Raw genomic sequence first — 57671 nt, 5'->3', positions numbered from 1 at the left:
ACCACGGTTTTGTGCTACGGTGTAAGCATCACGCATTTTAGTTAATGCATCAACTGTAGCTTTTACCACGTTGTGAGGATTTGATGAACCTTTTGATTTTGCCAATACGTTGTGGATACCAGCACTTTCTAGTACGGCACGCATCGCACCACCAGCAATTACTCCAGTACCTACAGCAGCAGGCTTAATTAATACAAAACCACCAGAGTATTTACCGATTTGCTCGTGAGGTACAGTACCGTTCAAAATAGGAACTTTTACCAAGTTCTTTTTTGCATCGTCTACACCTTTTGCGATAGCTTCAGTTACCTCTTTAGCTTTGCCTAATCCGTAACCTACAACGCCGTTTTCATCACCTACAACTACGATAGCTGAAAAGCTGAAAGTACGACCACCTTTGGTTACTTTAGCAACACGTTGGATGCTCACTAAGCGATCTTTTAATTCAATCTCGCTAGTTTTAACTCTTTTTATATTGATAGTTGACATTATATCTTATTTAATGATTAAAATACTAGACCAGCTTCGCGGGCGCCTTCTGCCAACGATTTTACACGACCATGGTATAGGTAACCATTTCTGTCGAAAACAACTTCTTTAACACCAGCTGCAATTGCTTTTTCGGCAACTAATTTGCCTACTGCAACTGATTGCTCAGATTTGTTTCCTGAAGCATTGAAATCTTTAGATAAAGATGATGCTGCAACTATAGTTTTACCAGTTTCATCGTTAATGATTTGAGCATAAATACCTTTATTGCTTCTATAAACTGATAAACGTGGACGGTTTTCAGATCCAGTAAGTCTTTTTCTGATACCTTTTTTAATACGCTCTCTGCGTGATAATTTTTTTCCTGCCATTTTAATTATTTTTTAGAAGCTGATTTACCTGCTTTTCTTCTTAACACTTCACCTACAAACTTGATACCTTTACCTTTGTAAGGCTCTGGAGCACGTAACGAACGGATTTTCGCTGCTACTTGACCGATCAATTGTTTGTCGATGCTCTCTAAAATAATTTTAGGAGTTTGACCTTTTTCTGATGTGGTCGTTACTTTAATTTCTTGAGGTAATTGGAACACGTAGTGGTGAGAATAACCTAATACTAAATCTAAGGTTTGACCTTGATTTGAAGCACGGTAACCAACACCTACTAATTCTTGCTCTAATTTATAACCTTGTGTTACACCTACCACCATGTTGTTGATCAATGAGCGATACAAACCGTGTAGGGCTCTGTGTCTTTTTTGATCTGTTGGACGTTGTACGGTTAAAACACCTTCTTCTTGTGAGATAGTGATATCTTGATCTACTAACTGGGTTAACTCACCTTTAGGACCTTTTACGGTTACTAAATTGTTGTTATCAACGGTAACGGTTACTCCAGCAGGGATGCTAATTGGGGCTTTTCCTATTCTTGACATTGCGTTATCCTCCTATTAATAAACATGACACAATACCTCACCACCAATGTTCAATTTGGCTGCTTCTTTATCGGTCATTACACCTTTAGAAGTAGATAAGATTGCGATACCTAAACCATTTAATACTCTTGGCATGTTTTCAACGCCTGCATACTGTCTCAAACCTGGCTTGCTGATACGGGTTAACGTACGGATAGCAGGGATTTTAGAGATTGCATTGTATTTCAACGCAATTTTGATTACTCCTTGAGCAGTAGTGTCTTCAAACTTGTAGTTTGCAATGTAACCTTTGTCGAAAAGAACTTTAGTGATTTCTTTTTTTAGGTTAGAAGCGGGAATTTCTACGATTCTGTGATTTGCTTTGATAGCATTTCTTAATCTTGTAAGATAATCCGCTATTGGATCTGTATTCATTCTTATTGAATTGTGATAATGGTTTCCGTACGCGTCACCTGACTTCTGGACCTATTATCGGTTAATATTCTGTTTTTTTCGCAATACGCTAATGAGCCATAAGCTGTAAGGGCTGCAAAAATACAACTTACAACTTATAACTCAAAAACTTATATCACTTAAATAATTACCAGCTAGCTTTTCTAACTCCCGGTATCTTACCTTCTAAAGCCATTTCACGGAAAGTTACCCTTGAAATACCGAAGGTACGCATGTAACCACGAGGACGGCCAGTTAACTTGCAACGGTTGTGTAAACGCACAGCCGAAGAGTTTTTAGGTAATTTATCTAATGCTGCGAAATCGCCGGCTGCTTTCAATGCTGCACGTTTCTCAGCATATTTAGCTACCATTTTCTGGCGTTTAACTTCGCGAGCTTTTACTCCTTCTTTTGCCATTATTGTTCTGCTTTTTGATTTTTAAATGGTAATCCAAACTGTTTTAAAAGTTCCAACGCTTCAACATCGCTACCGGCAGAAGTTACGAAAGTAATGTCCATACCTAAAATCTTGTTGATTTTGTCGATGTTGATCTCTGGGAAAATGATTTGCTCAGTAACACCTAAAGTGTAGTTACCTTTTCCATCAAATCCTTTATCGTTGATCCCTTTGAAATCACGGATACGAGGCAAAGCTACTGAGATCAATCTGTCTAAGAACTCATACATGTTGTTGTCACGCAAAGTTACACGTACACCAACTGGCATACCTTTACGTAATTTGAAGTTTGAGATATCTTTTTTAGACTTAGCACTAACCGCTTGCTGACCAGTAATGGTAGACAATTCAAGGATAGAGCTATCGATGATCTTTTTGTCAGCTACAGAGTAACGACCAACACCTTGGTTGATAGAAATTTTCTGCAACTTAGGAACCTGCATCACAGTTTTGTAGTTGAACTTTTCTTTCAAAGCTCCTACAATTTCCTCTTTATATTTGCTTTTTAATCTTGGTACGTATGCCATTATTTAATTTCCTCCCCTGAAATTTTAGCAACTCTAACTAATTTCCCGTCGGCGTTTAATTTACGGCCAACACGAGTAGTTTTACCAGATTTTGGATCAACCAACTGAACGTTTGAAATATGAAGAGCAGCCTCTTTTTTAATTATACCGCCATTTGGGCTAGCAGCGCTTGGCTTAGTGTGCTTAGATACAAGGTTTACACCTTCTACTACCACTCTGTTTTGAGATACAAGTACTTCTTGTACTTTACCTTGTTGTCCTTTAGAATCGCCAGCAATTACTTTTACCAGGTCACCTTTACGGATCTTTAATTTTGCCGGTTTGTTAACTTTGTTTCCCATTTTATAATACCTCCGGTGCTAATGATACAATTTTCATGAATTGTTTTTCACGCAGTTCTCTTGCTACTGGGCCAAAGATACGTGTGCCACGAGGCTCATCTTGGTTGTTTAACAACACTGCTGCATTGTCGTCAAAACGGATATAAGAACCATCTTTACGACGGATTTCTTTTTTAGTTCTAACTACAACTGCTTTAGAAACAGTTCCTTTTTTAATGTTACCAGAAGGCAATGCGCTTTTTACGGTAACAACAATTTTGTCACCAATAGAAGCGTATCTTTTGCCAGTTCCACCAAGTACACGGATCACCAATACTTGTTTTGCGCCGCTATTGTCGGCTACATTTAATCTTGATTCCTGTTGTACCATCTTATTTAGCTCTTTCTAAAATTTGTACTAATCTCCAGTTCTTGTTTTTGCTCAATGGACGAGTTTCCATGATCAATACTGTATCACCGATACCGCATTCGTTTTTCTCGTCGTGAGCCATAAATTTGGTAGTTTTCTTCACGAACTTACCATAAATCGGGTGTTTCACTTTACGCTCCACTGCAACTACCACAGATTTATCCATTTTGTTGCTTACTACTAACCCGGTTCTTGTTTTTCTTAATTGTCTTTCCATTTCGACTCTAAAGTTATTTAGTTTCAGTAGCTGCTGCTGCTTTTTTAGCAACAGACAATTCAGTGTTTAATCGGGCTATAGTTTTTCTAGCCGCAGTGATGCGGTTAGGATTCTCGATAGCCGAAATTGTGTGCGCAAATTTTAACTTAACTAAGTTTTGTTTTTCTTCTGCGATCTTAGCTACTAGTTCTTCTTGTGAAAGCCCTTTGATTTCTGAGTTTTTCATCTTATTAATTTTTATATGATGGGTCTAGCGGTTATAATAACAAGTTACTTACAACATTGATCCCATCTAAATTTTTATGCTTCTACGTAATCTCTACGTACTACAAATTTGGTTTGAACAGGTAATTTCTGAGCAGCAAGTCTTAATGCTTCTTTAGCGATTGCCAAAGGCACACCTTCTGCTTCGAAAAGGATACGTCCAGGTCTTACTACTGCTACCCAGTATTCAGGAGCACCTTTACCTTTACCCATACGTACCTCAGCTGGCTTTTTCGTTACCGGCTTATCCGGGAAAATTCTGATCCAAACTTGACCTTCACGTTTCATGTAACGAGTTACCGCGATACGTGCTGCCTCGATTTGGCGACTTGTGATCCAAGTAGCTTCTAAAGACTTGATACCAAAAGATCCGAATGATAGCTCAGCACCACGAGTTGCTAAACCCTTCATCCTGCCTTTTTGCATCTTTCTGAACTTGGTTCTTTTTGGCTGTAACATTTTATTTAAATATTATCGTTGAACGATTTGTTAACTATTTGCGTGGACCTCTGTTTTGGCCACCGCCTCTATTATCTCTTCCGCCTTGACCAGGACGACCGCCACCGCGTTTGTCGTTGTTCCTTCTGTCGCCGCCGCCTCTGTTATCTCTTCCGCCATCGCGTCCGCCGAAGTTACCTTCTGGTCTGCCACCTTTACCAGGTGCGTTGTTAGCAGCGCCGATGTTTGGAGAAAGATCACGTTTACCGTATACTTCACCTTTACAGATCCATACTTTGATACCTATTTTACCATAGGTAGTTAAAGCTTCTGCTAAAGCGTAGTCGATATCGGCACGGAAAGTATGCAAAGGAATTCTTCCTTCTTTGTACTGTTCTGTACGAGCCATCTCCGCACCACCTAAACGGCCAGAAGTCATGATTTTGATTCCTTCTGCACCCATTCTCATGGTTGATGCGATTGATGATTTCATTGCTCTACGGAACGAGATCCTAGCTTCTAATTGTTTAGCAACACCTTCTGCTACTAATTGCGCATCAAGTTCTGGACGTTTGATCTCGAAAATGTTGATTTGAATTTCCTTTTTAGTCAATTTCTTCAACTCTTCTTTGATCTTGTCCACTTCTTGGCCAGCTTTACCGATTACAATTCCTGGACGTGCTGTGTGGATAGTTACCGTGATACGTTTTAAGGTACGCTCGATTACTACTTTAGAAACACCGCCTTTTGCAATACGTGCTGAAAGGTATTTTCTGATTTTTTCGTCCTCAACTAATTTATCAGCATAGTTGTTGCCACCGAACCAGTTAGAATCCCAACCTCTGATGATTCCTAACCTGTTACCTATTGGATGTGCTTTTTGTCCCATTTCTGTTAATTAGTTTGAGTTTCAACGTTTTTACTATCTACTACAAGGGTAACGTGGTTTGAACGTTTACGAATTCTATAACCACGGCCTTGAGGTGCTGGTCTTAATCTTTTCAATTGACGACCACCGTCTACCATAATCGATTTAACGAATAATTGGCTTTCTTCAGGGCGAGAACCAGAGTTTTTTTGCTCCCAATTGTTGATGGCAGACAATAAAAGTTTTTCAACTCTTATAGCAGCTTCTTTATTGGTGTACTTCAAAATCTGTAATGCTTTCTCAACACGCTCACCTCTGATAAGATCCACAACTAAACGCATCTTACGCGGTGAAGTTGGGCAATTGTTTAATTTCGCTACTGCTTCCATCTTTTAATTATTTTTTCTTTTCAGAGTGGCCTCTAAAGGTTCTAGTTGGAGCGAACTCCCCTAGCTTGTGGCCAACCATGTTTTCTGTTACGTATACTGGTATAAATTTATTGCCGTTATGCACTGCAAATGTGTGACCAACGAAATCTGGTGAGATCATTGATCTACGTGACCAAGTTTTGATTACAGTCCTTTTGCCTGAATCATTCATAGAGTTTACTTTTCTCTCTACGTTATGGTCAATATAAGGTCCTTTTTTAATTGAACGAGCCATTATTTCTTCCTTTTCTCTATGATGAAACGATTTGAGTATTTTTTCTTAGAACGAGTTTTGAAGCCTTTAGCTAAAACGCCGTTTCTTGAACGTGGGTGACCACCAGATGATCTACCCTCACCACCACCCATTGGGTGATCTACTGGGTTCATCGCTACTGGACGAGTACGAGGACGACGACCGATCCAACGGCTACGGCCTGCTTTACCCAACACTTCGTTTGCATGATCAGAGTTAGAAACTGTACCAATAGTGGCTAAACAAGTAACTAAGATAGATCTTACTTCGCCAGATGGCATTTTGATAGTAGCATATTTACCATCTCTTGCAGCTAACTGTGCATAAGCACCTGCGCTACGTGCCAACTGAGCACCTTTACCAGGGTGAAGCTCTAAGTTGTGGATAATAGAACCTAACGGAATGTTAGCTAATTTTAAAGTATTACCTACTTCTGGAGTAGCTTTGTCACCCGAAAGCACTGTTTGTCCTACTTGCAACCCTTCAGGTGCAATGATATAACGCTTCTCGCCGTCTGCATAGTTTAATAATGCGATACGTGCGGTACGGTTAGGATCGTATTCAATTGTAGCTACAACTGCAGGGATATCAAACTTATCACGTTTAAAGTCAATTAAACGGTAAGATTTTTTATGACCACCGCCCATATAGCGCATCGTCATTTTACCTGTATTGTTACGTCCTCCCGATTTCTTAGAAGATACAACCAATGATTTTTCGGGCTTGGTTGCTGTAATCTCCGTAAAGCTTGCGCCTACCCTAAAACGGGTTCCCGGAGTGACTGGTTTAAATTTTCTTAAGCCCATAGTTATTAATTATTCAATTTTTATATTAAATATTCGCGTAATAATCTATTGTTTCGCCATCTTTCAATGTAACAATAGCTTTTTTGTATTTAGGGCTACGGCCAGTTACTAAACCTGCTTTAGTGTTTCTGGTTTTTGCCTTACCTTGAACTACCATTGTGTTTAGGGCTACGATGGTTACACCGTACATTTGCTCAATGGCTTTCTTAATCTGCAATTTGTTAGCTCTGTGATCTACTTGGAAAGTAAAACGGTTAGCTTTTTCAGTCAATGCAGATGCTTTTTCGGTTAAAATTGGTTTTTGTAAGATTTCCATATTACTTGGCAAATGCCTCCTCCAATGTTTTAAGCGAGTTAGCAGTTAACAAAAGTTTACCAGCGTTCAACACATCATAAGTGTTTAAATCACCAGCAGTAATTACTTTCGTTTTCTGAATATTTCTGCTTGATAAATAAATATTGTTGTTTTGTTCTGGTAACACTAACAAAGTTTTTTCACCTGCTAAGTTTAATGCGTTAACCAAATTGATATAGTTTTTAGTTTTGATGCTATCAAAGTTGAAATCTTCCAAAACAACAATGCTGTTATCCTGAGCTTTATAAGCTAAAGCTGATTTACGAGCCAATGATTTTAGCTTTTTGTTCAATTTAAAACTATAGTCACGAGGTTGAGGACCAAAAACACGACCACCACCATTGAACAATGGAGATTTAATGCTTCCGGCACGTGCACCACCAGTACCTTTTTGTTTGTATAATTTACGGGTAGAACCAGCAATTTCGTTACGTTGCTTAGATTTGTGAGTACCTTGACGTTGGTTAGCCAAATACTGTTTTACATCTAAATAAATCGCGTGATCGTTTGGCGTTACACCAAATACCGACTCAGGAAGTTGCACCTTGGCACCTGTCTCTTTTCCTGAAATGTTTACTACTTTAACTTCCATCTTGCTTACTTATCTAAGATTACGTAAGAACCTTTAGCTCCTGGAATGGAACCACTAACTACCACTAGGTTTTGCTCAGCGTAAACTTTCAATACTTGTAAGTTTTGAACTTTCACTCTATCACCACCTGTTCTACCAGCCATACGCATTCCTTTGAATACACGTGAAGGCCATGAAGAAGCTCCTAATGAACCTGGTGCACGCATTCTGTTATGCTGACCGTGAGTTTGACCACCCACACCAGCGAAACCATGACGTTTCACAACACCTTGGAAACCTTTACCTTTTGAAGTTCCAACCACATCAACGTAGTCACCTTCAGCGAAGATATCTACCGTTACTGTGTCGCCTAAGTTTAAACCATCAAACTCAGTGAACTCAACCAATTTACGTTTTGGGGTAGTGTTTGCTTTAGCGTAATGACCTTTTAAAGGTTGCGTTACGTTTTTTTCTTTTGCTTCATCAAATCCTAACTGGATAGATGAATAACCGTCTTTTTCTTCGGTTTTAACTTGTGTAACTACACAAGGCCCAGCTTCGATTACAGTACAAGGAATGTTTCTTCCTTCTGCATCGAAAATACTGGTCATTCCTACTTTTTTTCCAATAATTCCTGACATTTCTTTAATTAAGTTAACACCCATCGAAGCAGTAGGGCTTCGTTCAAGGTGGATATACAATCCCCGCAAAGGGACGGCAAAGATAGGCAAGAATTATTAATTTTCAAATAGTTAGCTAAAAAAATTTTAAGGTTTTATTAGTAGCATTTTAAGATTGCAGAAAGCAAGTGAATTTTAAAATGCTTTAAAGAGCCAAAAAACCACAACAGATTGAATTTTAAAACCTTACAGGATTGAACATTTGTGAAGAAAATATCATCCTGCAATTAAGGCTTGAAAAAGCAATAACAGCAACATTTAGGTTATGGAAACTCTGCTTTCTACTTTAATTGCCAAGCTATGGTTTGCTTTAAAGACAGGATGCAGCCATGGCGATTAAACGGTCCTAGGAGTTAAGATGTTAAAGAATAGGCAGGTGTTTTCGATACGCAAAATTACTATGCACGCATAACATAGTACACTCATGGTACACTATCCCTACTTAAACCCTACTTAAGCCCTACTTTAAACCTACCTTTGATATCTTTAAAAGCTCACCTTTGGTAAGCTAAATGATCATTAACGATAAGCGTTCGTATTGAAGGGGCGATGTATCTCTTATATTAATGTGCAAAACCACCGCTTAAACTCGCCATGATGATTGAAAGCACGATTAAACCTATTAATACATAGAGGTAATCTTTTTCGATAAAGAAGCTGACTACTGCCATGATTACTCTAGCAATTGGTGTAAAGATTAGCATTAGGAGTCCAAATTGTACAATTGCTACTCCCTTGAAGGTGATTACTTCTTCGAAAATTGCGGCAACGGTTTTAAGCGATACTTTATCTATATCGAATACGGCATAGTCTATTTTTTCACTGCCGTGGTCGAAAAGATAAATGACACCGCCTAGTATTACAATGGCCATAGAAATATAGACTCCAACTCGAAGTAGGTTGCCTACGAGTGATTGAATGTCTTTATCTGTTATATTTTTAGTTTGTTCCATTAATCTTTATTTTGGAGCCAATCTTTTTATCATTAATTGCTTTAAGATCCTGAAATAAATTTACAAGTAGCTTTCCGCTTCGCTACAGGTCAGGATGACGTACGATGAACTAAAGTCCAAGCATCTCGACCTTGTGTATATATTAAAATCCACCGGAAAGTCCTTTATAAATCATTTGTATGGCCAAAATGGTTACTACCACTGCAAATACCATCTTCAATTTATCGGTTTTAGCTTTTACCAGTACTTTAGCGCCAACTGTTGCTCCTATTAATACGCCAATACAAACTGGCATGGCGATTCCTGGATCTATTTGTCCACGGTGCAAATAAACTACCGCACTTGCCGCAGCGGTAACGCCCATCATAAAGTTGCTGGTAGTGGTAGATACTTTGAAGGGTAAACGCATGATATTATCCATTGCAATTACTTTTAAGGCTCCACTGCCAATTCCCAACAATCCTGATAAGGTACCTGCAAACAACATCATGAAAAAGCCACCTGCTACATTTTTTACGGCATAGGGTGTTTCTACGCCTTGGTTTGGATAGGAACCATTCAGTTTGAAAAATTTAGCACCTTTACTACTATAATCTAAGGTTGTGTGATCGACCTTCTTTTTCAAAGTCATCATTGAAGAGAAGATGAGGATACAGCCGAAAATCACAGCAACATAAGCTGCGTTTAAATAAACTGCAATGACCGCTCCCAAAATAGCCCCAACGGTGGTGGCAATTTCGAGGAACATACCAATCCGCATATTGGTCAATCCTTCTTTTACATAAGCCGCAGCCGAACCTGTAGAAGTAGCGATTACGGATATGATAGAGGCTCCAATGGCATAGTGGATATCAACGCCTAAACCTAAAGTTAATAGCGGGATAATGATCACTCCTCCACCAAGACCTGTTAACGAGCCTAAAAAGCCTGCTAAAAAAGCGCCTAAAAGCACAATTATGGTAAAAATTAACACCGACATGGCGGCAAATATAAACCACTTCAATTGGCTTTTCACCATAAAAAAGCAATAAAAGAATGTCTATAGAATACTTAGATTTTATAGGTTAATTGATAAAGGTTGGTTATTTGGTTAATCGAAATTGCACCATTTTCCTATTGGTTAACTGTTTATTTGACCATAAAAACTAGCTACTTCAGGTCATCAATTGCTTAATCATTTCTGAGCTGAGTTCTCTTCCTGCTAAAAGTCTATTGCTAAAAAAGGCTTTAGCGGCTTCGAAATGTGCTTTGTAGCCTTTCATATCTCCGTAGCCAATAATGGAGGCCCACTCATGTACCGCAGTATGAAATTCTAGGTCATCTTTTCTCATCTCTTTATTATAAAGGGCGGCCTGTATGGTTTCTTCTAATAGTTCTTCGTTTTTGAAAAGATATTCGGCAATGCCTAAGCGTAAACGGAAGGGCGGTGTTTGACAAATTAAATTATCGTATGGATTGACATTCATCGCGTGCCAAGCGCAAACCATGCTCAAAATGCTCAAGTGCGAATTTGGTTTTCTTTGGTGGGCTTTATCTGCCAGGCTAAAGGTTTCCATCATTTCACCATTTAACAGCATTGGCTTTTCGTTTTGGCTGAACATAAAATCTTTGGCCGCATAGATCTTCTTTCTAAAGGTCGTTTCGTTCTCCGCTATCATTAAAGCAAAAAGCTCGCTTTCGGTTTTGGCGTATTCTCTAACTTGCGTTTGTGCATAGGGATTTAAAATGGCCAGTCCTGCATAAATGTGCGATTTATAGCTAAAGATGCGAAGGGTGGTTAGTATTTTAATGTTATCGATACCCCCAGCGTACACTGGATTATCCCAAGGATAGAAACCTGCATTTTTCCAGGCAGAGCCCATACTTTCAAAACCCATATGCGTTACCGCTTGCGTATCAGCCACTATTTGATCATGTTGTTGATAGCTGTCCATTTCGATAATGTTAGCACCTAGCGCTTCATAAACGCTCAACGCTTTTTGATAAACCTCATCGGTTGCTTTGTGACGAATGACGACCAGGGTTTGTCCTTGGGTACTAAACCCAGGGCCATGTAGCGAGTGGCTGGTTACAATATGGGCATCTGTAGGGAGATACTTCTCAAAGGCAGCAATTTCAGGATGCTTTACTGAAGTTTGCCCTGCAACGATTGCTCCATACTTGGTAGATTTTGCAAATCGTGAAACTACTTCATCTATTTTTTCGGCCTCTACGGCATAAATGATAAAATCCGATTTTCGAGAAACTTCGTGTCCATCTGCTAGTATTGCTATGTTTTGGGGTAAAAGCTCCTCTTGAAGTTCTTGGAGTCGGTGGGGCATGTCCGTTCCGCAAACTTGGTAACCAGCTTTAGCAAATGTCAATGCGTAAAGCTTTCCCATATCTCCCAATCCTATTATTCCTATCTGCATTTTGCAAATTTATCGTTGCGTAACCATAAAAAAATGACCCGAATCAATTGATTTCTTGATTAAACATCCTAACTTGAGCAAAATTAACGAGACATGCCAAGTTGATTGGCTATACTATTTATCTGTTTATACTGTTTTAGTATAAACGATATTTACTAGATTATGAGACAAACGATACTTTCTATCACTAGCATTTTATCTTTTACGCTTTGTTTTGGCAACGCTTTCGCCCAAACTCAACCTCCTACTACTGCTCAAAAACCAATTGCCCATACTGTAAAGACAGGGACTTGGGAACGCGATTCGGTTAAAAATACTGATCCGAGTTTAAACGGGCAGTACCAATTTATGCTGTCGCGTACCAGGACTTCGCCTGATGGCTATAAAATGGTTGCAAAATATAGATTAGACCAGCTTTGGAAAAATGTAAGTGATACGCTTAGAAAAGAGCGGGCTGAGCTGAAAGCTCTTCAACAAAAACTTACTGACCAAGGCAAAACGGTTAATTATTTAAAAACTGAAATTTCTGGCAAAGATGCGTCGCTGAACGAGAGTACCAATAAGCTAAATGAGATTAGCTTTTTAGGTATTTCTTTTGACAAGGGCACTTATAGTATTATTGTTTGGAGTATTATTGGGGTATTAGTGATTGCCTTAATCATCATTGTTGCTCGTTCTGGAAAAAGTATCAGTGAGGCTAAACATCGTTCGCAACTGTATACTGAGATTTCGGATGAGTATCAAGCTTATAAATCGAAGGCTGTGGAGAAGGAACGTAAATTGGCAAGGGAACTTCAAGATGAGCGCAATAAGCTGGAAGAACTGACGAACGGAAGACGCTAATCTTTAAACCTTACTTATTTTCTGATTGCTTTTGTAATTCGGCCATGAGCACTTCTGCTACTTTGGTTGCTTTTTGCTTGATATATGCTCGTGGTGTATTGTCGCCCACTTCATAAAGTAATTGAAAATTTTATGCCAATAAAAGTGGCCGCTTAAAAAGACCACTTTTCTAATACTATTCAATAAATAAGATTAACGATATACAACTGCAATTATAATGGTTAGCAGCCATGGAAATAGCAGTGCTAAAAAAACCAAAAGACCTTTAAAAACTCTTAAGCTTTTACTTTCATTTTTCCAATGCCGTTTATATTTATTATAATTTTTGTGGTGTTTGCGATAGTTATATGACATTATAGCCACAAAAACTAAAGCCATTACCCATTTTTCTAAAGCTAGCATTTTTCTTGGTTCCTCGTGCGCAAGTTTAGAGACTATGAGATAGGTATTAAGTAACATCACATTTTGTATCATAGTAATTGCTACAATAGCGGTTATGCCTACACGACCATCCCATTTAAAATAAGCTTTGGTCACCCTATAATAGATGTATTCGAAAAAAAAATCCATATCACTTAAATATTCTGTTAGTTAAATTTGTGCTATGCGGCACTGACATAAAAGTGATGGAAGATTTTCAATTTCATTTGCCTAAGAACAATCCGTAATGACTTTGCATGTATTTGATGATTGCATCTGCAATTTTAGCGCCCGAAGCTTTACGTTCCGTTGGGTTGTTCCTTAAGTTAGGTCCATGGGTTTCTAGTTGAATGGCCGAAACTGCCCCACTAGTTTTTGAACCATAGGTTAGCGTACAGTAGCCCCCATTGAAATAGTCATCATTATTAGGCTTTGGGTCTTGCTTACTTGGCACTGCTCTAATTCCTTCGTTCTCCAGTAGGGTTCCAAAAGCGTAATCGCCCCTAATTAGTTGAGAAAAAGGATACGCAGAAATGGTGGAAAGATGGTAAATGCTTGAGGTAGTGGCTAGGCTGTTTAATCCAGCATCTGTACCGTTCAAGTTCGCTTTTGAGACGATATAGCCCACTTCGACACGAGGGACGGTGTGTCCGTGTCCGTGCATATCTAAAAATAAGCCTTTACCTACATTTTTTTGAACCATCTCCTGTGCTCCTTTGAGGAAAGCATGGTATTCGCGCCAAAGTTGGTTTGCTGCTTCTGTTTTATGATAAGCTTCTTCTAAGGCTCTGTTAGGCTCCATTCTAGACCTTGCGACATCATTCACAATCATATGTGGACGCAAACCGGTTCTACTATATAAGGCATTTGATATCTCAGTAGTTAAAGCCGTTACGTATAAATCCCTAACGATTACGGCATCGGGGTTATCTCTTTGCGGCCAACCATCGGGAATAATGGTTCCGTCGTGGGGAGATGCCAAAATAATTGGTGAATTTAAATCTCCTACAATAAACTTTACATAGTTGTTAGTGCCATAAACGGTAGTATTGGGTTTGTAGTCGACGGTTGTTGGCGGCTGTTGATCGTCAGTGTTATTATTGCTACTTTTTTTACAAGATAGGATGAACAGGCAGGTGCTGATGTATAGTAATAGGCTAATCTTTTTCATTGTTTTAAGCTTTTGATTTAAATAAGAGATTTTTTACCCCACGCTGTTAAAATTTCTCCTACAATGTTTCCAACACCATAGGCGGGATCTTCTTTCACCTCTCTTCCCCATTTGAATTCTTTTGGCACTTTATTGTCGTGCCTGTAACCTCTAATGTGCGTAAATTCATGTGCGATGTGACGGGCTAATCGTCGTGCCAACTCTTCTTTTTCTTGCAGCCAATAATCATAAGTGGTAAATTGATGATTACAGACAAAGGAAGCGCCCATTGTTCCTTTTTTGTCGCCGTTGTTTTTCACATTGATTTGGAGCTTTACGTCTTTTTCTTTCAATAGATTTTGATAAACAGATTCTCCACTGATACGCCCTGTTTTTGGATCGTAAATAGTAAAGAAGCAAGCTTTCTTGGTTTTGCTATAGGCGGAGTCGTTATAGCTTTGCTTAAAAAGAGCCTCCTTAAATTCTTTTGAACGGAAAACTTTAGCCAATAAGGTTTGTGCTTTTTTAAGGGTATCGGCAAAACCTGCGGGTACTTTTGCGCCTTCTTCTACCGTAAAGGAAACGCTGAGATTGAAATCAGCAATATCTGTTTGTTTTTTGAAAATGCCTGATGATGGCGTTGCAAAAATATTGATGGCTAATAGCGCCAAAACAATTAACAGCAGCAATCCTATTTTTTTCATTTTCCTTGTATTAAGATTGATTTTTAGGGATTTTCAGCGGAAGGATGAGGCAAAGATCAGGCAATGGAATAACAAGGAGGAGCATTTTACTCCCCCTGTTAAAAACATATTTGACTAAATATTAAAGCGTTATAAAGGATTTTGCACCATGTATGGATTGGCCTGAATCTCTCGTCTCGGAATTAAGAATTGCCAACGCACATTGTCCGCACTTATCGGTGTATTTACCCCCACATTAGCGAGTGTTGCTGTTGACCCAGTTCCACTCCTATCCAGAGATAATTTTAACCTCTTAAGGTCTAGAAATCGAAAGCCTTCGCCCCACAACTCAATTCTTCTTTGCATCATGATCAAACCATTGTTGTCATTTGCTATATCTGAGATGTTATCTGGACGGGTATAATTTGGGTCCCTATTCTTGGCCAAAACATCGATGATATCTGCAGCCTCGTTAAGCAAACCAAGTTTTGCTTTTGCTTCGGCCGCAATTAGATACATTTCTGCTACACGCATGTAAGGAATGTCACCAGCACTTACTGCCGGGTCAGCTACCACAAATTTCTTCTGCATGTAAAGTGCTCTGGTTTGGCCCGTTACTGGTTGCCCAGTAGAAGCATCTATCACTCCTGGAAAATTAATGTAATCGTTAATGTTATCGCAAAATAATTTCCTTCTTATATCTGTATTGGTTAAGGAATTATAAAGAGAAATACTGATTTTTTTAGGATTTGGTCGAGTATGCGAAGAGTTAAAGTTAGAAGACATATAGGCGAAGAAAGAGCCGTAAGCTGGCAACTGTTCTGGCAACTGATGTGCTCCCCACATCCATTCAGAGTTTTTCATGTCACTAAAGCCGTCCAAATACGCTGTGCTCGACATCAACTGGTAACCTTTTAACGCTTCTTGGGCATAATAGGCGGCATCGGTCCAATTTTGTTGAGTTAGCGCTACACGAGCCTTAATCCCCTGAGCAACGCTTTTATCAATATGTGTTCTGTAGAGTCCTCTCGGTGGCGCTCCTTCCAATAAAGTAATCGCTTGATCTAGATCCTTATTAACTTGGATATATACTTCTTCTACAGTATTTCTGGGTTGCGGGTCTAATGAATATTTGGTGACTACTGGCACTCCTAATTGTACTCTCGCTGACGTTGTGTTCTGAGAAGACACATCTGACAATGTTGTTTTATCGTATCTCATCCCGAAAAGTTGCACCAACATGAAATGTGCCCATCCTCTTAATGCCAAACATTCGCCTTTAATTACATTTTTTTGTGCTTCCGTTGCATCTGGCACTCTATCAATACCTTCTAAAAGAATATTGGCATTGGCAATGATGCGATAATAGAGCCTGTAAGAAAAATAAGGCAAGTCATTCAATTCTGAACGATGATCCGTCCATCTGTAAGCACCTCTAAAATATACGGTACCCGTAGCCGTGTGTACAATGTCTTCTCCCATGAAGTCCAAAACAATCATCATAGCTGGGTGGCCATCTTGTTCCTGATCGGAGTATTGCATGTAAGTGGCGCGATAAATCCCGTTAAGGGCAACTTTTACATTGTTAATGTTATCGAAGATTTTGGCAGCATCTATCTGATCAGATGGCGTGGTATCTAAATAGCTCTTTTTGCATGCGCCTAACGTGAGCAAAAAGAAAAGGACGGTTAAAATTGATAAATATCTTTTCATTATTGACAAATTCTATAATGTTATGTTAAGACCAAAACTTACAATACGAGAAGGTGCATAGGTGTATTCGGCATCCCCAGTGTAGGTTTGCGTTGGGTCCATCCCTTTTCTCGCAGAAGTAATGAATAAATTCTCGCCATTTACATAGGCTTTAACGTTGCTAAGTTTTAACCTACTCAATAGTTTTTTAGAGAAATTATAGGTTAATGATACTGTACGTAAATTCAGGTAGTCGGATTTTGTTAACCAACGATCTGTATCTGAAATGGTAGTCGAAGTACTCAAAGCAGGAATGTCGGTCACATCACCTGGCTTTTGCCAACGTTTTAACATGTCTACGTGTAGCGCTCTACCGTTGGTAGTGGTTCCACCCCTAAACATTAAAGAACGATAATCATTATCGAAGGTGTAACCTCCAACTTGATAGATCATTAATGCTTGTAATGACCAGTTTTTATAAGTAAAGGTATTATTGATGCTCCCAAAGAAATCAGGAATAGCACTACCTGCGTAATAATAAGTGGCATTGGTAAGTGATGTGGTGTAAGTTTGACCGTTATAGGTTGCTGGAGATACTGTTTTATCGATAGGCACATACAAATTGCTACCTGTTTGCGGATCAACAGCTACCCAATCTCTCAACCAAAACTCGTATAGTGATTTTCCAGTTTCATATTTTTTGGTACCGCTCACCCTTCCTTCGTAAGATGATGGCAGCGAAAGAATTTTGTTTCTAAAGGTGCTCCAGTTGACATCAACATTCCACTTAAAGGTTTTGGTTTTAATTGGCACCCCGTTTAACTGTACTTCGATCCCCTCGTTGCGCATGCTTCCAAAGTTATCGTTGTAGGTAAGCAAGCCAGAAGTTAAAGGAAGGGTTACGGCAAACAATAGGTTGCTTGACTGACGACGGAAAGCTTCTACGGTACCGCCAAATCTATTTTTAAGTACCGAAAACTCTACTGCTACGTCTGCATTTTGGTTGGCCTCCCAAAGCAAGTTTTGATTTCCTGCCTGAGTAAGTAGTGCTCCAGGTTCGACGCCATTGTTGTAGCCCAAATCATAAAGACGTTGATAGGTAAAGTAACTACCTGTGCGGTCATTACCCACCTCGCCATAGGATGCTCTAATTTTAAGTGTATTTACCCATTTTACTTTGAAGAATGGTTCTCTGTCAATGTTGTAAGCACCACTCACCGACCAGAAGTTACCCCATCTACTTTTTTGAGAAAATCTTGAAGAGCCGTCTCGTCTGAATGATCCAGAGAATAAGTAACGTCCTTTGTAGCTATAATCTACTTTAGAAAGGTAACCTTCGGTTTTATAGTCTCTATCATAAGAGCTTAATGCGGTAGTGGTGGTCATGTTATCCAACACTGGCAATCCCGAAATTCCCTCGCTGCGTCGAGAACCCGAAAGGTAATCGTAATAGTTCAAGTAGTTCTCGTGACCAACCAACACACTAATTTTGTGCTTATCTATGGTTTTACTCCAAGTTAAAAGTTGGTTGAAGTTTAAATAGGTGGTTAAGCTGTTGGTTCTGGTGGTTCTCCCTACACCTACGGCATCGCCCATTACGCTGTTATCGTAAACATTGCTGCGATAGTTCCCAAGGTTAAAGCTAAAGTTAGAGGTAAACTTGAAATCTTTCCAGAAATTAGCTTCTACATTGGCCACGCCATTTAATGAATTTCTTCTTACTTGGTTTACGTTATATAATGTTTCGTAAACCACGTTTCTTCCTGTAAACAGCGGTCTATAATCTCCTGGATCGTAAACTTTATTTCCGTTTCCATCCAAAATATAAGCACCGGTAGTTGCGTCGTGCTTAAAAACTGGATAAATTGGTGCTAGAATAAGGTCAATGTAAAATGGATTTTCGTTAATTCCACTTGCTTCATTTGCCTGATCGGATTTGGTGTAGGTTCCAAATAGATTTAAACCAAATTTCAACCAGTTCATTGGCGTAGAGTTAAGTCTTAGCCTTCCTGAGAAACGTTTAAAATCAGAGCCAATCACGTAACCATTTTCATCTAGGTAATTTAGGGATACATAATGATCCGTTTTGTTTGAGCCGCCGCTCAATGAGAGTGACAAATCGGTCCTCATCCCTACTCTTTGTAGTTCATTTCTAAACCTTACATCGTCTGGATAAAGTAATTTAGCATTGGGGTTGATTAAACCGTTTTGCAATACAATTTCATCGTCTGCCACATTGAATGGATTCCATCCTACGTAGTTTTTCAAATCGGCAGTAGCTGCAGCGGCACTGCCTGAGGTTCCATTTTTTAAGGCTTCCCAAACTACAGGAAAATATTGGTAGGCATCTAGGGTTTCATAATTAGGAAGTCCTCTTTCGGAGAATGCGTGGGTAAGCTTTGCTGTAATGTTACTTTTACCATTGTTTATTCCTTTTTTGGTGGTGATTAATACCACGCCATTAGCTGCTCTAGAGCCATATAAGGCTGTAGCAGAAGCATCTTTTAGGATGGAAATGTTATCAATATCTTCTGGATTGATGTTACTGATTACGCCTTCGTATGGCGCACCATCCAAAATGTAAAGTGGGGCATTATCTCCTGTTACCGAGCCAAACCCTCTGATACGAAGATCTGGACCTTCGCCTGGTTGGCCACTACCTGCAGTGGTTTGAACTCCTGGAGAAGCACCTACAAGCGCCGAGTTAAGGTTACTGATTGGTCTTTGTTCAATATCTTTTGCAGAGATTTTAGTTACTGAGTTGGTCAGTTCATTTCTAGTCGTGGTACCAAAGGCAATTACGACCTCGTCTAACTGCTTGCTATCTTTAGTTAAGGCAACTTCATATTTATTTAAAGCGGTTAAGGTAATTTCCTTGGTTACGTAACCAATGTAACTCAACACTAATACCTTGTCAGCGGCTTTTACATTAATCGAAAAATTACCATCACCATTGGTCATTGTGCCTAACGTAGAGCCTTTCACTCTGATGGAAACACCTAATAATGGCGTTCCGTCTTCGGCATCGGTAATGTTACCGGTAACGACACGGTCTTGTTGTACCGCAACTCCAGTAGATGTTGTTTCACGGCTCTGTATTGATGGTTTCAAAGAGATAATTTTTTCGTCGATGGTATAACTCAACGACATCCCTTTCAATACCGAGCTCAACACCACATCAATGGGTGCATTTGAAAAATTTGCAGAGACTTTCTTGTCGTCAGCTACTTCTTTACTGTTGTAAATAAAGTAGTAGCCAGTTTGCGACCTTAGCTCCTTAAATACTTCTTTTAAGGTGATGTTTTGTTTTTTAATGTTTACGTTTTGGCCTAGGGTTTTGGCACTTACATGTAAACTAAAAACAAACACAATTACGGCAATGATTCTCATAACCAGTAAGGCTTTTTTAAATAGTTGGTTTTGTTTGGTCGAAAAATCGCTGCTAAAAATAGCGCACGACAATCTACAATGTATTTTTTCTTTCATACATTTGTATATAAGGGATTTGAATAAATAGTGTTCGTTCTAGTTTATTATTTGTTTGGCCCGTTGCTTTTCTCGGTTGCCGCCGGGAAAAGCTCTTTTGCCTTTGTTATTTCTATTTCGTCATCTTCTTTTGACAGGTAATTACATTATTTTCTACTCCAAAAACTACGTCACCAGTCAATTCTAATGCTTTTAACACATTTGAAACATTGGCATTTCTTGGAATGACACCTGTGAAAGAAATGTCTGGTTTTTCGCCTTCGTATTTAACCTTTACTTTGTACCACCGCATTAGTTCTTTCATGATTTCATCGATATTGGTGTTGTTGAATACAAACAAATCATTTTTCCAAGCCATTACTTCCTCAATATTCGCCGAACGTTGCTTGGTATCGTCGCTGCTTTCGGTATACAGAATTTGCTTTCCAGGAGTTAGCAGCTCTGAGTGACCGCTTTTACTAAATTGCACCGAGCCTTCTAATAGGGTAAGCTCCGAACGGTATTCATCCGGGTAGGCCATTACGTTGAAATGAGTACCCAAAACTTTTACCTCGGCACTGCCATTTACTACGTAAAATGGTCTTTTTTGGTCTTTCTCAATTTCAAAATAGGCTTCACCCTTGATTTCTACTTTGCGAGCATCTTTGTCAAAAGCTACTGGAAATTTGATGGATGATGAGGCGTTAAGCCATACTTTACTACCATCGGATAAAACCACACTAAACTTCCCGCCTGCTGGTGTTGCCAAAGTGTTGATTTTTTGCATCTCTTCTTCGGCACTGCCTTTTACCAAGTAAACAATTTGGCCTTTGGCATCCTTTTCGATAGAAATATCGCCTTGAGTGGCTAATTTCCCATCCGCACTATTGTCCAAGGTAATGGTAGAACCATCTGCAAGGGTTAATATTGCTTTATCGCCACCAGGCAAAACATCGTTATGATAGGCTAAAGGGGCTTTTTTACCTTCTCCATTTTGGCTAGCATAGTAAAGTGTAAAGCTTCCAACAACAAACAAAGCAGCGGCCGCAGCATACTTCCAAAATGGGGAGCGCTTACGACCATCCAACTTTTTTGGATTGGTAATGTTGGCGTACATGCTATCCCAATCTATTTCATGTACCAAAGCATCAGATTGTACTTTTTTATTGTGTTCATCCATAAAGGCAAGTACTTCCTCTTTGGTTTCTGGATTGTTGATGTAAGCAAACAGTTCCACATACTCTTCCTTTGTAATGCTTTTGTCTACATACTTTTGGAAAAGTTCGTTTAATCTGTTATTTGCTCCTGGTGTCATCTGATGCGTTTGATTGTTCATGTTTACAATTACTGTCGTTAATTTATTTCACAACCAATAATTTCTGCTTTTCTGCATTAGGCTTGCCTTTGTTGATCCACAAGATGTAGGTACCTGCAGGTATATCAGCTAAGTCCAACTTTACATTTCCTTGTGTTGCTGTTTGAGCGTAATTATTGGTTAATAAGTTTTTTCCTGTCAAAGATATTAGATTTAGGGAAGTGATCTCATTTGATGAAGAAGGATCTACCCAAATATAGGCTTTGGCTGGGTTAGGATATATGGTGGTTTTTTCTGGAGTTAGTCCAAAAGTAAGGGCCTCCACCCCTAAAATTGTAGGCGTGCCGTTATGATCGTATTGTGTTAGTCGGTAATAGTTAGTTCCAGCAAGTGGTGTATAGTCTACTACCGAATAGTTTAGGGAAGTAGCGCTATTGCCTGCTCCTACGATTTCTTTAAAGAAGGTAAAATTGCTCGCAGATGTCCCTCTTTCAATTACAAATTTTTGGTTGTTTTGCTCACTAGCCGTATTCCAGGTTAGTAAAGCAGTTGAACCGTTTTTAGTAGCGGTGTATGAAATTAGCGTTACTGGTAAAGTTCCTTGATATTCATAAGCGCCTAAATCGATCTCATTATGTTTAAGACGAAGATTCCCTGCTAAATCTGTATCAGTATTCGCGTCACCTATTTCATTATACAACACTTTGCTCCCTTTTTCTGTCGCTGCTCCTTCTATTAAATTCAGAAAATTCGGATCTGTTGAAACGGTACTAGCGAATAAAGAAGCTGGTGAAGGGTTTACGATATTTCCATCGACACCGTTAGTGCCGTACACTTGGCTAAGTGTATTTTTTATACTGAACGTAACGGTATTTCTAAAGATATCTCCATTTCCAGTTACGGCAGTATTAGCATTAAAAATGCTATTGTATAATTTAACGCTTGATGAGGCAGAGTTTGCCAAATGTAGCGCACCTCCACTTGATCCTGCTTTTACATCATTTGCATAAAAAGTAGCATTTGAAATAGAAAGTATAGACCCAGAGGAATTATAAAAGGCACTTCCTCCTACTGCACCATTCGATTCATTACTTGAAAATATCGAGTTGAGTACTTTAATTTCATTTTGCTCCCCAGCTGTTGTGGATCCAGCTGAAAACACTGCGCCTCCATTGCCCGTTGAGCTATTGTCGTTAAATGTACAGTTAAAAAAGTTTAACCTACTTAAGCTAGAAGCATAAATAGCCCCTCCAGCTGCCCCCGATACATTTTGTGTAAAGGAAACGTTTTTGAATGTGGCACTAACTATTCCTAATGTGGTTGACCCAAAACTATATATTGCACCTCCATTGTTGCTGGCACAGGTATTATTTTTAAATTCTACATTAGTAAACGACAGAGAACCACTATAAAAAAGATATACTGCTCCCGAGCTCTGGTCTGAAGAACTGTTATAGTTATCTTCTATTTTTAAGTTAGAGAATGTCGCATTGTTAGCGTAATACAAAATGATCCCTGCTGCCCGTGAACTAGGAATGCTGCGGGTATTTACAGTTACGGTAACCGCATTATTGGGAGCCGTACTATTAACTCCTGTACCTGTTGCATAGCCTTTTGTAACGGTAAAACCATCCAAAGCTGCTCCAGTCATATCATTTGCAGCGATTACCACGTGGTAAGCATTATCGGTATCAATGGCTGTATTACCGGTGTTACCACTCAATACTGATGGATTTACTGCAAAATCTCTGGCAGCTATTGAAGTTTGACCCACAGCAAAACCGCCGTAAATTTTTACACCAGCTCTCATCACAAACGAATTACGTCGATCATTGAGTGTAATTGTTCCTGTAGCGTCTGCACGACGGGTTGGCACATAAGTACCTGCACTTACCCAAACCTGACGATTAGGGAATGTAGTCTCATCAAGTGCCGCTAACTCATCTATCATTAGCTGCAAATCACCAGAGGCAGTGCCCCAACTTGTACCGTTGCCAGTACCCCCTGCCGTTACATAGCGGATTGTTTGTGCAGAAAGAGAATAATAACTTAATGCAATGAGGAGTAGTAAGTAAAATTTCTTCATAAATTGTTGGTTAGGTTTGTTGTTTGTCCTATATAGACTGCCAACCTTTAACGATGGACCGTTAAAAACCAACTTTTTGAAAAAAAATTATTGAACAGTGTGGTTGATGAACAAAGCAGATCGAAAAAATAAAGAAATTTTAGAAAAATAACTTCCAAAGCAACAGTAGGGATACTACGATATGATGCTTTGAAATATGATATTTGAGGTGCTTAAGTACTTCGACAATTACATTTTTAACGCGACTTTTAGAAAGCCCAACTGCTTGTGCAATCTCTTCATGGCTCATGTGCTGGTTACGGCTCATGTTAAAAATCTCTTGTTTTTGCAGCGAAAGGGTCTGTAAAACTTTATTAATTAAAAAAACGCTTTCTTTAAGATTGATCTGGTCTTCGATATTGTTTAAACTCACCGAAGTATTTATCCATGCGTTGCTAATGGTTTTTTCTGTTCTGCTGACTTTGTTGAGGTAATCGTAGGTTTTATTACGGGCGATGGTGTAAATGTAGTTGCGTGGGTGTTCGATAGATAGTAGTTTTTCACGATTTTGCCAGATGACTAAAAATGTCTCTTGTACAATTTCCTCTGCATCAGCCTTGCTGTGGACAAAGGAATCTACAAAAGCCAAAATTTTGCCACGGTAAAGGCTGAACATTTTGTTAAATGCCAAAGAATTTCCATCATAGATTTCCTTTAACAATAGCTTCTCTGCTGTTAAATCGTACAAGGCCATTAAAGTAAAATATGAACTGATATACTTTGGAAAGTTTATCAGCTAGTTTGTTGGTTTAGGTTATTATAAAATTAGCAATCCTTATTCAGTATCCAAAACATTTTTGTTTTACTTATATAACTTTTTTGATAAAAACGCAAAAAAGCAGACAGATTTATCTGACTACTCAAATTGCTTTTCACAAAAAAAGAGAACCTTGCAAAAACAAGGCTCTCCTACGAGCTTTTATTTAGATAGATTAACTTTTAAACCTAATTCTACACCTCCATAAGTGTATTTTTTTAGGTTATTATTTATTGGCAACGAATATGAAGCCTGCATTTGGTATTTTTTTAATATGTTAAAGCCCATTCCAAAGGAGAAACTGTTACTGCTGTGGTAAAAAGCTAAGAGATTAAATTTATCTTCGGCAAATTGTGCATTAACGCCAACATCTATTACACTGTCATAACCATCAAGACCACGGTAAAGCACTTTAGGTGTTAATTTTATAGGTCCGTCCAAAACTTGGTAGGCTGCAGCAGCATAAAAAGTAGTGTAGTTATAGCCATCATTCACATTTTCTGAATAGATAAGGCTACGCAAATTAGGGGCTACTGCACTTAAGCTTAATTTGCCATCTTCATAATTCACGCCCAAATCTCCATCAAAAATATAGCCTTGCTCATTAAACTCTTGCGGGATGATATCGGTTCCATCACCAATAATATCACTCATGTTTACTTTTAATGATGATACTCCAGCAGATAATCCAAATCTTAAATTACCAGTTTCTGATGTTTTTACGTTGTAGGCATAAGAAGCTGAAAATCTGTTTACGTTTAAAAGTCCATCCTTATCCGTCACTACGGATAGCCCGAAGCCATTTTTCCCTAGGCCATAATCGACAGTAATGGTATTGGCAACACTTTGCCCATTACTTCCTGTTAAGTTGTTTTTATAAGAAAGGCCTACATTTAAACCTTGTCTCTTTCCTGCCGCCGCTGGGTTGTACAGATATTCGTTCAAATAGTACATCGACATTGGCGGGCTTACTTGTGCCTTCAACTCAGACGAGACGAAAAATAAGATGGCAGCAATAATGATATATGTAGTTTGTTTAGTTTTCATTGTTGTTTGGTTAAGCAAATTCCTTAATTCTAAAGCAGCTAATCGTATTATCTTCCTTTCAAAATGGTTAATGTTCCTTTAATTGGCTTTAACCCAGCACCAATATTGATTTCATAATAATAAGTACCTGTATTTAAAGGGCTGCCGTTGTAGCTTCCATCCCAATCATTTTGATAGTTTGCCTTTTTAAATACTGTTTTGCCAGTTTTATCATATACGATTACTTCGTTTTTAGGATACATCAAACTCAAATCAGTGACGATCCATAAATCGTTTTTTCCGTCACCGTTAGGAGTAAGAAGGTTATTGGCTACTACTGAACCGCTATATAACTTAAGGGTCACCGTAGCTTGCGGACTTGGGTTACTGGTACCTAGGCTATTGCTTGCCACTACGTGGAAAGTGTGTTTTCCAGGAGCTAGCTCATCCGTAAAGGTGTAAACCCATTCGCCTTTATCATTAGACATGGCCGTTACTGGATGTTCCTTATTATCTACATAAATGGTAATTACACTCAAAGGCTCTGCTAATCCGCTTAGTTTAGGCCTGAAGCTAGTCAGTACGCCATTTGCTACTTTGGCAATGATCGGTGTTTGAGGGTCTTCCATCAGGTTGTTCAAAGAGATGATTACTCTCATTACCTGGTCGTCGCCTATATCGTTAAATACTTTAACGGTTAGATTGAAGCTTTTTATTTTTTCATAATCTACCTCAGTACTTTTGTTAACGGTAATATTTCCAGTGGTTGCATTAATGGCAAATGCATCATTTACATTACCACTCATGATGGTCCAGTTAGAAAGTACGCCTGATAAACTTGAAACTGGTTTGGCCACGAAAGTTCCATTTGGAGAATTTTCATCTATCGTAACTTGCAATGGTGGTACTGGTGCTGCGCCATCAAACTCGTAGGCACCCAAATCCAAAATAAGATTGTTAACCCTTGCATTTCCAGCCAAGTCTGAAGTTACACCAGCAGGCAATAGGTTGTTTTGTCCAGCATCTATGGCAGGGCTAAAATCTTGCAAGCGTAAAAAATCGGTACTGTTCGGATCTTCGCTTTCAAAAACTGGATCCTGGCCTACTATGTTATCATCTACACCATTAGTACCGTAGGCATCGGTCATCGAAGATCTCACGATTAGGTTTGCAGGTGTTGTTGCCAAGAAATCAACCGTAGTTGCATCTGTAGCTTGGTTTTTATACAAAATACTGTTGTACACCGTAGCTTGTCCTGACGCGGTTAGGTAGATTGCTCCACCCTTAAAAGCAGTCGCTTTATTTGCATAAAATGTAGCATTATGAATCACTGGAGCCGCATTGGTTGAAACATAAATTGCTCCCCCGCCTCCTGAATTGCTTCCTGCTTCGTTGTTATAAAACAAGTTGTTGGTTAATACTGGGCTAGCTAAATTACCCGCTACACCGAATAAATAAATGGCCCCGCCACTAGTAGCAGCTTTATTTCCGATAAACTTATTGTTATTCATTTGTGGGCTATTGGCATTCAAATAAAGTGCGCCCGCTGTAGTGGTGGCTTCGTTATTTAAAAATGTCACGCTATTTAATACTGATGGTAGGGTACTTGTTCCCAAATACATTGCTCCAGATGAGTTGGCTTTATTGGCAGTAAGAGTACTTTCTGTTAAATTAAGGGTGCCTGCTGTAAAATAAATCGCACCTCCTGATCCCGTTGCATTATTATTGCTAAATGTAGATTTACTAATAGTGATGGTAGTGGCTAAAGCATTATTAATTGCCCCTCCATTAGTGGCGGCAGTGTTGTTTATGAAATTACATTCATTAAAAGTCATGCTTGCTGATGCGGAGAACATATGGATAGCTCCACCTGTGGTGGTAGATTTGTTCCCATCAAAAGTACATTTCTCAAAAACAGGAGAAGCTGCTGTTGACGCAACTACGGCACCACCGGCAGTTGACTCGTTACCAATAAATTCAACTTCTGTGAAGATAGGTTTAGAAGGGGTAGCTACTGCACTGAAGATGAAAACTGCACCAGCATTTGTACTTAAAGTTTTGTTATTAATAAACTTCACTTTGGTATAAGTTGGCGAACCATACAGGATGTATATTGCCCCAGCACTTTGATCGGTTGAACCGTTTACGTTGTCTCTGATGATTAAATTCTCGTAAGCTGCACTGCTGTAATAGTTAATGATTCCTGGAGAACGGCTTGGAGGGATTACATTGCCATTTACCGTGATACCGCCTGTAGTACCTGTACCACTGGTGTACCCTTTACTTACTGTAAAACCATCTAACTTGGCAGTTCCCAAATCGCCCGAAGCTACCACTACGTGATAAGCATTGTCGGTATCAATGGCTTCATCCCCAAGGTTACCACTCAAAATGGTCACATTGGTATTGAAATTTCTTTGTAGTCTTGATGTTTCTGTGCCCGCAAAACCACCGTAGATGGCGATATCCTTCTTTAAAACAAAGGCATTATATCTGTCATTAACTGTAATTGTTGCTACTGCATCTGCTTTACGGTTTGGTTTATAGGTACCTGCTGCTACCCATATTTCATTCCCCGCGACTGAAGCGTTAATCACCGCCTGCAAATCTCCTGACGCTGCCGTCCAACTAGAACCATCGCCAGTACCGCCTGGTTTTACATATCTAATCGTTTGTGCTGCTGCATCCATTCCCACTAATAGCGAGAAGAAAATAAGCAATAAGTAAAGTTTTCTCATATGAACTGCTAGTTTGTTAGTTGTTAGGTTGGTTCTAAAAAATTGCTCGTTTTATTTTTCAGCGAGTTTTTTCTTTCAAACTATATGATAGACTGTTACCAAATGCAACAGGACCCTTTTTATATTATTTTTTTTCAGAAGCTATCAAATCGACAAATCGTGCACTAATTTCGGTACCTTTTGAAGCGGTGAAAGTCTATGTTAAAAGCAATAGCTTTTATGACCTACTAAATTTACATCAAATGAGATTTTTTAAACTGAGCTTATTTCTATTATTGATTTCAAGCTTCGCTTATGCGCAAAAATGGGAAGTTGGGAAAACCTACACCGATCAGGAAAAATGGACCGAGTTTACGGTTGGCAATTTACCTTTAATTATTAGCGTACCCCATGGCGGAACCATTACGTTGCCAGATGGCGCCACTCGTGATTGCAAAGGTGCGGTTACGGTTACTGACTCAAAAACAATTGAACTGGCAAAGGAAATTGAAAAAGTGTTTTTAGAAAAGTACAACGCAAGGCCTTTCATTATCCTTTCTAACCTTTCGAGAAAACACTTGGACCAAAATAGGGATATAGACGAAGCTACCTGTGGCAACAAAGACTTAGAAAAAACTTGGCACCAGTTCCATGACTATATTGACACTGCTATTTCAATGGCTACCCAAAAATTTGGCAAGGTTATTTATATTGATCTACATGGTCATGGGCACACCAAACAACGATTGGAACTGGGATACAATTTAACTGCTAATGAGCTAAGGAAAACAGATGCAGAGAAGAACCAATTGGTTGAAAAATCATCTGTAGTTAATCTATTGGCGGCTGATAAAAACCTTGATCTTGTACAATTATTGAATGGCGAAAATGCTTTTGGAACCTTAATTACTTCTGCAGGTTTTGATGCTGTACCTTCTAAGCAAGATGTTGCTCCTCTAGAAGAAGACAAATATTTTAATGGAGGCTATAATACCAGAAGGTACACCTCTACTAAATATCCCAAAGTTTTTGGCTGGCAAATAGAAAGCAACTTTAAGGGTGTGCGTGACGCCGCTGGCCGACCTGCTTTTGCAAAGGCATTTGCTGATGTCATGGCCCAATATTTTAAAGTGTATTTAAGGACATCATTTTGATACTTAAATGCAAAACGCCCCAGCTTTTTGGGGCGTTTGCATTTTGCTAACCTAATTGACCTGAAAATAATTGAAGAATTTCTCTTTGGTACCCATCCTATTGTTCACTCGCACCTCTACTCCGTAGGTTAAATCATCAATATAATTATCGGTAAAAGTTGCTACTAATTGGTTATCTGACCATGTGATTGCTGGTTGCACGTTCAAATAGCTTTTTACACCATTTTGTATCCTATAAACCCTTACCGAACGATTTTGATCTATTGTGCTTCCAAAGCCATCGCCAGTAATGGTAATGGTCCTAACTCCGTTGACTGAAGAATAGTTAAAATCGGCAATATTCACATTTCTTTGAAAAGCTAATATGAAACTGCCCCATTTGTTATTTACCCTAATATCGTATCTGTTTTTAATAAAGGAACTAAATTGTGTAGTGGTAATCACTGCTGCATTACCATTTACTGCTGCTCCATATTTTACGCCGTCAATCAAAAGTTCAAAGTTAGCGTTAGGTGCAGTAGCATTAAAATGATTTCCGTTTACATTAAATATAAAATTATACAAGCCTCCTCCCATTGGTACTATGGAGCAAGTAACAGATGATATAGTTGGCTCTAAATAAGTGAAGGTTAAATTTCCATTCGGATAACTGGCTTCTACATTTTGTAGGAAAACCTTTATTTGTTGGGTGTTTTCTTGAGAAGATACAAAATTAGGTGCCGTGAAAGTAACATTGTCGTCAGTTACCGCTGTCACTTGTGCATTTTGAGTACCAACCATTACCCTGATTTTACTCACATCGGTTCCAAAGCTGCCTCCTTTAATGCTTACGCTTGCTCCGTCAATACCAAATACTGTTCTTAAAATTGGCGAGGTTTGATTTAAACTATTGGCCACTATGTTTCTTAGATAAGTAAACGCAATAGGATTACTGTTAATGCCATCAACGGTTACCATGATATTACCATTGCTTGATGTAGGAACCCGTACATCTATGGTTGTGCTACTTATGGAAACAATCGCCGCATTTACGCCATTGAAAGCAACCAAAGGAGTTGAACCCGCATCAAAATATTTCCCGGTCAAACGCACTACATCACCTTCAAAAGCCATATTCTTGTCAATATTGTCAATTTGCGGTACAAACCTAAATACAGCGCCAATATTAGCAACGCCATTTGCTGTTACTTGAACCGCTCCGTTTTTAGTATAAGGTAATGTAGCTTTGAGCTGTGTAATGCTCGATGCAGTAACGGTAGCTTTGATACCATTGATTGAAACTTCGTTATTAGCTGCCACAGTAGAAAATTTACTACCATTGATGGTAATTTCAGTTCCCTCAATTCCAGTTAAAGGGCTTATGCTTGCAATGATCGGTGCTTCATAATCGTAAGTAAATACTGGTCCAGAAATCACCTTATCTCCTATTTTGAGACTGACGTTTCCAGTACCTGCCTCATTTGGTACCGTAGTTAAAATCACATTGTTGGTTGAATTACCAACAATGGCGCCTTGCTTACTATTGAAGAATACGGTAGCCTGACTATTTATTTCGGGGAAATTACGCCCATAAATTCTAACAGGTGTATTTGCCGTACCTCTTTCTGGACGAATACTGTCAATCACCATTTGATGATCGATCTCTACATCATCATATTTTTTGGCACATTGCATGGCCCCTACTGCAATTAGCAACAAGATAAGGCTTTTGATATGGACAATCTTTTTCATTACTTAATTTCTTCTAATTGATTTCTCCACGCTTGGATTACTTGCTCCAAGCTTATTTTTCACCACTATATGATAGAGATACAGTACGCCCTTTTGCGCAGAAGTATCTAAATAATTATCGGCTTCTACTTCGCCAATTGCTCGATAGCTGGTTTCTGTACTCGATTTCCTATACACCACATTGCTTGCTTTCAGTTCAGCATGTGCTGGCCAACTTACATATATACCTTGAGGTTTGTTTACAAGATATAAATCGGCGGGAGGCGCTAATAACTGTTCGACCGAAATACTGATATTGGTAAGCGGAGAAAGTACACTTTGATTATTGGTGGTGTTAATTGCACTAACTGCATAATTATAAGTATTACCTGCAGTTGCCGTACTATCTTCAAAATAAGCTAGACTGATGATGTCAGGACTTAACAATTTAAATTCCTTTTCGTCTTTCTTCTTCCGGTATAATCGATAGCCAATCAGATTATCATACTTTTCGAGTATGTTGTCCCAATTCAATTTTACCACACCGTCTGCGTAACGAGCACTTATTCCCGATGGATATGGAACGAATGCTATTTTCAAAGGCTTAAATGGAACCGTGGTAGACAACTCACTCATTTTTTGCGAGATATTCATCAGCTTAATTCCATACCAGTAGGTTGTTTCACCATCAAGGTTAGATAAGGAATCTACATAGACGTTAGTCCTTAAACCGCCAGAAATAAGTTGCATGTTATCTTTTGAAGTGCCTCGATATACATAATAGGCAAACTGGTCAACTTCTGGGTTTACATCCCAATACAGCTTTACCTGTGCAGTGCTATCCTGCCAAACCTTTAACCCTTGCGGCGCCATGGGAATCTCATTGGCATTTTTAACTGCAACACTAGCCGTTGCTGGTGATAGCATGGAATATCCTTTTACATTTACCAAAGTGGGCCTGATTTGATAATGATAAACCACATTAGGCAATATCGCTCGGTCAAAATAACTTGTGTCAATAGGTGACAACGTTGCAACTTCCACAAAACCCGCATTGCTTTTCCTCGATTTTAAGATTTGGATGCCAGTGTAAACACCTTCGTTAGGCAAAGCCGACCATGAGAGCCAAGCTCCTTTTAAACTGTCTTTAATTTTAAAATCGGAGATGACTTTTATTTTACTGAAAGACTTACTCAATGCAGTAGCTGTGTCTGATGGTAAGCCTTGATTTCCTGCGAAGTCTTCTGGTATTAAATAGTATTGATACAACTTGCCTGAAGCTACGTTTTCTTGATAATAAGTTTTAGAGCTATCAGCCATATCATAAATCAAGGTAGTGCTTGGCATTAGCTGAAAAGTTTTTTCTGTACTTGCTTTACGATAGACCTTTCCCATAAAAGCTGGTGTGCCTTGTATTTTTGTAGCCCACGAAATCTGTACCACACTATCTGAACTCACCAAATCCTGCAGTTCGTATTTGGCGAAGGGAATACGTGTAATATCTCCCAGCTTTTGCACAAACAAATTAGCCTCCTGATCTTTAGCATCTACGCTTACCACTTTATAGGTGGTGCTAGGCTGGCTGTTTTTAATGTCATTATCCTGCCAAAGCGCACCTATTCCTGTTAGAAAATCTTTGGACAGGAACAAAAAACCTATTTTTTGGGGATCGCCACTTAATAAGCCTCGATAAGCTTCTTCATCGGTTTTGGCATTAAACGCATTTTTAATTTGTTGGGCTGTACCTTCACCCGCCCTTTTTACAAATTCAGAATAAGAGCTTGGAAATGTGAGCGTTTGTATTTTCCTAAAACTACCATTTCCTCTTTCGTCTTTATAAACATCGAAACGCTTAATTGAACCAAGGTACATGTTGAACGAATTTTTATTATTGCCCGTAGCGATAAAACCATACACTGCATTTGGCCCTGGCATTACATTGCCCATTGGTACGCCCAAGCCTTTATTCTCTAACTTGGTTTGAGCACCTGCCGTTAAATAAAAACAGGTTAAAATCATCAATAACGTCTTCATGTCTTATTTCCCCTTGTATTTCTTTTAGAATTGAAAATTTTACGCCTTTTTTAATTACACAATGGCGTACCTCCTACGAACACACCTAAGCTTAGGCCTGACCTTTGTTTATATGAAATGGATGCCCCTCCAGATGCACACAGTTTAAAGCCAGCGCAAAATGGTTTGATTGTCCAACTGTTACAATCTGGATTACAACCACCCACTTTTAGTCGTACTGATCCTGCGGCTTTACCTTCAACAAACCATCCATCTAACTCATTTCGGCCACCCATAAATTCGTAGCAAGCCTTGTAACCAAACCCTACACAGGCAATTCTTGCCACACAGAAATCAAAACCTCCACCAAATCGGCCGCTTAACCCTAATAAGTAATTATTTTCGGCGAAATTGAGCACTAGTTTGGCATTGGCTTCCGTATAGTACCATAAATTTGCACTGGCTATAAAGAAATCAAAACCTATAGCCCTATCTTCAGGAATACCCATTTTTGCGGTGGTATTGATGTATACTCCCGAGAATACATCTCGTATGTAACGACTGTCTACATTCCTGAAATAATAGCTTATCCTGTCGCCGCGATTGGCTGGATTTTTCAATCCTACGGCTAAAGCAAATTCGCCATTAGATTGAATGAGCTTAAATAGGTTGGCTTCTATGCCGCAGCCCAAGAACACAAAACGATCGTCATTTTTTACGCTAACTACCAAATCACCTTGCAACTTAGCTGACGCTAGTCCTTTTATGGGTTCTATTCCAACATCTACGGCTATAGTGAAAACTTGTTGCGGAATATCCAGCTTGATGCTGGCATTGGCCAAATTGAGTGCTGTACCCACTACAACAGCACCGTAACCTTCTATAACTGGACCACTTCGTACCGTTAGACCGATTGGATCTAGTTTCACTACTGCACCCAAATTTGCAATAGAAAGCGCCCCATTAATGTCGACCATGAAATCTTTAGTAGCAGTGTTGTATTGAAACCCTCCGCCTACTCGCTCAATGGTTACAAATCCAATTGGAATAACCACACCCGCACTAAACTTGGCGCCAAAATCTATTCCTCCATTTACTTTAAAATAATGAAAATCAATTGCCGCATTAATGGGTGTCCCTGGAATACCCAATTTCCCTGCTCCTGCAAAACCATTGTCTCTCATTTCTACTTCTACTTCTGTTTTTATCACCGGAATATCTAGTGAGGCTTTGATTTTTCCGACCGACACGCTAACGCCTCCGCCATTATTCTTGAAAGAAATATCAGCCACCGAAAGTGACAGCATTGGCACATCTACAGAAAGTGCACCCTGCACTCCAATAAATGGCGTACCACTGGTATTATCGAACTTAATGGCCTGTACTTTTAATTTTGCAAAAGTTAAGTCGGCGGTGAAATTAGTTGGCGCATCAACCAGAAAACGGCCATTGGTATGTACTTCGAAAACTGGAATATTAATTTCGGAAGTGATGAACTTACTAAACTTAATTTTGGCTGAACCTCCCAGTTTGTAAACATTTGATTGATTAGGTACTTGTCCAAACGAAATGGCTGAACTTCCTCTTTTTAGGTTTACAATATTGAATACATTGATCCCATTGTCAGGAATGCTGAACCTGCCTCCGAAAAATGCATCATTACTAATGGAAAGGTTTGAGAAATCGATAGTAGAGGTACTAGATGCAGGTATTTTTATGACCAAATTACCGCCTATTTTAAAACCATCTTCATTAAATAATAGCGAGGCTATGTTTGCATTCCAATCGGCAATTTTAATTGCCGGCAGGTTGGTTTGTGCCATGCTTACCCTGCGTATTGAAAGGTCGGTTCCAACCAAGAATTCTTCAATTTTAAATGTGGCAGCTCTTATTGGCCCTAAATCTGGCGTTTGCAAACTACCTGTAAAATGTAATCCGTCTTTATCTATATGTGACTGGGCAATGTTGGCTATAAACTTGAATCCGTAAACTTTTCCTTGCCAGTTTTCTTGTGGGCCTTTAATCTGATATTTTGTTACAGTAGTATTGGCTCCACTAGAAGAAAAAGCTGTAATGATGGTACCTGTTAAATTTTCTGGCACCAGTTTTACGGCATCATTTTGCATTAACCAGCCTCGGTTGCCTTGTATCTGGCTCATATTTGCGATGAGTTCCCCCGTAATTTTACCTCCAGTCCCGTCGGCTTCTACCACTAAACCATTACCAGCTTTTAAGGTTACTGGAATGAAGTTCAACAGCTTAAAATTAACTCCAAGCTCATCAGTGGCTATTCTATTTCCATCTGGAATGGCATTCCCCTGCGCATTGAAAGTTACTTTGACATCACTAAATTTTAGCTGAACTCCCTGCGAGGCTTTTAAATCGGCGAAGGATGGCTTTAGGTTTACGAATGCCCCTGAAATCCGATATCCATTTCCTTCAGCGGTCATTTTATCCAATTCTACATCGAAACCTAAGATACTGGAAATGTTTTTACCACCACCATCGCTCAGTTCAAAATCGAGCTGAATAGGCTGGCTAACCGTATTGGCAGCAGCAGTTTTTGAAATATAGCCAGATTTGGAAGCTTTTAGTTGGAAGTTCCCTTTGGGAATAAAGAATGTGTAAGCACCAGTGGCATCGGTTGTTGCAGTGAGATATGGTTTTTCTTCCACTTTAATCTGAACGCCCAGAATAGCCGTTCCATGGCTACGCACAAATCCGCTAACATTGATTCCTTTTTGCAGTTTAATTGTTTTGGGCTGTTCATCGCCAGTTTCGTTGATGAGGAGGCTCTCTTCTACAGTTACGTAGCCACTTCCACTTGGAGGAATTACAGTTACTTTAGCATCACCGCCAAATCCCACATAAAACCACTCGCCTTTATTATCAGTTTGGGCCAATGTATCGAACAGCTTTATGGTAGCGTTTGCTATTGGCCTGTTATTAATTTCATCTATGATTTTAAACCTAATTTTTCCTTGTTTCTTTTTCAGAAAACCGACATCACCTAAATCGATAGAATTGAGGGTGTTTACTCCATAGTTAGAACCTGTAAGCGCATTATTATAAATTTCGGCTGCTCCATTTAGAGCCGTATAATCTGTAATTCTATTACTTGTTGTAAAACTGGCGGAAGAATAGTTTACCATTTGTCCGCCTCCATTTGTAATGCTTGAAATATTAGGACCTGTTTGCGCTGTAAAGTTTGTTAAACCCAATGCATTGATTTTTTGGCTACTTTGTGAGCTTGCTACCCCAAACATCAATGGAGAAAAAGTACTGGTAGTGCTTATCGTATTTTTAACTGTTGGTGTGTTGACCAATTGCAGTGTGAGATCAAGTGTATTGGCTTGTGTATTTTTCACTTCCCTACCTCGTGTATCTTCAAACACATTTACAACTTGAACCAAATGCTGCCCTTGTAACACATTTCCAGGCAATTGTGCTGTACCCGAATTACCAGTTCCACTATTTTTTTCGGGAATAACCACTTGAACGTTTGCTTCTGCATATCCCTCTTTTTTAATCAACAAGCGATGTTTGCCCGCAAAATAAGTTGTAGTAAAGAGGCCATTTTGTCCAGTGGTAAAGAAATCGGTAGAGCCCTGGAAATTTAACCTAGCGTTGTTGATGGGCTGTTTATCTTCTGATACTACCCTACCTACGATTTGTACAAGTTCAGGTTTAATTTTAAACGAAACATCTTTCTGTTCGCCTGGCAAGATCCTGCTGATCACCATCTCATTACCTGGCGTTACTTGTAAGTTTTTAAACTCATTGGGTAATCTCAATAACTTTACGGTGAAGGTTTTACCCTCTTTTAACTTAGGTAAGTTAGGAATGGTATAATAACCTGCACTATCAGTAGTTGCAGAATAAGGTCCATTAATGTACTGCATAACAGGAGGTACATTAACTTCCGTTTGTAAATAACTACCCAACTGTGCACCACCTAAAATGGAGGACGTTAACGGATTCGCATAGTAACTACTTGCTGTAGTATTTATTACACTATTTCCTTGCGCTGAAAAGTTGGCTTGTTGCACGGTATTATTAGCCAACGATATTCCATTCACTAAAGTCATTTGATAGGGGCCGCCCAATGTGCTCTGTGCGGTGCTGGCCACAACCAGTTGTGGTTGCACATCATCTTGGTTAAACTCAATTTTTACCACTGCACCTTTTACACCTGCAAAACCATTTTTGAGCACCAACTGTACTGAGCCCGATATCGAAGGAGGAGCAGCAATTAAATTATAGGTTGGTTTAACATTCACTACATTGGTCATTGTCAAACTCATTTCTGCAACCCGCAAACCACCACTAATTTTATTGGTATTTGTTCCCGAGCTGATTTGCACGGTGTAATTCACTTGGTGAAACAGTTTTCCAAATTTAAATTGTGCGGCACTTTTAACTGTAGTACTATCAACCGCCACCAATACCATATTCTTGCCGTTAATTCGTTCCTTCAGCTTTTTTTCAGGCGATAGGTTTCCATCTTCGTTCAAGAAGGGGTAAGCCACTGCATCAGCTTCTTCGCGATAGATTTTAACAACCACCTTCTTGTTGTCGTTAGCTGCTCCGTCAATACTAGGTAATTCTACTTTTGGCGAGTACCGATAGGTTTGGGCCAAGCAAATAATTTCTCCTAGATCTACATCTGGATTCTCTAACTGAGCTATTGGGATTGTTTTGGTTTGTTCGAGTACCCCTTTGCTGATTACCACTTTTACTTGGCTAAATCGCTTTCCTCCCAAATAATCTGGGTGGGTAAAGTCGATAGCGAAATTTCCTTCACTATCTGTACGCCCTGATGCGATAAGGTTAGGTTCCAACATTGTTGGCGAAAAGTTTGGCAAGGTATTGTTTTGTACCTGAATACCATTTTCTGTGGTACTAGCATTTTTTACCCCTGTTGGTTGCGTTGGTGTGTTCTTAGATGGTTTTGCATTGTTACCTAAGCTTGGGATAAAAGCTCCCAACCAAGATTCTTCATCTTTTTGCTGCTTGTCTTTTTCTTTATTCAAATTCGTATTAAAGCCATTTAAAACCACTTGTGTTTCACTAGGTATACCGATAATTTTAACGATAGCTCCAGCAAATGGCTTTTTATCAGCAGCTGGTGTTGCCGCTGAAGTTTCGTAACCGAAATCAAGTGCTTTTTGTCCCGTTACGAAAATGTAAGACGATAATGGGTTATTTTGCAATATACCCCCAGTTACTGAATTTACATAAGCGTTGTTACCTACAGCAGCAACTAAAGTACGGTCGACGCTCATTGCATTTTGTAAATTTTGAGGATTATCTGTTAATGGATTAAAGGCATTGTAGACGAGTCCTCCAATGATCTGTCCCGTTGCTGGTTTAGGACTTCCAGAATTTGATGGAGCAGGTTGGCTAGTACCTATTCTATTCCCAGCGTTAAGGGTTTGAACTGCTAATCCACCTGTTGGAAAATTGGCGGGCATTTGCGCAACAGTACCCAAAGAATTATTGTTGACCGAATTTACAAGGACACTACCTGGGCCTGCCACATTAATGCTACTAACTCCTAAAGCCCCCCTATAACTTTGTTCACTAGCTCTGAAAGCCCACAAAGCTTTGCCTTTGATACTGTTGGTGGTCATAGGCTTTTTAGATTTCGTTTCTTCCTTCGCTGTTGGATTACCCTTATTTGCAATAGTTTGAGGTACATAGTCAAATGTAACCACTTGGCTAATACCGTTATTTCTAAAAGTGAAACCACTATTGGGATCGAATGCTTGAATGGCTAAAACATATTTGCGGCCAGGAGTTAACTGGGGATCTGCTGGATTATATACGTAAGCATTTCCCATGACTTCCTTCTCAAAAAAGTAAGGTGCTACGGCGCTTAAATAGGCATCGTTTGGATTTCGATTACCTAGTACTTCAATCATTCGGATCTTATATCTTATCGAAGGAGGAGCTCCTGGCGGAGTGGTCCAATTAATAGTGAAAATATTCCCAATGGTCGATTTTAGTTCGTCACCCTCCATTGGTTTAATAATTAACGGTGGCTCCAAACTTGTAATGCTAAATCTATTACTACAACCAATGGGCTCATCGGCACTAAGTGGTGCATTTGTGGCATAGTCAAAAGCCTGCATACACACTTGGTAAGTGCCTTCGGGCAATCCATTACCTCTTATAAACTGATCTTTGGTCATGCCTGTAAAGGTTAATTGGTTATAATCGAACAGCGTAACCAAATCGGCACCATTCAAATTCCGAACCTGACCCGGAGCCAGGGTGATGGGCGTTGGGCTTTTATAATTTCGACCTACTTCTAACCTAATGCCATTATCTCCAACTACCGATGCACGTAGTTGAATCTGCTGCGTACCTGCAGACTGATTGGTTAAAGTAATCAATACCTGCTGTGGCCTTGCTTCATAATCAGTGATGCGATGTGGATAAGGTGGCAAAATCCGAATGGAAACACCTACCTGTGCCATTAGATCCGGCACAAATACAAATATCGCTATTATAGCAAATACTACGGACCAAGCTAATTTCTTCATAACTAAAATTTTAATTGATAAGCTAATTCGCCCCTTAACTCGGTATATTTTTGCTGTAACCCAATTGAGCTGGCTGGCGAGTTGTGCAGAAAATAAAATCCGAAATCTAAATGGTGACCTTTTCTAACCTGATATTTGGCGTTCAAAGAACTATTATAAATCATACTTTTACCTAGTTCCTGTTTGCCGAAGGTAACTGCGTGATTTGTTGACAATCGGAGCAAGGATTTTAATAGCACGGCATCGCCGCCAAACGAAACCCCCGAATAAGTTTGTTTAATGCCCATTCCCCTTAATTGCATGGCATTAAGTCCAACATTCAAGTTCAAACCTTTTTTAAGGAAGCCAATGTTATAATTTGCCATTATCTGTTTTGTATCCATATTGCGGCTAATGGCATTATTTGCAAAAAATTGATTAAAATCATTAAGGTTGCTTAGCGTAGCAGACATGGTAATCATGTGACTATAGTTTTCGGTACTGAAGGTGTACCTTGGCATTAAACTGTACATCTGTGTGGTCTGTACAATTTTTAAACTATCAGCAAAACGTACCGTATTGGGGCTTTGGTTATTGGAGTAGTTACTATAGCTGGCGTCGAGCCCAAACTTATCGTTGAGCTGCAGCGTGGCATTTCCGGCACCAATGAATCTTTTATTAGTTGCATTTTTTTGATTCTGGAGATTATCTTTCTGGATGCCAATGCTTCCGTTAAAACTGATTTTATTTTTCCAAGCTATAACGGACGGAGCAATGGTCCAAGCTTCTAAATCGGAGGTGATAAAATAGGCACCCATTGACTTAAATTCTGGCTCAACACGACGATAGTTCACTTTTAAGCCATATAATTTACTTCGATAGCCGATACCTGCACTAAATGCTGTGTAAAGTTCACTAGTTGCATTTACCGTAGCAAACTTCCTAATCTTTTTAAGAATTGGGTCTTCTAAGGTGTCTGGTATATTGCTGTAAATATTCCGAGTGTATAAACTCACAGCGCCTTCACTTTCTATTATGAAATATTTTAAGAAAGAGATTTGTCCTTTATATCCTAGAACAGAATTTCCAGCTGGGGCTATTGGATTAAATTGCGTATTTAGCTGTCCTGCCGAAAATCCTACACTATCATCTTTGGCTTTTAAATAACTAATATCGAAAAAACTTTTCGTTGTCCCGTACCCCACTTTAACGGCATAACCTTTCCTAGTAAATGCCTGTGGTGCTAAAGATTGGGTTTCGGTATTAATTACAGTAGCTTTATTCAGCCTTCCGTACATAAAACCTAATCGAAATTTTCCAGGATTGAGTTCAACTCCTGCTCCCAAGATGGTATGTCCACCTAAAGTATAGGGCGAAAAGCTAAGATTACGGTAGCCAGCATGTAAGGTAATCCATTTATAAGTTGGGCTAATCCCAAATTGATTGAAAGGTTGTTGGAAGTTTGTTTTTCTATCGGTATAAATAACCGTAAATGGAATGTCCCAACCGTAAAGGCTAAGTGTTGGACTTCCGCTAATGATCAAAGAAAGTGGATTGCGTCTTTGAGGAGCGCCATTCATTTGGTAGCCAATGGTACGAACCTCTAATGCTCCGCTATAGCTAAATGGCTTTTGGTTCTTTAAGTTAGATAAATCCTGAGCATTAGCTATACCTCCACCTAATAGTAATGAGAGCATAAAAACCAACTGTATCTTAATGAGTTTACACATGGGCTTAGCTTTTGATTTTCAAAGCAGTGCAGCTGCTTATCAATTCAAAGAAACGCCATAATTGAACTCTAAAAATCTCTATCGAGCAAATACAGATTTTTAACTAGTAAAATTACTGATTGAGTGAGTGAGTTTCCTTATTCAGTTGTTTGAGCAAAAACCTTTGGAAGTTTCAGCACAGCTGTACAGCCTCCAGTTTCGTTTTCAACCAAATGAAAAACTGCTTTGCCATTTTCAATGATATTGTTCACCATCTCCAATCTATCAGAAATAGACTCTAAACCAATTGATTTTTCTTTAAACGGGTTTACTTTCCGTGTGCTTTTTGAAGCTTCCAAGCCAACTCCATTGTCTTCAACAGTAAAAACAAGCTGACCTTCTAATTCCTCAAGTTTAACACGCAAGATTCCATTTTTTTCTTTCAGGTTACGAAGGCCGTGATGAATAGCATTTTCTATGAGGGGCTGAACTAGCATTGGTGGCACCAGTAAAATATTTGAGTGAGTGATATTACTTTCGAAAGAATAAGTAAATTCATCGTTAAAACGCATAGCTTCCAATTCGGCATATAATTTCAATGCCTTCCATTCTTTATCCAGAGCAACCATACTCTGTGTAGAATTCTCCAAAATCAGCCTACTTAAACCCGCGAATTTTTGGATTAACTTGGCGGCCATAGCAGGTTCACTATCCATGATATAATACTCAATACTATTGAGCACATTAAAAATAAAATGGGGATTCATTTGTGACCTTATGGCTTTTAGTTCGCTTTCGCATAACCTGTTAAGATGTTTTAATTCGTTGGCTCTTCGTTCGGCTTCCTGATTTTCCAAGTAATGCTTCAGTTTCAATCCCCTTAAACGAGACCGGAACAAGAAAACACCAATTAACGCTACTAACAATATAGCTGCAATAGCGAAATATAATTTATAAGCTTTAAACTTTAAAGTATTGAGTTCTATTTGTTTGTCCCTCAAATCCACTTCTCTTTGTGCCTCTAAACGAGCTATTTTATTCTTCATTTGTTGAGAATAAAGTGAATCGTTTAATTCGGAGTATTTCTTGAAATTATCGTAAGCATTTTTGAAATTGCCCCGTTGTTCATCCACTTCGGCTAATGTTCCATAAAAATAACTTTCCCAATCTTTACTTTTTGACTGTATAGAAATGCCCAATCCCTTTCTAATGTCCCTTTCGGCAAGGTCTAATAACTGCATTTTATTTTTCGGCAAATCAGGGTTTTTGGTTTTACCTGCTAAACCATCTCTGGCAATATTTAGATAAGTATAACCGATATTGCCCAAATTCATCATCGAGTTGTAGTGTTTTGGATTAATTTCTTCAAATATTTTCTGAGCCTTTAATTGATAGGAAAGTATTTTTTCATAATCTGGCACATATAGAATTGCCATTTCGGAGAGTCCGATGGCCTGTCCAATTTTGTTTCCATGCTCCTGATAAACCTTAACAGATTGCAAATAGTATTTTTCTGCTTCTTTAGGTTTTCCTTCCATAGCGTAATTATTGGCGATAGCACCCAATGTATTCGCTACTTTTTCGTAGTTATTTATCTTTTTATATATTTTAAGTGCCTGTTGTTGGTATTCATGGGCTTTTGCAAAATTGTTTTGCTTAAAATTGACTAATCCCAAGTTGAGCAGACCCGTGGCAATAAGATTATCTTTTTTGCTCAATTCGGCAGCTTTGAAAGACAATAAATAATTCTCCATTGCATCTACCAAATTGCCTTGATTACTATATAAGGTACCAATGTTATTATAAGCTTGTGCTTCGAGCCCTTTATCTTTTATTCTAAGCGCAATATCAAGTGCTTTCTCGTAGTATTCTAAAATACCTGTCTTATCGGCTTTGTGGCTCATGGCCTCGCCCCTACCAATGTAGCAATAGCCTAAACCATATCTCCAATCTAGTTTTCGGGATAGCTTAATACCTTCGTCAAACAAATTAATCGCCTTCTTATAATCATCATACTGATACTCCATGCCTAAAGCATGCAATATTTTTATCCGATTAGTGTCCTGTTTGGCAGTGCGAAGTTTTGCCTCAAGTGAATCAATTGCTTTGCGGCCGCGTTGCTGTGCCGAGGTACATATGCCTAAGAACAGCAAACCAATAATTAAAGATAACTTACTGTTTAACATAGTTTTAATTTTTATCAAATTAAGAAAAATGATTGATTAAACCCATGTTTTATCACTAAATTAGAGTATCCATTGGCTCATTAAAAGCCCCACTATACTCAATCCGACAAAAAGATATGGGAACTAAGGGGATATTTGCTTGCAAACTGAGATGAAAATGACTGCAGTTATATTAGATGATGAAGTACGTGGAAGCAAGCTTCTACAACAAAAACTATCGGCTTATGCTCATCAGCTTGAGGTGGTGGCAATTTACAACGACCCATTAGAGGCCCTTGGGAAAATCAGAGAAATAAATCCCGATGTACTTTTTCTAGATGTTGAAATGCCTGAATTAGATGGCTTTCAATTTTTGGAAAAACTGGGGTCAATCTCTTTTGAAGTCATTTTCGTAACCGCATACAATTCTTACACACTCAATGCATTACGTATAAACGCCTTAGACTACCTTTTAAAACCAGTGGCTGATGATGAGCTTGCCGCAGCTGTAAAACGCCTTACCACGCAGCTATCACAAAAGCAATTCCTAAAAGCAAGTCCAGCTCGCAGACTTCCTTACAATAATAAAGTGGCACTTTCTACTGCCGAAGGTGTTTATTTAATTAAAAAAGAAGATATTATTAGAGTAGAGGCCATGAGTAATTATAGTGTATTTTTTCTCACGGAGAATAAAAAGATAATGGTATCAAAAACCTTAAAAGAATTTGAAGCCATTTTAGATGATGTTTTCTTTTTAAGGGTAAACCGTTCAGCCATCATCAATCTGGAATATGTAACTAAATATCGTAAAGGTGAGGGTGGTACACTTGAGTTAAGTGACGGTTCTGAAATAGAGGTTTCGGCATCAAGAAAAGAATCAGTGTTAGAGAGGCTGTTTGAGTAAGGTAATAAAAAAGCCCCGATTGAAATTCAATCGGGGCTTTTTTATGGTTGTATTCAAATCATTAAACTTTGATTTCTACTTCAACACCGCTAGGTAATTCAAGCTTCATTAAAGCATCAACTGTTTTTGAGTTTGAGCTATAAATATCTAAAAGACGTTTATAAGCACACAATTGAAACTGCTCACGAGCTTTTTTGTTTACGTGTGGTGAACGCAATACAGTGAAAACTTTTTTCTCTGTTGGCAACGGAATAGGTCCGCTAACTACTGCGCCTGTAGGCTTTACAGTTTTTACGATTTTCTCAGCAGATTTATCTACCAAGTTGTAATCGTAAGATTTTAATTTGATTCTAATTCTTTGGCTCATTTTATTTTTAATTATGACCACTTGTTAGAGCTATTAATAACAAGAGTCGGATTTATTTTTAGTATTTAGTAGTTAGACACGATATCCAACTACTAAATACTAATATCTAAATATTAATCTTCAGACTTAACTCTGCCTTTTGATTTAGCAACGATTTCGTCTTGTACGTTTTTAGGCGCAGCTTCGTAGTGGTCAAATTCCATTGTAGAAGTAGCACGACCTGAAGTAATTGTACGTAACTGGGTTACATAACCAAACATTTCAGAAAGTGGTACTAATGCTTTGATTACTTGAGCACCATTACGAGTATCCATACCTTGTAACTGACCACGACGACGGTTCATGTCACCGATTACATCACCCATGTTTTCTTCAGGGGTTAAGATTTCGATTTTCATGATTGGCTCCATCAAAGTAGGTTTACACTTAGGTAACGCCTCACGATATGCCATACGAGCAGCAAGCTCGAATGATAAAGCATCTGAATCGACTGCGTGGAATGAACCATCAATCAAACGTACTTTCATATCAGGAAGTGGGTAACCAGCTAATACACCATTGCTCATTGCAGAAGCAAAACCTTTCTCTACAGAAGGGATAAACTCACGTGGAATTGAACCACCTGTAATTTCGTTTACGAATTGTAAACCACCTTTTTCGAAATCAGAATCAATTGGAGAGATTACCACTTTGATATCCGCGAATTTACCACGACCACCTGATTGTTTTTTGTAAACCTCACGGTGTTCAGTAGTACCAAAAATTGCTTCTTTGTAAGCTACTTGTGGAGCACCTTGGTTAACCTCTACTTTAAACTCACGTTTTAAACGGTCAATTAAGATATCTAAGTGAAGCTCACCCATACCAGAGATTACAGTTTGACCAGTTTCTTGATCAGTCTCTACTCTAAAGGTTGGATCTTCTTCAGCTAATTTACCTAAAGCGATACCTAATTTATCAACGTCAGCTTGAGTTTTAGGCTCAATAGCTAAACCAATAACTGGGTCAGGGAAGTTCATTGATTCCAAAATGATTGGATTTTTCTCTTCGCAAAGGGTATCTCCAGTTTTGATATCTTTAAAGCCTACTACCGCAGCAATATCACCAGCACCTACGTTAGGAATTGGGTTTTGCTTGTTAGCGTGCATTTGGAAGATACGAGAAATACGCTCTTTATTCTCTGAACGAGCATTGTAAACGTAAGAACCAGCTTCTAAGTTACCCGAATAAACACGGATAAAGCATAAACGGCCTACGAATGGGTCAGTAGCAATTTTAAATGCTAATGCAGAAAAAGGCTCTTTAATATCTGGTTTACGAGTTACCTCTTCGCCAGTTTCTGGGTTTGTACCAGTGATCCCTTCAACATCCATTGGCGATGGCAATAATTCCATCACTAGATCCAACATGGTTTGTACACCTTTGTTTTTGAAAGATGAACCACAAACCATAGGAACAATTTTAGCATCTAAAGTAGCTGCACGTAAAGCATCAAGAATTTCACGCTCAGTAATTGAGTTAGGATCTTCGAAGAATTTCTCCATCAAAGTTTCATCATAATCAGCAACAGCTTCTAATAAATTCTCTCTCCATTGTGCAACTTCATCAAGCATATCATCAGGAATTGGCACTTCAGTAAAGGTCATCCCTTTATCATGCTCATTCCAAACAATACCACGGTTGTTGATCAAATCAACTACCCCTTTAAAGCTATCTTCAGCACCGATAGGTAATTGCAATGGCACAGCGTGGCTACCTAACATTTCCTTAACTTGTTTTACAACTTTAAGGAAATCAGCACCAGAACGGTCCATTTTATTTACGAAACCAATACGAGGAACAGCATAGTTATTAGCTAAGCGCCAGTTAGTCTCAGATTGAGGCTCAACACCATCAACAGCTGAGAATAAGAACACTAAACCATCTAATACACGTAATGAACGGTTTACCTCTACGGTAAAATCCACGTGTCCAGGAGTATCAATAACGTTAACTTGGTATTTGTTACCACGATAAGGCCAGAATACAGTTGTAGCAGCAGAGGTGATGGTTATCCCACGTTCAGCTTCCTGTACCATCCAGTCCATGGTAGATGCGCCTTCGTGAACCTCACCAATTTTGTGGTTAACACCAGCGTAATAAAGAATACGCTCGGTAGTTGTAGTCTTACCAGCATCGATGTGAGCAGCGATACCAATATTTCTAGTAAATTTTAAATCTCTTGACATCTTTAAGTATAATGAATGAATGAAAAAATGATTGAATGAGTGAATGTGCTAATGCCTCACCCAAAATTCAATCATTCAATCATTCAAAATTCAATTATTTGTTTTTAGAATCTGAAGTGAGAGAACGCTTTGTTAGCCTCAGCCATTTTGTGCGTATCCTCTTTTTTCTTAACTGCTGCACCTTCACCTTTAGCTGCTGCTACCATTTCGCCAGCTAATTTTTCTTTCATGGTTTTTTCACCACGCTTACGCGAGTAGTTAATTAACCATTTCATACCTAATGCAGTTTTACGCTCTGGACGCACCTCTGTAGGTACTTGGAAGTTTGCACCACCCACACGACGAGATTTAACCTCTACCGCAGGGCTGATGTTTGCTAATGCACGTTTGAAGATCTCTAATCCGTTCTCACCTGATTTTTTCTCAGCTAATTCTACAGCGTCATAAAAAATAGCGTAAGCGATAGATTTTTTACCGTCAAACATCATGTTGTTTACAAATCTTGTAACCTGAACATCGTTAAATTTAGGATCAGGAAGAATAATTCTCTTTTTCGGTTTTGACTTTCTCATTTCTGTTTCCTCCTAATTATTTCTTTTTACCTTTTGCAGGAGCCGCTGCCGGTTGTCCTGGTTTAGGGCGTTTAGTACCATATTTACTACGACGTTGGTTACGACCAGCTACACCTGATGTATCTAATGCACCACGGATGATGTGGTAACGTACACCTGGTAAATCTTTAACACGACCACCACGGATCAAAACGATTGAGTGCTCTTGTAAGTTGTGACCTTCACCTGGAATGTAGGCATTCACCTCTTTACCATTGGTTAAACGTACACGGGCAACTTTACGCATTGCAGAGTTTGGTTTCTTAGGGGTAGTAGTATATACACGTGTACATACGCCTCTTCGCTGTGGACAGCTGTCCAACGCTGGAGATTTACTCTTAAACTCCAGTGCTACTCTACCTTTTCTAACTAATTGTTGAATGGTTGGCATTTCTTGCTTTTTGTTTCTATTATTTTATTTAATTTCCTTGCCGTTAGCAGTTTACAACTAGCCTACATTAAGGGACTGCAAAAGTAGAACAATTTCTTTTAACTATCAATAGGTTACATCAAAAATTTTCTGATTTAAAAATACCTTAACACAAAATTTGCCTGAACTTAAAATATGTACACCTTTTAGGAGAAACGCAATGGCTGTGGTTCTTTTGTTACAACAGCCCGCTTTACGCTACAATCTTTTTGTTTTCCCTACCATAGACCTCGCAGGTTTTGAAAACCTACGAGGTTTCCTCACGTCGTGACAAAAAAACACCCCGCAAAATTACTGCGAGGTGCTCATTAGTTATCAAATGTGTATGTATCGTTAATTACAATCTTTAAAGCTGTCTTTAATTTCTTTCAGCTTTACTACTAATTCTTTTACTGCGCTTGGTGCCTTTCCGTATTCAAAAGTCACTTTTTTAACTTTACCGTTTATTTTCAGGACAATCCACTCCGCACCACCATCGGCACAATCTGGGCAGCCAATTACGGCTGGTAGTTTTTCAAAATCACTTTGTTTCACCAAAGTTTTCAATCCTTCCAGTTGGCCATCGGTCATTTTCTTGGCACAGGTTTTAGTATCGGGCGTAGCACCATTTTTACTCTTATAGAATTTCACTTCATCCTCACCTAGGGAAATGTTACTGATGCAATAATCAACACACATCCCAAAAGAGGTTCCGTATCCTATTTCCTGCACATTAGCATTATTATTCTTTTTACAAGAATTCAAGTTAAAGGTGGTCGCAACCAAACAAAGGAGCGCAAATTTATTTTTCATTTTTTATGCGTTTAAAACAATACGGTTGATTTATCTCAAACGCTACAAAAGATTTACTCAAACTTTAGGAAGCGAAATACTTACTTTTCATATATTTAGATCATAAACCATAAAACCACTCTACTCTCACGCTCAAATGAATGTTGTAGTAAAATCAACCAAACGTATTATATATAACTATGTCATCTGCATATTTATTTCTATTTCACTCATTGTTGGGCTCAATCATTATGGTCTTAAAGCCATAGATGGCATCAGGGCATTTACTTCTGGGGAGTCTGTTTATATGAAAGCCCAGCAGGAAGCGTCAAGACAGCTCACCAATTATGTGTTCACTTCAAACCCCGAGTATTACGCTAATTTCCTGGCGCAGCTTCAAGTACCTATTAATGACAGCTTAGCCAGAATTTCACTAGATAGCAACCAACATCATACCATTGCCAAAAAACATTTGTTGCTTGGCAAAAACATTCCCGAAGACATCGAAAATATCATTTGGGTATATAAAAACTTTAAATCGCTATCTCAGTTTAAAAAGGCTATTGTCATTTGGAAAGCTGCAGACCAGTTGGTCATCGATTTGGAAAATCAGGGCAAAAAAATTGATGAACGTATTAAACGGCATATTGTTCTTAGTTCAACAGAAAAGGAACAATTAGCCCGCAACATTGATAGGACTTGTAGGTTACTGACACAAAAAGGTAACGAGTTTGATGCAACCCTTACCGAAAACTCAAGACTGGTCAACAAAACGATACTTACCATCAATACGTTAATGGCCTTCATCATTTTCATTTGTATTGTGGGTATTTCTGTAAAGTATATTCACAAACTCTCCGTACTTCAAAAGGATACGATGGCGCAAAACAAAGTCCTACTTCAAACTAATGAGGAAATGGATTTATTTACCCATAGTGTATCACATGACCTTAGGTCGCCTATTACTTCACTAATGGGGATTATTGCGTTGGCTGAAGTTGAAGAAGACCCTAAGCAGCGCAGTGAATATTTTTCTTTGATGAGGCGTATCCTCACCAGACAAGACGATTTTATTTTAAAAATCATTCAGTTTTCCAAAAACAAAAGAACTGATTTGCACATTCAGGAAATACACCTGCCTTCTTTTTTTGAGCATCTTGTTCAAGACCTTGAACACAGCGGCGATATTAAGATAGACCTTAAACTTAACGTTGAAGATGCTACTATTTGTATTGATGCCTTTAGGTTAGATATTATTTGCAGGAACCTTATTTCAAATGCCATTAAATATGCCGATCCTGAGAAAGAAGAGGCTTTTATCAGCATTTCCGTAAAGGTTGCACAGGGGATATTAAGTTTAATATTTGAAGATAATGGCATTGGGATCCACCATAAACATCAATCTAAAATATTCAACATGTTTTACGTGACCACGCATCACAATAAGGGTAGTGGTATTGGGCTTTACCTAGTGAAAGAAATGATCAACAAGCTGGATGGAGAAATAAACGTACACTCTTCTAATGGCGAAGGAAGTACATTTTCTATCAAGATACCTACTTTGGCTTAACTATTTTTTAACGGTAATTACTCGACCTGTAACCAATGTAAAACTGTAAATACGGTACAATCCATCATCAGTCATTTCTATACTTTCTACCAAGCCCGTTTTGCTAAAAGTATCGGTCACCAAGTCGCCCTTTTTTATTTCGTTGAGCGTTTCCAATGGTGTTTCTTCTGTCAATCTAATCATTGCTTTATTTGGTGAACATCAATCCAAAACCAACATAGTCCGCATCAGTTTGATGAATATATCCTTTAGCTTGCAAACCCAGCCAATTATTTAATTTATATCTTACTCCTGCAGTCCAGTAAGTTTTAACGGGCAACAAACTATTGTAGTGTATATAGTAGCCATATTTTGCCATCACCGCCAGTTTGCCCATCCATAAATCTGGTCCTATTGCTGCCCCAACACGCCACCTGTCAAACGAAGATGCCTTTGACTGAAAAGTTTCTAAATTCCGATTAGGGTCATAAATCGTAAAGTAATAAATCGCATCGATACCAGCACCTAAAGCCAAGTAAGAATTTAAACGGTAATTATAGCCACCATAAAGCCCTGTTTTATACAAACCATCTCTACTTTGATATACACCTCGCCTACCCACATTGATACCTAATTCAAAGCTGTGTTTTTTGTAATTTTCACTTTCAAAAGAGGATGGTTTTACTTCCATATTATCATTTAACGCCCTAATTACGCTTAAACCAACGCTAACCATGTTTAATCCATTATTTGGAACACGGGTGCCCCCGTTAGAATAATGCAATATATCAAGATTAGCAGAAACTGCTGTTTTTTCATTCAGAGGGACACTCGCTTTTAGCCCTGCTTTCAGTCCTAAATTAAGTCGACTACCAACTATAGGATTTTGATTGCTAAACCAAGACTCGCCAGCATACAATATTCCTAAGCCAGGTGTAAATGCCAGTTCTACTTTGTTTACATTGAGGATGGGAAAAGTAAGGCCCCCCAACAAGCTGTAGGTATCGCCAAATTCACCTTTTTGCGGAGCAGCAATTCGGGTAACATTAGCCATCCGCTTATAGTTAAAAATAAGGTCAATACTTTTGATGCCCAAATCATTCGACCACTTTTTGGGGTTCCTGTTCACATTGTAATGATAAATTAACTCACCACCATAGGCAGTGCCTTGTAGAAAATTCTTATCGGCGCTAAAATTATCGATTGATCGCTGCAAATTCAATTCTAGACTATGCGCATTATGCTGAGCATAAACAGCAGATGCTGTACTGATAAAAACAAATAGAATAAGTGATTTGACAAAGGCAAAAGAACGGGCAGGCATTATTTAAACGGTTTGATATCCTTCAAAAATATAAATTATTTGCGCATGGTCCACTTAATCCCCATTAAAAGTTGCTGTAAAAATAACTGATCGGTATAAGCTTCTGCGGTATGGCCAAGCCCCGTGTAAAATACCCTACCTCCTTCAAATTCATGGGACCAAACGATGGGATGAAAATCACCCATTTTTCCACCTTTGTAAGAACTTTCATCTACCCTTACCAGTACTTTCACTTTAGGGTTAAATGATTTGAAATTATACCACTCATCAGTATGCAGCCAGCTTTCGGGCATTCCCTTCATTAATTTATCTTTAGGTTTCACGGCAATCAATTTAGCTTGTTGCACCTTTGGGTGATCCGTAAAAAAAGCACCTATCATTTTTCCATACCACTCCCACTCAAAGCAAAAATCCGTAGCGGCATGTATGCCAACCAAGCCCCCGCCTTTATTGATATAGCTTTTAAGTGCTTGCTTTTGCACTTCCGTAAAAACATTTGAGCCGGTTGGATTTAAAAAAATCAATGTTTTATATTTCGACAGGTTTTCCAAGGTGAAGCTGTTTACACTTTCTGTAGTATCCACTTCAAAACCATTATTTGCCCCAAGGGTTTTAATGGCTGCAATTCCTTCCTTAATGGATTTGTGGCGAAAGCTGGTGGTCAATGAAAAGACAAGTACCCGATCTTCTTTTTTGCTTTTAGCGTAAAGTTCCTTTGGCTGAAAAAATAAGGTGATCGCTACCAATGCAGCAAGTACAAATTTCATGTGCTTAGTTTTTAAAAGTGTCTAGATAAAGTTGTTCCACTTGTTGTCGGGCCCATTCTTGTTTACGCAAAAACTTTAGACTGGATTTAACACTAGGATCTTTAATGAAGCAATTGAACCGTAAAAGATAACCAAGCTCCGCCCAACCATAATGTTCGCTTAAGCGGGTAACGATGTGCTCTAGCGTTTTGCCATGCAATGGATTATTCTTTTGTTCAGATTGGCTCATGCACAAAGTTAAAAGGATTGGCCTAAATGCAAAGCTGCTTGACCAATCCTTTTTTACGGCATGTATTTTATCCCACTGTATTTCGAGGATTTGAACGGGTATTGGTGGCACCCGCTCTGGATATTTTATAATTTAACGACAGGTAAAAGTAGCGGGTAACGGTATTGAAACGAACGTCTTCCATACGGCTTGCATTTACGGTTCTGTCAATGTTTGTATTTTGGTTTAAGATATCAAAACCCCTAATGGCCAAAGTAATTTTACGCTTCATTAAGTATTGTTCCAACCCTGCATTTAACAAAAAGACATTGTTATTAAAACCATCGGCCCTGCCTGCGGTACCATTATGCTGCAGCTCGGCATTGATACGCATGTTTTTCACAAATTCCCAACTTAAACTGGCACTATTGAAAAAGCTAAAATATTTGTTATCAATTGCTGCAGGTTGTGAGTTGTTCACTTTACTGTATTGTACACCCAAATAGATGCCTGTGTTCAATTTGTCGTCTATATCATAACTGAAATTGGTATTTGGCCCAATGTTATATCTATTGGTTACATTTTTCTCTTCACTGATAAACGAAGAGGTATGCGACATAAATAGGTTTAGTCCGTAGCCCATTCTTAGCCCCTTAATTTTTGTAGGTTGTCCAAAGAAAGTTCCTGTCCTGATAAAATAGTTCCCATCTACATTTCTAGGTTGTACATACTGCACGCCATTTACATAACTTACATTGTTACCAATATCATCAAAAGCATAATTGATCAAGAAATATCCATTCCAATATTTATTATTATCGGCACTAAATGTATTGAAATTGATGGCCATGCGATGATTTTTAACGGCCTCTAAATTGGGATTACCCGTTCTTTGATACAGCGGATTGGTATTGTTTTGTATAGGTTGCAAATCGTTCACCGATGGTAGATTTACCGATGAATTATAATTTAGCTGTATGGTATGATTGGCTTTGTTCTTGAAATTGATGGAGAATCTTGGTAAGATATTATAATACTTTCGATCGAGATGATCGGTATTTACACCTGCACTATTAAAAGTGGTCGCATCTAAACCTGTTTGCTGCAATCCAAACCCAAAATTATACGTCCATTGTGTGCGCGTATGGATCATTCCAAATCGAGCTGCCTGTAACCAGTTTTTATTATCAATACTATTGGATAAATCAGCGACCACAGTTTCATACCTATCTGTTGCGGCGTTATAATCCAAGGTGAATTGTTGGGCATCTACCCTACTTTGGTTATAGATATAGCCTGCATTGGCACTCCATTTTTTATTCAACTGACGCATGTAATTAATGTTAGCGGTATAAGTTTTAGCTACATTTTCTTGATCGGCCTGTTGGTTGAGTTTCGTAGCAATTGGCGCACCACTGGTATAATCATTAATCAATGATCTATTGATCCAATTTGCATTGTAGGTATTTTGAGTTCCATTTAACCTTAACGAAATAGATCCTTTGCCAAAACGGCGCAATACCGAAAACTCTCCAAAAAGTGCAGGCGTATTATTTTTTTGGTTGAAATACTGGTTGCCATCGTTGCTTTTTCCAGCGGCATCAAATGCGGACCTGAAATCTCTGTTGTTGATGTTGGTGGTGTAGTTGAGAATAACATTTGGCCTGAATGTAATATCCGTCAGCGAATCAGGGTGATATTCCAACTTAAAGTTAAAACGATGAGCCTGATTATCCGAGTTACGATTGGAAACTTCCGAAGTTCGCAACACATCATCCTGATTAATATCCTGAATGCTAGAGAACCTATTGCCTATGCCTTTCGAGAAATAGGTAAAGTAACTGCCGCTAATGGCCAATTTATTATTTTTCCCCCAGCTATTACTGTAATTAAGGCCGCCGCTATGAGTGGTTACTTCTCCTATGGCACTGTTATCAAACACCCCAGAACCACCAATAGTGGTACGGCCATTATTTACATTGATGGAAAAGCTTCCGCCCGCAGGTGGCGCAAAAATATTTCCAATGTTTCCTCCTGTAAAGCTGTTAAGGTCTTCAAATTGAAAACTTGAATTGCTCACATTATTACTCATTCCCAGCACCGCAAACTGTAAGTTTTTATTGAAATGATTGGCGCTCAAATAGCCATTATATCTATCTGTAGTACCTCCATATAAATTCGCATTCCCAAACCAACCTCTCTTTTTATCTTCCTTAATGGTAAGGTTTAGTACTTTTTCGCGTTGTCCATCATCTATGCCAGTTGCTTTAGCTTCCTGAGTTTTACTATCAATCACCTGCACTTTGGCAATGGCATCTGCAGGTAGGTTTTTAGTAGCCGTTTTAGGATCCGTACCAAAAAAGTCCTTTCCATCAACCGTTAACCTAGAAACCTTTTGTCCCTGTACCAAAATATTACCGTCTCTATCTATTTCTACCCCAGGCAACTTTTTTAGCAGTTCTTCAACAGCCGCGTTAGGTTGGGTTTTAAATGCTCCCGCATTATATTCGATCGTATCTGTTTTAACTTTTACATTGGCCTGTTGACCAGTAACGTTCACCTCCTTTAAAGACAAGGCATCTTCGCTCATGGTTAAGGTTCCCAAATCCAAATCCTTAGCTCCAATTTCAACGGACTTAACAATTGCTTTATAGCCCAAGGCTGATATTTTCAACAAGTACTTACCATTCTTCAAGTCCTTCAACAAAAAGTCGCCGTTATGGCTGGTTAATGCACCGTTTCTTTTGGTCGAATCTGACTGCTCGGTTAATAGTACTGCGGCATAGCCAATGGGCTCATTGTTAGCAGCAGATAAAACTTTACCGCTTAAGCGATGGTTTTGTGCGAAGACTTTCGTAGTTAGTAGGCAGCAGAGGATAAAAAATAATACGCTCTTTTTCATTAAAGTTTAAAGTTGTTTTGGTTTATAAAACTATATGGAATATAACTTCAACAACAAGACGCAGAACTAAATAAAATGTGACAGTTTTTGAAAATAAATTTCAAAAACTGTCACATCCAAAAATTATAGCCTGTAAAAAACGTTTTAACGATGTAATTTATTTTTTCTGAGGTACTGAAGCAATTCTTGTGGCCTATCAGTTTGAATCATATTTACGCCTTTGGCAATGATCCAATCCCAACTGTCCTTCAAATTTCCTTCTTCAACTGCTAAGTCATCATGGTGACTGGCATTTAAGCTTGGCCACAAAGTATTTACCCACACTCTAGAACCTGTGTTTTTGATTTGGCTAAACTGGTTGATGATTTTCGAGGTATCACTATTAAACACGAGTTCAAATGCTACGGGTTTCATTTTAGCGGTATAATCGCTAATTATGGTAGCAGCATCAGGCTTATCTAAATTTACTACTGGCATAAAAACTACTTGATTGAAAAAAGCTTTACCTTTTTCTGAGGTCACCTTTTCATAATCACCACCGCTTTTAACTACGGTCTGCTTTAAGGTTCCTGTGCGTTCCAATATTTTGTAAACCTCATCAAAGTGATTATAGCCTTTATCAATGTTTACGAAAATTCTACCTTTTGCTACCAACATGGCTTCTTCTAAAGTAGGTATCCTGTGATGGGTTTCTATCCCGATACCGCTTTTGAGGTACAATTTCTTAATTTCTTCCAAAGTAAAATCGGACACATTGCCTTTTCCATTGGTGGTACGATTTAAGGTTTTGTCGTGCATCAAAACTAACTGTCCGTCTTTGGTTTTTTGGATATCAATCTCCACCATATCAGCTCCCATTTTTATGGTATTTTCAATGGCCCTGATAGAGTTTTCGGGCGCATTTCTCCAATCGCCTCTATGTACGATCACTAACACTTCCTTACTTTTAGGTTCAAAAAGCAATTTCGAAATCGTTTCTATTTCATTACTTATTTGTTGGGCATAGCAAAACTGACTTGCCAACAGCGTTAAAATGCCAATAATTTTAATTCTCATCTCTTTTTATTCGTGGATGCAATACTAAACAAATCTAATCAAGTTCAATAGCAATGATGGTTATGAAATCTTTAACAAAAAAAATCCCGTAAGTAAACTCACGGGATTTAAATATGATTGTTTTGCGGTATTAATTACCTGCAGTCCATTTGTTATTTTCAAAGTTGCTGTCTGGCAAAACCTGCTGAGGATCCAATACCACCTCAACCAATTCTTCGGTAGTTGGGTATCTCACGATCCAGCTGGTGTTTCTCATCCAGACATCTACAGGAACCTTTACGATATCGGTTTTCCCGCTTTTGGTTTTAATCCCCAAAATGATTGGCATTGGCATTTTTTCCAGGTTATCTACCTTAATGGTGTAACCCCTAAAGCTGCTACTATTCACTTGTCTTACTTCGGCTATGCCCTGGTCCATTTTCCAGTTATTAAGGAACCAACTTCTCCAGAACCAGCTCAGGTCTTCGCCAGCTGCGTTTTCCATGGTACGGAAAAAGTCAGAAGGCATTGGATGCTTATAGGCCCAGTTGTGGATGTATTGTCTGAATGCGTAATCAAAACGTTCTTTGCCCAAAATTTGGTCTCTAAGAATATGTAATGCCCAGCTTGGTTTTAAATAAAGGTTAAATCCAATATTGTTTTCTGCCATTCCATCGGGCATTACCATTATGTTTTCAAAATATGGATTTCCTATCACACCAACGCCTATTCCATGCATGTTCACAGGCTGCGGCTTATACTCACCATTGTTAAACTCGGTGCTCGAAAGGTCGTTGATAAATGTATTGAAGCCTTCGTCCATCCATCCAAACTTACGCTCGTTTGATCCCACAATCATTGGGAACCAATTGTGTCCAAACTCATGGTCAATTACTTCCCAAGCATCACCCTTTTTAGCTTTCCATCCGCAAAAAACGATACCAGGATATTCCATTCCAGCAATATTGGCAGCCACATTTACCGCCATTGGATATGGATATTCGTACCACATTTTTGAATAGTGTTCAATAGAGGCCTTTACATATTCAACGCCCCTGCCGTAACCATCAGCTCCGTTGCTTTCCACTGGGTGAGCCGAAACGGCCAGCGATTTTTTGCCACTGGGCAGGTTAATCCTTGCCGCATCCAGCACAAATGCTTTTGATGAGGCCCAGGCGGCATCACGGGTATTGGTCATTTTAAACTTCCAGGTCAATTTATCTTTTGCTGGACGGGATTTAGGATCTGTTACCTCTGCTTCCGAACGGATA

General features: G+C 38.9%; 52 protein-coding genes (1 of these 52 running past the window's edge). 4 read left to right on the top strand and 48 right to left on the bottom strand.

Annotated features, from left to right (window positions below; genetic code table 11):
* From rpsE to DUT70_RS20790, 21 genes are all read right to left on the bottom strand, one after another.
* Positions 1-489: the 5' portion of a 30S ribosomal protein S5 gene (gene rpsE / locus DUT70_RS20890; protein ID WP_113649317.1), read on the bottom strand. The gene continues 30 nt to the left of window position 1, outside the view; 489 of the gene's 519 nt are visible here — the first part of the coding sequence; the start codon lies at positions 487-489; its stop codon lies beyond the left edge, outside the window.
* Positions 490-506: 17 nt separating this feature from the next.
* On the bottom strand, positions 507-860 hold the full coding sequence (rplR, locus tag DUT70_RS20885) for a 50S ribosomal protein L18 (RefSeq protein ID WP_113649316.1): 354 nt from the start codon (positions 858-860) through the stop codon (positions 507-509).
* A 5-nt stretch (positions 861-865) separates the two neighbouring features.
* Positions 866-1423, bottom strand: coding sequence for a 50S ribosomal protein L6 (gene rplF / locus DUT70_RS20880; RefSeq protein ID WP_113649315.1), 558 nt, complete (start codon positions 1421-1423; stop codon positions 866-868).
* Positions 1424-1438: 15 nt separating this feature from the next.
* Positions 1439-1837: a 30S ribosomal protein S8 gene (gene rpsH, locus DUT70_RS20875; protein ID WP_097132828.1), complete on the bottom strand. Its 399-nt coding sequence runs from the start codon at positions 1835-1837 to the stop codon at positions 1439-1441.
* A gap of 166 nt (positions 1838-2003) precedes the next feature.
* On the bottom strand, positions 2004-2273 hold the full coding sequence (gene rpsN, locus DUT70_RS20870; RefSeq protein WP_113649314.1) for a 30S ribosomal protein S14: 270 nt from the start codon (positions 2271-2273) through the stop codon (positions 2004-2006).
* A complete protein-coding gene (gene rplE, locus DUT70_RS20865; RefSeq protein ID WP_113649313.1) occupies positions 2273-2839 on the bottom strand; it encodes a 50S ribosomal protein L5 in 567 nt (188 codons plus the stop codon). Before rplE ends, rpsN begins: the two co-directional genes overlap by 1 nt.
* Positions 2839-3180 carry a 50S ribosomal protein L24 gene (rplX, locus tag DUT70_RS20860; RefSeq protein WP_113649312.1) on the bottom strand — a complete coding sequence of 114 codons (342 nt, stop codon included), beginning with the start codon at positions 3178-3180 and terminating at the stop codon, positions 2839-2841. The genes rplE and rplX overlap by 1 nt, the downstream gene beginning before the upstream one ends.
* Before the next feature lies 1 nt (position 3181).
* Positions 3182-3550, bottom strand: coding sequence for a 50S ribosomal protein L14 (gene rplN, locus DUT70_RS20855; RefSeq protein ID WP_113638058.1), 369 nt, complete (start codon positions 3548-3550; stop codon positions 3182-3184).
* 1 nt (position 3551) lies between these two features.
* Complete coding sequence (gene rpsQ / locus DUT70_RS20850; protein ID WP_113638059.1) at positions 3552-3806, bottom strand: 30S ribosomal protein S17; 255 nt, start codon at positions 3804-3806, stop codon at positions 3552-3554.
* A gap of 13 nt (positions 3807-3819) precedes the next feature.
* Complete coding sequence (rpmC, locus tag DUT70_RS20845; RefSeq protein ID WP_113649311.1) at positions 3820-4032, bottom strand: 50S ribosomal protein L29; 213 nt, start codon at positions 4030-4032, stop codon at positions 3820-3822.
* Positions 4033-4106: 74 nt separating this feature from the next.
* Complete coding sequence (gene rplP / locus DUT70_RS20840) at positions 4107-4529, bottom strand: 50S ribosomal protein L16 (RefSeq protein ID WP_113638061.1); 423 nt, start codon at positions 4527-4529, stop codon at positions 4107-4109.
* 34 nt (positions 4530-4563) lie between these two features.
* The gene (gene rpsC / locus DUT70_RS20835; protein ID WP_113649310.1) at positions 4564-5397 is read right to left on the bottom strand and encodes a 30S ribosomal protein S3; all 834 of its coding nucleotides are present in this window, start codon (positions 5395-5397) and stop codon (positions 4564-4566) included.
* A gap of 5 nt (positions 5398-5402) precedes the next feature.
* Complete coding sequence (gene rplV, locus DUT70_RS20830; protein ID WP_113649309.1) at positions 5403-5765, bottom strand: 50S ribosomal protein L22; 363 nt, start codon at positions 5763-5765, stop codon at positions 5403-5405.
* A gap of 7 nt (positions 5766-5772) precedes the next feature.
* A complete protein-coding gene (gene rpsS / locus DUT70_RS20825) occupies positions 5773-6039 on the bottom strand; it encodes a 30S ribosomal protein S19 (protein WP_113649308.1) in 267 nt (88 codons plus the stop codon).
* Positions 6039-6863, bottom strand: coding sequence for a 50S ribosomal protein L2 (gene rplB / locus DUT70_RS20820; protein WP_113649307.1), 825 nt, complete (start codon positions 6861-6863; stop codon positions 6039-6041). Before rplB ends, rpsS begins: the two co-directional genes overlap by 1 nt.
* A 25-nt stretch (positions 6864-6888) precedes the next feature.
* The gene (gene rplW / locus DUT70_RS20815) at positions 6889-7179 is read right to left on the bottom strand and encodes a 50S ribosomal protein L23 (RefSeq protein WP_113649306.1); all 291 of its coding nucleotides are present in this window, start codon (positions 7177-7179) and stop codon (positions 6889-6891) included.
* Between the two features lies 1 nt (position 7180).
* Positions 7181-7810: a 50S ribosomal protein L4 gene (gene rplD, locus DUT70_RS20810; protein ID WP_113649305.1), complete on the bottom strand. Its 630-nt coding sequence runs from the start codon at positions 7808-7810 to the stop codon at positions 7181-7183.
* Between the two features lie 5 nt (positions 7811-7815).
* Positions 7816-8430, bottom strand: a complete 615-nt coding sequence (gene rplC / locus DUT70_RS20805; RefSeq protein ID WP_113649335.1) for a 50S ribosomal protein L3 — start codon at positions 8428-8430, stop codon at positions 7816-7818.
* A gap of 602 nt (positions 8431-9032) precedes the next feature.
* Entirely contained in the window at positions 9033-9422 is a 390-nt protein-coding gene (locus DUT70_RS20800; RefSeq protein ID WP_113649304.1) for a DUF1634 domain-containing protein, read from the bottom strand.
* A 142-nt stretch (positions 9423-9564) separates the two neighbouring features.
* Complete coding sequence (locus DUT70_RS20795; RefSeq protein ID WP_113649334.1) at positions 9565-10401, bottom strand: sulfite exporter TauE/SafE family protein; 837 nt, start codon at positions 10399-10401, stop codon at positions 9565-9567.
* Positions 10402-10576: 175 nt separating this feature from the next.
* Positions 10577-11833 carry a prephenate dehydrogenase gene (locus DUT70_RS20790; RefSeq protein WP_113649303.1) on the bottom strand — a complete coding sequence of 419 codons (1257 nt, stop codon included), beginning with the start codon at positions 11831-11833 and terminating at the stop codon, positions 10577-10579.
* A 162-nt stretch (positions 11834-11995) separates the two neighbouring features.
* Between DUT70_RS20790 and DUT70_RS20785 the strand changes: the two genes are divergently transcribed.
* The gene (locus tag DUT70_RS20785; protein WP_113649302.1) at positions 11996-12676 is read left to right on the top strand and encodes a hypothetical protein; all 681 of its coding nucleotides are present in this window, start codon (positions 11996-11998) and stop codon (positions 12674-12676) included.
* A 192-nt stretch (positions 12677-12868) separates the two neighbouring features.
* Here DUT70_RS20785 and DUT70_RS20780 read toward each other — a convergent pair whose 3' ends face one another.
* From DUT70_RS20780 to DUT70_RS20735, 10 genes are all read right to left on the bottom strand, one after another.
* A complete protein-coding gene (locus tag DUT70_RS20780; protein ID WP_113649301.1) occupies positions 12869-13246 on the bottom strand; it encodes a hypothetical protein in 378 nt (125 codons plus the stop codon).
* A 73-nt stretch (positions 13247-13319) separates the two neighbouring features.
* Positions 13320-14267 (bottom strand): N-formylglutamate amidohydrolase, encoded by a 948-nt coding sequence (locus DUT70_RS20775; RefSeq protein WP_113649300.1) that lies wholly within the window; start codon positions 14265-14267, stop codon positions 13320-13322.
* A gap of 17 nt (positions 14268-14284) precedes the next feature.
* The gene (locus tag DUT70_RS20770; RefSeq protein ID WP_113649299.1) at positions 14285-14950 is read right to left on the bottom strand and encodes a hypothetical protein; all 666 of its coding nucleotides are present in this window, start codon (positions 14948-14950) and stop codon (positions 14285-14287) included.
* 129 nt (positions 14951-15079) lie between these two features.
* A complete protein-coding gene (locus tag DUT70_RS20765; protein WP_113649298.1) occupies positions 15080-16642 on the bottom strand; it encodes a RagB/SusD family nutrient uptake outer membrane protein in 1563 nt (520 codons plus the stop codon).
* Between the two features lie 12 nt (positions 16643-16654).
* Entirely contained in the window at positions 16655-20011 is a 3357-nt protein-coding gene (locus tag DUT70_RS20760) for a TonB-dependent receptor (RefSeq protein ID WP_162926690.1), read from the bottom strand.
* A gap of 208 nt (positions 20012-20219) precedes the next feature.
* Positions 20220-21422, bottom strand: a complete 1203-nt coding sequence (locus DUT70_RS20755; RefSeq protein ID WP_113649296.1) for a FecR family protein — start codon at positions 21420-21422, stop codon at positions 20220-20222.
* A gap of 22 nt (positions 21423-21444) precedes the next feature.
* Positions 21445-23487 carry a T9SS type A sorting domain-containing protein gene (locus tag DUT70_RS20750; protein ID WP_128353416.1) on the bottom strand — a complete coding sequence of 681 codons (2043 nt, stop codon included), beginning with the start codon at positions 23485-23487 and terminating at the stop codon, positions 21445-21447.
* Positions 23488-23626: 139 nt separating this feature from the next.
* Positions 23627-24220, bottom strand: a complete 594-nt coding sequence (locus DUT70_RS20745; protein WP_113649294.1) for an RNA polymerase sigma factor — start codon at positions 24218-24220, stop codon at positions 23627-23629.
* Between the two features lie 225 nt (positions 24221-24445).
* Positions 24446-25330, bottom strand: a complete 885-nt coding sequence (locus DUT70_RS20740; protein ID WP_113649293.1) for a PorP/SprF family type IX secretion system membrane protein — start codon at positions 25328-25330, stop codon at positions 24446-24448.
* Between the two features lie 47 nt (positions 25331-25377).
* Entirely contained in the window at positions 25378-28047 is a 2670-nt protein-coding gene (locus DUT70_RS20735; protein WP_113649292.1) for a T9SS type B sorting domain-containing protein, read from the bottom strand.
* 242 nt (positions 28048-28289) lie between these two features.
* Between DUT70_RS20735 and DUT70_RS20730 the strand changes: the two genes are divergently transcribed.
* On the top strand, positions 28290-29180 hold the full coding sequence (locus DUT70_RS20730; protein WP_113649291.1) for a hypothetical protein: 891 nt from the start codon (positions 28290-28292) through the stop codon (positions 29178-29180).
* Between the two features lie 51 nt (positions 29181-29231).
* On the opposite strand, the gene DUT70_RS20725 is transcribed toward DUT70_RS20730, so the two are convergent.
* The 5 genes from DUT70_RS20725 to DUT70_RS20705 form a co-directional block, all read right to left on the bottom strand.
* A complete protein-coding gene (locus tag DUT70_RS20725; RefSeq protein ID WP_113649290.1) occupies positions 29232-30911 on the bottom strand; it encodes an IPT/TIG domain-containing protein in 1680 nt (559 codons plus the stop codon).
* A 3-nt stretch (positions 30912-30914) separates the two neighbouring features.
* Positions 30915-32924, bottom strand: a complete 2010-nt coding sequence (locus DUT70_RS20720; RefSeq protein WP_113649289.1) for a fibronectin type III domain-containing protein — start codon at positions 32922-32924, stop codon at positions 30915-30917.
* Between the two features lie 50 nt (positions 32925-32974).
* Positions 32975-39451, bottom strand: coding sequence for a carboxypeptidase-like regulatory domain-containing protein (locus tag DUT70_RS20715; protein WP_113649288.1), 6477 nt, complete (start codon positions 39449-39451; stop codon positions 32975-32977).
* Positions 39452-39453: 2 nt separating this feature from the next.
* Positions 39454-41160 carry a hypothetical protein gene (locus tag DUT70_RS20710; RefSeq protein WP_113649287.1) on the bottom strand — a complete coding sequence of 569 codons (1707 nt, stop codon included), beginning with the start codon at positions 41158-41160 and terminating at the stop codon, positions 39454-39456.
* A gap of 137 nt (positions 41161-41297) precedes the next feature.
* On the bottom strand, positions 41298-43325 hold the full coding sequence (locus tag DUT70_RS20705) for a tetratricopeptide repeat-containing sensor histidine kinase (RefSeq protein WP_113649286.1): 2028 nt from the start codon (positions 43323-43325) through the stop codon (positions 41298-41300).
* Between the two features lie 157 nt (positions 43326-43482).
* Here DUT70_RS20705 and DUT70_RS20700 point away from each other — a divergent pair, with 157 nt between their 5' ends.
* The gene (locus tag DUT70_RS20700) at positions 43483-44208 is read left to right on the top strand and encodes a LytR/AlgR family response regulator transcription factor (protein WP_113649285.1); all 726 of its coding nucleotides are present in this window, start codon (positions 43483-43485) and stop codon (positions 44206-44208) included.
* A gap of 61 nt (positions 44209-44269) precedes the next feature.
* On the opposite strand, the gene rpsJ is transcribed toward DUT70_RS20700, so the two are convergent.
* From rpsJ to DUT70_RS20675, 5 genes are all read right to left on the bottom strand, one after another.
* Positions 44270-44575, bottom strand: a complete 306-nt coding sequence (gene rpsJ, locus DUT70_RS20695) for a 30S ribosomal protein S10 (protein ID WP_084237698.1) — start codon at positions 44573-44575, stop codon at positions 44270-44272.
* 113 nt (positions 44576-44688) lie between these two features.
* Positions 44689-46803 (bottom strand): elongation factor G, encoded by a 2115-nt coding sequence (gene fusA / locus DUT70_RS20690; protein WP_113649284.1) that lies wholly within the window; start codon positions 46801-46803, stop codon positions 44689-44691.
* Between the two features lie 104 nt (positions 46804-46907).
* Complete coding sequence (gene rpsG / locus DUT70_RS20685) at positions 46908-47375, bottom strand: 30S ribosomal protein S7 (RefSeq protein WP_113649283.1); 468 nt, start codon at positions 47373-47375, stop codon at positions 46908-46910.
* Positions 47376-47391: 16 nt separating this feature from the next.
* Positions 47392-47805, bottom strand: a complete 414-nt coding sequence (gene rpsL, locus DUT70_RS20680) for a 30S ribosomal protein S12 (RefSeq protein WP_113649282.1) — start codon at positions 47803-47805, stop codon at positions 47392-47394.
* A 372-nt stretch (positions 47806-48177) separates the two neighbouring features.
* Positions 48178-48636, bottom strand: a complete 459-nt coding sequence (locus tag DUT70_RS20675) for a hypothetical protein (protein ID WP_113649281.1) — start codon at positions 48634-48636, stop codon at positions 48178-48180.
* Between the two features lie 136 nt (positions 48637-48772).
* Between DUT70_RS20675 and DUT70_RS20670 the strand changes: the two genes are divergently transcribed.
* Positions 48773-50185: a sensor histidine kinase gene (locus tag DUT70_RS20670; protein WP_113649280.1), complete on the top strand. Its 1413-nt coding sequence runs from the start codon at positions 48773-48775 to the stop codon at positions 50183-50185.
* Here the strand turns inward: DUT70_RS20670 and DUT70_RS20665 are convergent, their stop codons facing one another.
* The 7 genes from DUT70_RS20665 to DUT70_RS20635 all read right to left on the bottom strand — a co-directional run.
* Positions 50186-50368, bottom strand: coding sequence for a hypothetical protein (locus DUT70_RS20665; RefSeq protein ID WP_113649279.1), 183 nt, complete (start codon positions 50366-50368; stop codon positions 50186-50188). It abuts the gene before it with no gap.
* Between the two features lie 4 nt (positions 50369-50372).
* A complete protein-coding gene (locus DUT70_RS20660) occupies positions 50373-51488 on the bottom strand; it encodes an acyloxyacyl hydrolase (RefSeq protein WP_113649278.1) in 1116 nt (371 codons plus the stop codon).
* A 35-nt stretch (positions 51489-51523) separates the two neighbouring features.
* On the bottom strand, positions 51524-52255 hold the full coding sequence (locus tag DUT70_RS20655) for a ThuA domain-containing protein (RefSeq protein ID WP_113649277.1): 732 nt from the start codon (positions 52253-52255) through the stop codon (positions 51524-51526).
* Between the two features lie 4 nt (positions 52256-52259).
* Positions 52260-52484 carry a VF530 family protein gene (locus DUT70_RS20650; RefSeq protein WP_113649276.1) on the bottom strand — a complete coding sequence of 75 codons (225 nt, stop codon included), beginning with the start codon at positions 52482-52484 and terminating at the stop codon, positions 52260-52262.
* A gap of 67 nt (positions 52485-52551) precedes the next feature.
* On the bottom strand, positions 52552-55365 hold the full coding sequence (locus tag DUT70_RS20645) for a TonB-dependent receptor (protein ID WP_113649275.1): 2814 nt from the start codon (positions 55363-55365) through the stop codon (positions 52552-52554).
* 144 nt (positions 55366-55509) lie between these two features.
* Positions 55510-56421, bottom strand: coding sequence for a glycerophosphodiester phosphodiesterase family protein (locus tag DUT70_RS20640; protein ID WP_113649274.1), 912 nt, complete (start codon positions 56419-56421; stop codon positions 55510-55512).
* Between the two features lie 130 nt (positions 56422-56551).
* On the bottom strand, positions 56552-57671 hold a 1120-nt coding region (locus DUT70_RS20635), incomplete at its 5' end, for a M1 family metallopeptidase (protein WP_162926689.1).

The organism is Pedobacter chitinilyticus, assembly GCF_003313385.1.
GTDB classification, from domain to species: Bacteria; Bacteroidota; Bacteroidia; order Sphingobacteriales; family Sphingobacteriaceae; genus Pedobacter; species Pedobacter chitinilyticus.
This window is presented reverse-complemented; position numbering and strand designations above follow the sequence as displayed.

Coding starts and splice junctions, on each gene's coding strand:
- DUT70_RS20750 (WP_128353416.1), bottom strand. CDS start 23,487: ATGAAGAAATTTTACTTACTACTCCTCATTGCATTAAGTTATTATTCT.
- rplE (WP_113649313.1), bottom strand. CDS start 2,839: ATGGCATACGTACCAAGATTAAAAAGCAAATATAAAGAGGAAATTGTA.
- rplV (WP_113649309.1), bottom strand. CDS start 5,765: ATGGAAGCAGTAGCGAAATTAAACAATTGCCCAACTTCACCGCGTAAG.
- rplC (WP_113649335.1), bottom strand. CDS start 8,430: ATGTCAGGAATTATTGGAAAAAAAGTAGGAATGACCAGTATTTTCGAT.
- DUT70_RS20800 (WP_113649304.1), bottom strand. CDS start 9,422: ATGGAACAAACTAAAAATATAACAGATAAAGACATTCAATCACTCGTA.
- DUT70_RS20780 (WP_113649301.1), bottom strand. CDS start 13,246: ATGGATTTTTTTTTCGAATACATCTATTATAGGGTGACCAAAGCTTAT.
- rpsG (WP_113649283.1), bottom strand. CDS start 47,375: ATGAGAAAGTCAAAACCGAAAAAGAGAATTATTCTTCCTGATCCTAAA.
- DUT70_RS20795 (WP_113649334.1), bottom strand. CDS start 10,401: ATGTCGGTGTTAATTTTTACCATAATTGTGCTTTTAGGCGCTTTTTTA.
- DUT70_RS20755 (WP_113649296.1), bottom strand. CDS start 21,422: ATGAACAATCAAACGCATCAGATGACACCAGGAGCAAATAACAGATTA.
- DUT70_RS20730 (WP_113649291.1), top strand. CDS start 28,290: ATGAGATTTTTTAAACTGAGCTTATTTCTATTATTGATTTCAAGCTTC.
- DUT70_RS20670 (WP_113649280.1), top strand. CDS start 48,773: ATGAATGTTGTAGTAAAATCAACCAAACGTATTATATATAACTATGTC.
- rpsL (WP_113649282.1), bottom strand. CDS start 47,805: ATGCCAACCATTCAACAATTAGTTAGAAAAGGTAGAGTAGCACTGGAG.
- DUT70_RS20660 (WP_113649278.1), bottom strand. CDS start 51,488: ATGCCTGCCCGTTCTTTTGCCTTTGTCAAATCACTTATTCTATTTGTT.
- rplR (WP_113649316.1), bottom strand. CDS start 860: ATGGCAGGAAAAAAATTATCACGCAGAGAGCGTATTAAAAAAGGTATC.
- DUT70_RS20715 (WP_113649288.1), bottom strand. CDS start 39,451: ATGAAGAAATTAGCTTGGTCCGTAGTATTTGCTATAATAGCGATATTT.
- rplN (WP_113638058.1), bottom strand. CDS start 3,550: ATGGTACAACAGGAATCAAGATTAAATGTAGCCGACAATAGCGGCGCA.
- rpsH (WP_097132828.1), bottom strand. CDS start 1,837: ATGAATACAGATCCAATAGCGGATTATCTTACAAGATTAAGAAATGCT.
- rplB (WP_113649307.1), bottom strand. CDS start 6,863: ATGGGCTTAAGAAAATTTAAACCAGTCACTCCGGGAACCCGTTTTAGG.
- rplW (WP_113649306.1), bottom strand. CDS start 7,179: ATGGAAATCTTACAAAAACCAATTTTAACCGAAAAAGCATCTGCATTG.
- DUT70_RS20725 (WP_113649290.1), bottom strand. CDS start 30,911: ATGAAAAAGATTGTCCATATCAAAAGCCTTATCTTGTTGCTAATTGCA.
- DUT70_RS20640 (WP_113649274.1), bottom strand. CDS start 56,421: ATGAGAATTAAAATTATTGGCATTTTAACGCTGTTGGCAAGTCAGTTT.
- rplD (WP_113649305.1), bottom strand. CDS start 7,810: ATGGAAGTTAAAGTAGTAAACATTTCAGGAAAAGAGACAGGTGCCAAG.
- DUT70_RS20785 (WP_113649302.1), top strand. CDS start 11,996: ATGAGACAAACGATACTTTCTATCACTAGCATTTTATCTTTTACGCTT.
- DUT70_RS20790 (WP_113649303.1), bottom strand. CDS start 11,833: ATGCAGATAGGAATAATAGGATTGGGAGATATGGGAAAGCTTTACGCA.
- DUT70_RS20760 (WP_162926690.1), bottom strand. CDS start 20,011: ATGAGAATCATTGCCGTAATTGTGTTTGTTTTTAGTTTACATGTAAGT.
- rplP (WP_113638061.1), bottom strand. CDS start 4,529: ATGTTACAGCCAAAAAGAACCAAGTTCAGAAAGATGCAAAAAGGCAGG.
- DUT70_RS20650 (WP_113649276.1), bottom strand. CDS start 52,484: ATGAGCCAATCTGAACAAAAGAATAATCCATTGCATGGCAAAACGCTA.
- DUT70_RS20770 (WP_113649299.1), bottom strand. CDS start 14,950: ATGAAAAAAATAGGATTGCTGCTGTTAATTGTTTTGGCGCTATTAGCC.
- rpsN (WP_113649314.1), bottom strand. CDS start 2,273: ATGGCAAAAGAAGGAGTAAAAGCTCGCGAAGTTAAACGCCAGAAAATG.
- rpsQ (WP_113638059.1), bottom strand. CDS start 3,806: ATGGAAAGACAATTAAGAAAAACAAGAACCGGGTTAGTAGTAAGCAAC.
- DUT70_RS20665 (WP_113649279.1), bottom strand. CDS start 50,368: ATGATTAGATTGACAGAAGAAACACCATTGGAAACGCTCAACGAAATA.
- DUT70_RS20645 (WP_113649275.1), bottom strand. CDS start 55,365: ATGAAAAAGAGCGTATTATTTTTTATCCTCTGCTGCCTACTAACTACG.
- DUT70_RS20655 (WP_113649277.1), bottom strand. CDS start 52,255: ATGAAATTTGTACTTGCTGCATTGGTAGCGATCACCTTATTTTTTCAG.
- DUT70_RS20775 (WP_113649300.1), bottom strand. CDS start 14,267: ATGAAAAAGATTAGCCTATTACTATACATCAGCACCTGCCTGTTCATC.
- DUT70_RS20745 (WP_113649294.1), bottom strand. CDS start 24,220: ATGGCCTTGTACGATTTAACAGCAGAGAAGCTATTGTTAAAGGAAATC.
- rpsS (WP_113649308.1), bottom strand. CDS start 6,039: ATGGCTCGTTCAATTAAAAAAGGACCTTATATTGACCATAACGTAGAG.
- DUT70_RS20740 (WP_113649293.1), bottom strand. CDS start 25,330: ATGAAAACTAAACAAACTACATATATCATTATTGCTGCCATCTTATTT.
- fusA (WP_113649284.1), bottom strand. CDS start 46,803: ATGTCAAGAGATTTAAAATTTACTAGAAATATTGGTATCGCTGCTCAC.
- rpmC (WP_113649311.1), bottom strand. CDS start 4,032: ATGAAAAACTCAGAAATCAAAGGGCTTTCACAAGAAGAACTAGTAGCT.
- rplX (WP_113649312.1), bottom strand. CDS start 3,180: ATGGGAAACAAAGTTAACAAACCGGCAAAATTAAAGATCCGTAAAGGT.
- rpsC (WP_113649310.1), bottom strand. CDS start 5,397: ATGGGACAAAAAGCACATCCAATAGGTAACAGGTTAGGAATCATCAGA.
- DUT70_RS20710 (WP_113649287.1), bottom strand. CDS start 41,160: ATGTGTAAACTCATTAAGATACAGTTGGTTTTTATGCTCTCATTACTA.
- DUT70_RS20765 (WP_113649298.1), bottom strand. CDS start 16,642: ATGAAAAGATATTTATCAATTTTAACCGTCCTTTTCTTTTTGCTCACG.
- DUT70_RS20735 (WP_113649292.1), bottom strand. CDS start 28,047: ATGAGAAAACTTTACTTATTGCTTATTTTCTTCTCGCTATTAGTGGGA.
- DUT70_RS20705 (WP_113649286.1), bottom strand. CDS start 43,325: ATGTTAAACAGTAAGTTATCTTTAATTATTGGTTTGCTGTTCTTAGGC.
- rpsJ (WP_084237698.1), bottom strand. CDS start 44,575: ATGAGCCAAAGAATTAGAATCAAATTAAAATCTTACGATTACAACTTG.
- DUT70_RS20700 (WP_113649285.1), top strand. CDS start 43,483: ATGACTGCAGTTATATTAGATGATGAAGTACGTGGAAGCAAGCTTCTA.
- DUT70_RS20675 (WP_113649281.1), bottom strand. CDS start 48,636: ATGAAAAATAAATTTGCGCTCCTTTGTTTGGTTGCGACCACCTTTAAC.
- DUT70_RS20720 (WP_113649289.1), bottom strand. CDS start 32,924: ATGAAGACGTTATTGATGATTTTAACCTGTTTTTATTTAACGGCAGGT.
- rplF (WP_113649315.1), bottom strand. CDS start 1,423: ATGTCAAGAATAGGAAAAGCCCCAATTAGCATCCCTGCTGGAGTAACC.